Annotated in this window: 57 protein-coding genes and 1 tRNA gene (1 of these 58 running past the window's edge); 35 read left to right on the forward strand and 23 right to left on the reverse strand. The window is 68.8% G+C overall.

Annotated elements, in window-relative coordinates; all coding sequences use genetic code 11:
- Positions 1-272 precede the first annotated feature (272 nt).
- A complete protein-coding gene (locus ACOMD9_RS02275) occupies positions 273-467 on the forward strand; it encodes a hypothetical protein (protein ID WP_421411939.1) in 195 nt (64 codons plus the stop codon).
- A 68-nt stretch (positions 468-535) separates the two neighbouring features.
- On the opposite strand, the gene ACOMD9_RS02280 is transcribed toward ACOMD9_RS02275, so the two are convergent.
- A complete protein-coding gene (locus ACOMD9_RS02280) occupies positions 536-1363 on the reverse strand; it encodes a Tim44 domain-containing protein (RefSeq protein ID WP_421411940.1) in 828 nt (275 codons plus the stop codon).
- A gap of 118 nt (positions 1364-1481) precedes the next feature.
- Between ACOMD9_RS02280 and ACOMD9_RS02285 the strand changes: the two genes are divergently transcribed.
- The gene (locus ACOMD9_RS02285) at positions 1482-2057 is read left to right on the forward strand and encodes an isochorismatase family protein (RefSeq protein ID WP_421411941.1); all 576 of its coding nucleotides are present in this window, start codon (positions 1482-1484) and stop codon (positions 2055-2057) included.
- 15 nt (positions 2058-2072) lie between these two features.
- On the opposite strand, the gene yaaA is transcribed toward ACOMD9_RS02285, so the two are convergent.
- Both yaaA and ACOMD9_RS02295 read right to left on the reverse strand, forming a co-directional pair.
- Positions 2073-2852: a peroxide stress protein YaaA gene (yaaA, locus tag ACOMD9_RS02290; protein ID WP_421411942.1), complete on the reverse strand. Its 780-nt coding sequence runs from the start codon at positions 2850-2852 to the stop codon at positions 2073-2075.
- A gap of 111 nt (positions 2853-2963) precedes the next feature.
- Positions 2964-3995, reverse strand: coding sequence for an NADP(H)-dependent aldo-keto reductase (locus tag ACOMD9_RS02295; RefSeq protein ID WP_421411943.1), 1032 nt, complete (start codon positions 3993-3995; stop codon positions 2964-2966).
- A 253-nt stretch (positions 3996-4248) separates the two neighbouring features.
- Here ACOMD9_RS02295 and ACOMD9_RS02300 point away from each other — a divergent pair, with 253 nt between their 5' ends.
- A complete protein-coding gene (locus ACOMD9_RS02300; protein ID WP_421411944.1) occupies positions 4249-4764 on the forward strand; it encodes a tetratricopeptide repeat protein in 516 nt (171 codons plus the stop codon).
- A 67-nt stretch (positions 4765-4831) separates the two neighbouring features.
- On the forward strand, positions 4832-5332 hold the full coding sequence (locus ACOMD9_RS02305; RefSeq protein ID WP_421411945.1) for a hypothetical protein: 501 nt from the start codon (positions 4832-4834) through the stop codon (positions 5330-5332).
- Positions 5333-5361: 29 nt separating this feature from the next.
- Here ACOMD9_RS02305 and ACOMD9_RS02310 read toward each other — a convergent pair whose 3' ends face one another.
- The 8 genes from ACOMD9_RS02310 to ACOMD9_RS02345 form a co-directional block, all read right to left on the reverse strand.
- Positions 5362-5916, reverse strand: coding sequence for an LOG family protein (locus ACOMD9_RS02310; protein ID WP_421411946.1), 555 nt, complete (start codon positions 5914-5916; stop codon positions 5362-5364).
- Positions 5917-6040: 124 nt separating this feature from the next.
- Entirely contained in the window at positions 6041-6166 is a 126-nt protein-coding gene (locus ACOMD9_RS02315; protein ID WP_421411947.1) for a hypothetical protein, read from the reverse strand.
- Positions 6167-6229: 63 nt separating this feature from the next.
- Positions 6230-6751 (reverse strand): DUF501 domain-containing protein, encoded by a 522-nt coding sequence (locus ACOMD9_RS02320; RefSeq protein ID WP_421411948.1) that lies wholly within the window; start codon positions 6749-6751, stop codon positions 6230-6232.
- Entirely contained in the window at positions 6723-7049 is a 327-nt protein-coding gene (locus ACOMD9_RS02325; protein WP_421411949.1) for a hypothetical protein, read from the reverse strand. Before ACOMD9_RS02325 ends, ACOMD9_RS02320 begins: the two co-directional genes overlap by 29 nt.
- An 83-nt stretch (positions 7050-7132) precedes the next feature.
- On the reverse strand, positions 7133-7603 hold the full coding sequence (gene ybaK, locus ACOMD9_RS02330) for a Cys-tRNA(Pro) deacylase (protein WP_421411950.1): 471 nt from the start codon (positions 7601-7603) through the stop codon (positions 7133-7135).
- Entirely contained in the window at positions 7600-8007 is a 408-nt protein-coding gene (locus ACOMD9_RS02335) for an acyl-CoA thioesterase (RefSeq protein WP_421411951.1), read from the reverse strand. Before ACOMD9_RS02335 ends, ybaK begins: the two co-directional genes overlap by 4 nt.
- A gap of 69 nt (positions 8008-8076) precedes the next feature.
- On the reverse strand, positions 8077-8889 hold the full coding sequence (locus tag ACOMD9_RS02340) for a hypothetical protein (RefSeq protein WP_421411952.1): 813 nt from the start codon (positions 8887-8889) through the stop codon (positions 8077-8079).
- Between the two features lie 83 nt (positions 8890-8972).
- Complete coding sequence (locus ACOMD9_RS02345) at positions 8973-9407, reverse strand: hypothetical protein (protein WP_421412276.1); 435 nt, start codon at positions 9405-9407, stop codon at positions 8973-8975.
- Between the two features lie 71 nt (positions 9408-9478).
- On the opposite strand from ACOMD9_RS02345, the gene ACOMD9_RS02350 reads away from it, so the two are divergent.
- Entirely contained in the window at positions 9479-10657 is a 1179-nt protein-coding gene (locus tag ACOMD9_RS02350) for a MalY/PatB family protein (protein WP_421411953.1), read from the forward strand.
- Here the strand turns inward: ACOMD9_RS02350 and ACOMD9_RS02355 are convergent.
- The gene (locus ACOMD9_RS02355; protein ID WP_421411954.1) at positions 10651-11586 is read right to left on the reverse strand and encodes a tetratricopeptide repeat protein; all 936 of its coding nucleotides are present in this window, start codon (positions 11584-11586) and stop codon (positions 10651-10653) included. The two genes, ACOMD9_RS02350 and ACOMD9_RS02355, sit on opposite strands and share 7 nt — an antisense overlap.
- 80 nt (positions 11587-11666) lie before the next feature.
- Between ACOMD9_RS02355 and ACOMD9_RS02360 the strand changes: the two genes are divergently transcribed.
- On the forward strand, positions 11667-12437 hold the full coding sequence (locus tag ACOMD9_RS02360; protein ID WP_421411955.1) for a DUF3750 domain-containing protein: 771 nt from the start codon (positions 11667-11669) through the stop codon (positions 12435-12437).
- Between the two features lie 140 nt (positions 12438-12577).
- Here ACOMD9_RS02360 and ACOMD9_RS02365 read toward each other — a convergent pair.
- Positions 12578-12654, reverse strand: a tRNA-Met gene (locus ACOMD9_RS02365).
- 191 nt (positions 12655-12845) lie between these two features.
- Between ACOMD9_RS02365 and phbB the strand changes: the two genes are divergently transcribed.
- The gene (phbB, locus tag ACOMD9_RS02370; protein WP_421411956.1) at positions 12846-13592 is read left to right on the forward strand and encodes an acetoacetyl-CoA reductase; all 747 of its coding nucleotides are present in this window, start codon (positions 12846-12848) and stop codon (positions 13590-13592) included.
- A gap of 119 nt (positions 13593-13711) precedes the next feature.
- On the opposite strand, the gene ACOMD9_RS02375 is transcribed toward phbB, so the two are convergent.
- Positions 13712-16489, reverse strand: coding sequence for a DUF349 domain-containing protein (locus ACOMD9_RS02375; RefSeq protein WP_421411957.1), 2778 nt, complete (start codon positions 16487-16489; stop codon positions 13712-13714).
- Positions 16490-16746: 257 nt separating this feature from the next.
- Here ACOMD9_RS02375 and minC point away from each other — a divergent pair, with 257 nt between their 5' ends.
- From minC to sbcB, 4 genes are all read left to right on the forward strand, one after another.
- Positions 16747-17490: a septum site-determining protein MinC gene (gene minC / locus ACOMD9_RS02380; RefSeq protein WP_421411958.1), complete on the forward strand. Its 744-nt coding sequence runs from the start codon at positions 16747-16749 to the stop codon at positions 17488-17490.
- A 74-nt stretch (positions 17491-17564) separates the two neighbouring features.
- Positions 17565-18383 (forward strand): septum site-determining protein MinD, encoded by an 819-nt coding sequence (gene minD / locus ACOMD9_RS02385; RefSeq protein WP_421411959.1) that lies wholly within the window; start codon positions 17565-17567, stop codon positions 18381-18383.
- Positions 18380-18631 (forward strand): cell division topological specificity factor MinE, encoded by a 252-nt coding sequence (gene minE / locus ACOMD9_RS02390; RefSeq protein WP_102588074.1) that lies wholly within the window; start codon positions 18380-18382, stop codon positions 18629-18631. Before minD ends, minE begins: the two co-directional genes overlap by 4 nt.
- Positions 18632-18715: 84 nt before the next feature.
- On the forward strand, positions 18716-20206 hold the full coding sequence (gene sbcB / locus ACOMD9_RS02395) for an exodeoxyribonuclease I (protein ID WP_421411960.1): 1491 nt from the start codon (positions 18716-18718) through the stop codon (positions 20204-20206).
- A gap of 81 nt (positions 20207-20287) precedes the next feature.
- Here sbcB and ACOMD9_RS02400 read toward each other — a convergent pair whose 3' ends face one another.
- Positions 20288-23167, reverse strand: a complete 2880-nt coding sequence (locus ACOMD9_RS02400) for an insulinase family protein (protein WP_421411961.1) — start codon at positions 23165-23167, stop codon at positions 20288-20290.
- Between the two features lie 9 nt (positions 23168-23176).
- Complete coding sequence (locus ACOMD9_RS02405) at positions 23177-23854, reverse strand: SOS response-associated peptidase (protein ID WP_421411962.1); 678 nt, start codon at positions 23852-23854, stop codon at positions 23177-23179.
- A 219-nt stretch (positions 23855-24073) separates the two neighbouring features.
- Here ACOMD9_RS02405 and ACOMD9_RS02410 point away from each other — a divergent pair, with 219 nt between their 5' ends.
- A complete protein-coding gene (locus ACOMD9_RS02410; protein ID WP_421411963.1) occupies positions 24074-24691 on the forward strand; it encodes a TetR/AcrR family transcriptional regulator in 618 nt (205 codons plus the stop codon).
- Positions 24692-24732: 41 nt separating this feature from the next.
- Positions 24733-25410, forward strand: coding sequence for a 1-acyl-sn-glycerol-3-phosphate acyltransferase (locus tag ACOMD9_RS02415; protein ID WP_421412277.1), 678 nt, complete (start codon positions 24733-24735; stop codon positions 25408-25410).
- 26 nt (positions 25411-25436) lie between these two features.
- Here ACOMD9_RS02415 and ACOMD9_RS02420 read toward each other — a convergent pair whose 3' ends face one another.
- On the reverse strand, positions 25437-26720 hold the full coding sequence (locus tag ACOMD9_RS02420) for an HlyC/CorC family transporter (protein WP_421411964.1): 1284 nt from the start codon (positions 26718-26720) through the stop codon (positions 25437-25439).
- A gap of 79 nt (positions 26721-26799) precedes the next feature.
- Complete coding sequence (locus tag ACOMD9_RS02425; protein ID WP_421411965.1) at positions 26800-27600, reverse strand: cytochrome C assembly family protein; 801 nt, start codon at positions 27598-27600, stop codon at positions 26800-26802.
- Between the two features lie 180 nt (positions 27601-27780).
- Here ACOMD9_RS02425 and ffh point away from each other — a divergent pair, with 180 nt between their 5' ends.
- The 11 genes from ffh (at position 27781) to ACOMD9_RS02480 (ending at position 38958) form a co-directional block, all read left to right on the forward strand.
- Positions 27781-29190 (forward strand): signal recognition particle protein, encoded by a 1410-nt coding sequence (ffh, locus tag ACOMD9_RS02430; protein WP_421411966.1) that lies wholly within the window; start codon positions 27781-27783, stop codon positions 29188-29190.
- 258 nt (positions 29191-29448) lie between these two features.
- Positions 29449-29697 carry a 30S ribosomal protein S16 gene (rpsP, locus tag ACOMD9_RS02435; RefSeq protein WP_421411967.1) on the forward strand — a complete coding sequence of 83 codons (249 nt, stop codon included), beginning with the start codon at positions 29449-29451 and terminating at the stop codon, positions 29695-29697.
- Between the two features lie 42 nt (positions 29698-29739).
- Positions 29740-30291, forward strand: coding sequence for a ribosome maturation factor RimM (rimM, locus tag ACOMD9_RS02440; protein WP_421411968.1), 552 nt, complete (start codon positions 29740-29742; stop codon positions 30289-30291).
- 29 nt (positions 30292-30320) lie between these two features.
- Positions 30321-31082 carry a tRNA (guanosine(37)-N1)-methyltransferase TrmD gene (trmD, locus tag ACOMD9_RS02445; RefSeq protein ID WP_421412278.1) on the forward strand — a complete coding sequence of 254 codons (762 nt, stop codon included), beginning with the start codon at positions 30321-30323 and terminating at the stop codon, positions 31080-31082.
- A 149-nt stretch (positions 31083-31231) separates the two neighbouring features.
- Positions 31232-31588, forward strand: coding sequence for a 50S ribosomal protein L19 (gene rplS / locus ACOMD9_RS02450; protein WP_421411969.1), 357 nt, complete (start codon positions 31232-31234; stop codon positions 31586-31588).
- A 116-nt stretch (positions 31589-31704) separates the two neighbouring features.
- A complete protein-coding gene (gene xerD, locus ACOMD9_RS02455; protein ID WP_421411970.1) occupies positions 31705-32601 on the forward strand; it encodes a site-specific tyrosine recombinase XerD in 897 nt (298 codons plus the stop codon).
- A gap of 3 nt (positions 32602-32604) precedes the next feature.
- Complete coding sequence (locus tag ACOMD9_RS02460) at positions 32605-33348, forward strand: DsbC family protein (RefSeq protein ID WP_421411971.1); 744 nt, start codon at positions 32605-32607, stop codon at positions 33346-33348.
- Between the two features lie 91 nt (positions 33349-33439).
- On the forward strand, positions 33440-34756 hold the full coding sequence (locus tag ACOMD9_RS02465) for a homoserine dehydrogenase (RefSeq protein ID WP_421411972.1): 1317 nt from the start codon (positions 33440-33442) through the stop codon (positions 34754-34756).
- Positions 34757-34759: 3 nt separating this feature from the next.
- Positions 34760-36148 (forward strand): threonine synthase, encoded by a 1389-nt coding sequence (thrC, locus tag ACOMD9_RS02470; RefSeq protein ID WP_421411973.1) that lies wholly within the window; start codon positions 34760-34762, stop codon positions 36146-36148.
- A gap of 242 nt (positions 36149-36390) precedes the next feature.
- A complete protein-coding gene (locus ACOMD9_RS02475) occupies positions 36391-38184 on the forward strand; it encodes a single-stranded-DNA-specific exonuclease RecJ (protein ID WP_421412279.1) in 1794 nt (597 codons plus the stop codon).
- 156 nt (positions 38185-38340) lie between these two features.
- Positions 38341-38958 (forward strand): YitT family protein, encoded by a 618-nt coding sequence (locus ACOMD9_RS02480; RefSeq protein WP_421411974.1) that lies wholly within the window; start codon positions 38341-38343, stop codon positions 38956-38958.
- Here the strand turns inward: ACOMD9_RS02480 and ACOMD9_RS02485 are convergent.
- The 3 genes from ACOMD9_RS02485 to ACOMD9_RS02495 all read right to left on the reverse strand — a co-directional run bounded on the left by ACOMD9_RS02485 (position 38955) and on the right by ACOMD9_RS02495 (position 42534).
- On the reverse strand, positions 38955-39374 hold the full coding sequence (locus ACOMD9_RS02485) for a VOC family protein (RefSeq protein ID WP_421411975.1): 420 nt from the start codon (positions 39372-39374) through the stop codon (positions 38955-38957). The genes ACOMD9_RS02480 and ACOMD9_RS02485 overlap by 4 nt on opposite strands.
- A gap of 134 nt (positions 39375-39508) precedes the next feature.
- Positions 39509-42073 (reverse strand): heavy metal translocating P-type ATPase, encoded by a 2565-nt coding sequence (locus ACOMD9_RS02490; RefSeq protein WP_421411976.1) that lies wholly within the window; start codon positions 42071-42073, stop codon positions 39509-39511.
- Positions 42070-42534: a MerR family transcriptional regulator gene (locus tag ACOMD9_RS02495; protein ID WP_421411977.1), complete on the reverse strand. Its 465-nt coding sequence runs from the start codon at positions 42532-42534 to the stop codon at positions 42070-42072. The genes ACOMD9_RS02490 and ACOMD9_RS02495 overlap by 4 nt, the downstream gene beginning before the upstream one ends.
- Before the next feature lie 298 nt (positions 42535-42832).
- On the opposite strand from ACOMD9_RS02495, the gene ACOMD9_RS02500 reads away from it, so the two are divergent.
- The 8 genes from ACOMD9_RS02500 (at position 42833) to ACOMD9_RS02535 (ending at position 50872) form a co-directional block, all read left to right on the forward strand.
- Positions 42833-44173 carry an OmpP1/FadL family transporter gene (locus tag ACOMD9_RS02500; protein ID WP_421411978.1) on the forward strand — a complete coding sequence of 447 codons (1341 nt, stop codon included), beginning with the start codon at positions 42833-42835 and terminating at the stop codon, positions 44171-44173.
- A 197-nt stretch (positions 44174-44370) separates the two neighbouring features.
- Positions 44371-45469, forward strand: a protein-coding gene (prfB, locus tag ACOMD9_RS02505; RefSeq protein ID WP_421411979.1) for a peptide chain release factor 2 whose coding sequence is annotated in 2 segments (ribosomal slippage) — positions 44371-44445 and positions 44447-45469 — 1098 coding nt in all. Because the reading frame shifts where the segments join, the coding sequence is not laid out codon by codon here.
- A 98-nt stretch (positions 45470-45567) separates the two neighbouring features.
- Positions 45568-47118: a lysine--tRNA ligase gene (gene lysS, locus ACOMD9_RS02510; protein ID WP_421411980.1), complete on the forward strand. Its 1551-nt coding sequence runs from the start codon at positions 45568-45570 to the stop codon at positions 47116-47118.
- A 210-nt stretch (positions 47119-47328) separates the two neighbouring features.
- Positions 47329-47715: a hypothetical protein gene (locus ACOMD9_RS02515; RefSeq protein WP_421411981.1), complete on the forward strand. Its 387-nt coding sequence runs from the start codon at positions 47329-47331 to the stop codon at positions 47713-47715.
- 82 nt (positions 47716-47797) lie between these two features.
- Entirely contained in the window at positions 47798-49222 is a 1425-nt protein-coding gene (locus ACOMD9_RS02520; protein ID WP_421411982.1) for an MFS transporter, read from the forward strand.
- Between the two features lie 42 nt (positions 49223-49264).
- Positions 49265-49573, forward strand: coding sequence for a BolA family protein (locus tag ACOMD9_RS02525; RefSeq protein WP_421411983.1), 309 nt, complete (start codon positions 49265-49267; stop codon positions 49571-49573).
- Positions 49570-50394: a hypothetical protein gene (locus ACOMD9_RS02530; RefSeq protein WP_421411984.1), complete on the forward strand. Its 825-nt coding sequence runs from the start codon at positions 49570-49572 to the stop codon at positions 50392-50394. Before ACOMD9_RS02525 ends, ACOMD9_RS02530 begins: the two co-directional genes overlap by 4 nt.
- Positions 50384-50872 (forward strand): GNAT family N-acetyltransferase, encoded by a 489-nt coding sequence (locus ACOMD9_RS02535; RefSeq protein ID WP_421411985.1) that lies wholly within the window; start codon positions 50384-50386, stop codon positions 50870-50872. Before ACOMD9_RS02530 ends, ACOMD9_RS02535 begins: the two co-directional genes overlap by 11 nt.
- Positions 50873-50881: 9 nt before the next feature.
- Here ACOMD9_RS02535 and ACOMD9_RS02540 read toward each other — a convergent pair whose 3' ends face one another.
- Positions 50882-51076: a cell division protein ZapB gene (locus tag ACOMD9_RS02540; RefSeq protein ID WP_421411986.1), complete on the reverse strand. Its 195-nt coding sequence runs from the start codon at positions 51074-51076 to the stop codon at positions 50882-50884.
- 113 nt (positions 51077-51189) lie between these two features.
- A complete protein-coding gene (gene rsmD / locus ACOMD9_RS02545; protein WP_421411987.1) occupies positions 51190-51801 on the reverse strand; it encodes a 16S rRNA (guanine(966)-N(2))-methyltransferase RsmD in 612 nt (203 codons plus the stop codon).
- 90 nt (positions 51802-51891) lie between these two features.
- Here rsmD and ftsY point away from each other — a divergent pair, with 90 nt between their 5' ends.
- The 3 genes in view from ftsY to ftsX are tightly spaced (each overlapping or abutting the next) and all read left to right on the forward strand, a layout consistent with a single transcriptional unit that may run on beyond the window.
- Positions 51892-53199, forward strand: a complete 1308-nt coding sequence (ftsY, locus tag ACOMD9_RS02550) for a signal recognition particle-docking protein FtsY (protein ID WP_421411988.1) — start codon at positions 51892-51894, stop codon at positions 53197-53199.
- Positions 53196-53864 carry a cell division ATP-binding protein FtsE gene (gene ftsE, locus ACOMD9_RS02555; RefSeq protein ID WP_421411989.1) on the forward strand — a complete coding sequence of 223 codons (669 nt, stop codon included), beginning with the start codon at positions 53196-53198 and terminating at the stop codon, positions 53862-53864. Before ftsY ends, ftsE begins: the two co-directional genes overlap by 4 nt.
- Positions 53861-54329, forward strand: partial view of a permease-like cell division protein FtsX gene (gene ftsX / locus ACOMD9_RS02560; RefSeq protein WP_421411990.1) — the 5' portion only. 512 nt of this gene lie beyond the right edge of the window; 469 of the gene's 981 nt are visible here — the first part of the coding sequence; it begins with the start codon at positions 53861-53863; the stop codon falls past the right edge of the window. The genes ftsE and ftsX overlap by 4 nt, the downstream gene beginning before the upstream one ends.

Below are 54329 nucleotides of genomic sequence, written 5' to 3' on the forward strand. Positions count from 1 at the left end.
ATGTGAGAGTAGGTCATCGTCAGGCACCTATCTAGAAAAGCCCCGTGCTCGAAAGAGCACGGGGCTTTTTGTGTCTGGGCCGTGGCCAAGAAGGGCGGGGGTTTTGCATCCATGGCCGAGGCGTTCCCGGGGGAGGGTCATGGCCGGTATCCTTCCGGTTACGGAGGGTTGCAGGGCGTAGTGGTCATGTCTGGTCGATTCGGCTAGGGTTTTCAAGGGATTGCCTATACGACAAGACCTTGTGGACAGAGAGCTCTCAGGAGGAGACGACCATGAAGACCGATATGCTCAAGAAGTTTGGCCTGGTACTGCTGATCGCCATGCTGGCAGGCGGGCTGGCGGCCTGTGGGGATGACCCGGGCCCGGCCGAGGAGGCCGGCCAGAATATCGACGAAGCCATGGAGGATGCCGGGGAAGGTGTCGAGGAGATGGGAGAATCCATCCAGGATGCTGCCGAAGGGGAGTGACAGGCAGAGGCAGGAATGCAGGAGGCCGGGCGATTGCCCGGCCTCCGTCGTTTCAGGCGCGGCGGCGTTCAGCCGTTCTGCTCGATACCCTGCACGTACCAGGGGGCATCGCCGCGAAGCTCGCGGATGAGGTGCCAGGTCTCGTTGAACTCGGTGTGCTCGCCGTTCTCGTCGAGGATGCCGTGGAAGATCACGGTGGCTTCGGCCTGCTGGCCGACCTCGCGGACCATGCCCAACTCGGCGAAGAGCCGAACCACCTCGGTGCGGTTGTTGGCCGGATGCTGCGCGCGCTCCTCGCGCAGCAGGTTGTAGAGCTCGGGCGTGACGTACTCCTGGATGCCGGCGAAGTCGTTGTTGTCCCAGGCGCGCTGCAGGGTCATGAAGTGCTCCTTGGCACCTCCCAGGAAGCGCTCGCGGTCGAACCACTCCGGCTCGCCGGCGAAGGCGCTGGCGTCGCCCATGGGCGCGGTATCGGCCTGGAAGGCGTGGGGCTGAGGCCGTGGCTCGCCCCGAGCCACGGCCTCACCGGTGGCGGCGCCGGCCATGGCCGGGCGCCGGCGTGCCAGCAGGCGGAACAGCAGGAAGCCGATGGCGGCCACCGCCAGGATGTCCATCAGGCGGAGCTCATCGAAGGCGCCGCCGAAGAACAGCGCTGCCAGGAGGCCGCCGGCGAGCAGACCGCCCAGCATGCCGGGCATGCGCGAGCCGGCCGCGGCATTCTGGCCCTGGCGGCCGGGCGCCGCCTGGGTGGCATTGCCGGCAGGGGGTTGCTGCTGCACGGTGCGGGACTGGGTGCCGAAGCTCTTGCCGCCGCCCATGCGGCGGGCCTCGGCGACTTCCAGGGCGGGGCCGAGCGTGAACAGCCCGACGACCAGCATGACAAGAAGGTGACGCATCAGGGGTGTCTCCAGGGGCAGGGGGATTCCGGTTGGATGGGGAAGTGGTCGAGTCGGTCCATTCTACCCGCTATGCTGGGAGCTCACGACAATAACCGGAACGGGATGGAGTATGTCGATGCGCCTGAGACGTGAAGAGAGCCTGATGTTGATCGTCGACCTCCAAGCGGGGCTGCTGCCGGTGATCGAGCATGGTGATCAGGCGGTGACCGAGGCAGCCTGGCTGGGTGGCCTGGCGGAGGCGATCGAGGTGCCGGTGTGGGTCACCGAGCAGTATCCCGAGAAGCTGGGAGGCAGCGAGCCGCGCCTGCTCGAGGCACTGCCCGGGCATCGGCTGTGGCAGAAGCTCACCTTCGATGCCTGTGCCAACCCGGATTTCGCGGCGGCCCTGGCCGAAAGCGGGCGTCGTCAGGTGGTGCTGTGCGGCACCGAGGCACATATCTGCGTGATGCAGACGGGGCTCGGCCTGCTGGAGGCGGGCTACGAGGTCTACTGGCTGGTGGAGGCGACGGCCAGTCGACGCGCCGGCGAGGCACGGCTGGCCAGGGAGCGCATGGTGCAGGCGGGTGCCGTCGCGGTGAGTGCCGACATGGTGGCCTACGAGTGGCTGCATCGCTGCGACGACGAGCGCTTCAAGCAGGCCCACCGGCACTTCCTCAAGGGCCGCTCGGCGCGCCCGCTGGTCTTGGCGTAGGCGGGGTGCGCCGCGTCAGGCGGCGCCTTCCGCCCGGGTGAAGACCAGGGTGTCGCCTTCCGACATGGCGGCGTTGTAGCGATAGCCTGCCACGTCGAACGCCTTCAGGCCTTCCGGGTCGTCCAGGCGCTGGCGGATCATCCAGGCCGCCATCAGCCCGCGCGCCTTCTTCGCATAGAAGCTGATGATCTTGAGCTTGCCGTTCTTCTCGTCCTTGAACACCGGGGTGATCACCCGGGATTCGAGGGCCCTGGCATCGATGGCCTTGAAGTACTCGTTGGAGGCCAGGTTGACCAGGACCGGGCTGCCGCTGGCGGCCACGGCGCGGTCGAGCTCGGCGGTCAGGGTTTCCCTCCAGAAGGCATAGAGGTCGCGGCCGGCAGGGTTCTCCAGGCGGGTGCCCATCTCCAGGCGGTAGGGCTGGATCAGGTCCAGGGGGCGCAGCAGGCCATAGAGGCCCGAGAGGATGCGCAGGTGCTCCTGGGCGAAGACGTTGTCCTCGTCGCTGAAGGTGTCGGCCTCGAGCCCCACGTAGACATCGCCCTGGAAGGCCTGGGCGGCGGGCTTGGCGTTGTCCGGGGTGAAGGGCGTCTGCCAGTCGGCGAAGCGCGCGGCATTGAGCCCGGCCAGCTTGTCGCTGATGCCCATCAGCTCGCTGAGCCGCTGCGGGGAGTAGCCGCGGAGGATCTCGATCAGCTCATGGCTGCGGTCGAGGAAGTCCGGCTGGGAGTGCAGGGCCGTGGTGGCCGGTGTCTCGAAATCCAGCGTCTTGGCGGGCGAGATCACGCTCAGCATATGGGCGCTCCTGTACCTGAGGGAAGATGGCCGGGTGGCAGTGGGGGCCAGTATACCAAGCCGTCCGGCCGCGGTGGGCTATCGGCCTGATAGCCCACCGCGGGAGGCCCTTCAGGGCGCCGGGTTGGGGAGCCGTCGATGGACCTCCTCGATGGCCTCCAGTACGCCCTGGTCGAGCTTGAGCGACTCGCTGGCCAGGTTGTCCTCCAGCTGGTCCATGCTGGTGGCGCCGATGATGTTGCTGGTGAGGAAGCTGCGCGAGTTGACGAAGGCCAGGGCCATCTGCGCCGGATCGAGGCCGTTGTCGCGGGCGATCTGCACGTAGGCGCTGGTCGCCTCTTCGGCCTGGGGGTTGGTGTAGCGCTGGAAGCGCTCGAAGAGGGTGAGGCGGGCACCTTCCGGCCGGGCGCCGTCGAGGTACTTGCCTGACAGCACGCCGAATGCCAGCGGGGAGTAGGCCAGCAGTCCCACGTTCTCGCGATGGGCGACCTCCGCCAGCCCCACCTCGAAGGTGCGGTTGAGCAGGTTGTAGGGGTTCTGGATGGAGGCCACCCTCGGCAGGCCGTGGCTCTCGGCGAGCTGCAGGGCCCGCATCACCCCCCAGGGGGTGTCGTTGGACAGCCCGATGGCACGGACCTTGCCGGCGTCCACCAGCTCCTTGAGGGCCGAAAGCGTCTCCTCCAGGGGGGTGGCATCCTCCTCCTCGTCGTGCTCGTAGCCGAGCCGGCCGAAGAAGTTGGTGCGGCGATCCGGCCAGTGCAGCTGGTAGAGGTCGACGTAATCGGTCTGCAGGCGGGAGAGGCTGGCGTCGATGGCCTGGTGCAGGTGTTCGCGGGTCAGCCGCGGGCCGCCGCGCAGATGCTCCAGGCCAGGGCCGGTGGCCTTGGTGGCGATGATGACATCGTCGCGGGAGCTCCGGCGCTTCAACCAGCTGCCGATGTAGGCCTCGGTGCGTCCCTGGGTCTCGGCCCTGGGTGGCACGGGGTACATCTCGGCCGTGTCGATGAAGTTGATGCCGAAGGCCACGGCACGGTCGAGCTGCTCGTGGGCATCGGCCTCGCTGTTCTGCTCGCCGAACGTCATGGTGCCGAGGCACAGCCGGCTGACCTCGATGCCGGTGTTGCCAAGCGGTCGCGTCTGCATCCGTCACTCCCCTTGCTAGGATCTCGTGGTGTGGAAACGCCAGGTCTGGTGCGGCACGTCCAGAACCGGCATGGTAGCGGCAGGTCGACCAGGCCGGCAAATACGAGGGGTTGAGTCGCTGCCGGGGTGGGCGTATGCTTGCGCCCCCGTTGCCCGGGTGGAGACCCGAGGGCAGTTGTCACAGTATGCGCATGACGCCGCACACAGGGTAGTGGGCGATGTCGTGATCGGCACAGGACCAGGGTTGCTTGCCATGCCCCAGGCATCATCACTGTTCACTCGGCTCGAATACCGTCTGGCGGAGCAGCTGTTCCATACCCGCTGGCTGCCTCGTTCGCCGCGGACCCAGAAGTTGACCATGCACCTCTTCCAGCGTTGTGCCGACGCGGGGCACCCGGCGGCGCTGTCGCTCTACGGGCACATGCTCTTCCATCGCGGTGTCAGCCCCCAGGACAAGGCGCGCGGTGCCCGCTACGTGCTCGAGGCCGCCCATGCCGGGGATGCCCGGGCCCAGTACCAGGCCGGCCAGATCCACGAGCGCGGCTGTGTCCTGTATCCGCGCCGTGAAGACCATGCCGTGACCTGGTATGCCCGTGCCGGCGAGGCCGGCCATCCCCTGGCCGCCGGTCGCCTGGCCAGGGCCTACCGCCTGGGCGAACTCGGCTTGCCGGTGGACGCCGAGCGAGCCGAGCACTGGCAGCGGCTGGCCGATCGCCAGGCGGGGCTGGCCGACCAACTGGACAGCATGGAAGCCCAGACGCGACACTAGGTATCAGCGGGTCGTTGTGCGGCCCCGCCATGCGACCTGGTGATTTCCATCGAGGACCTGCCTTCCCGTGACGCTACCGACACTGCTGGATATCGAAGCGTCCGGGTTCGGGCGTGGCAGCTACCCCATCGAGGTCGGACTGGCCCGTCCCGACGGCAGCACCTGTGCCTTCCTCGTGCAGCCCCTCCCCGAATGGACCCACTGGGACCCCAAGGCGGAGCTGCTGCACGGGATCAGTCGTGGCCGGCTGGCGCGGGAGGGGTTTCCGGTACGCCAGGTGGCGCGCTGGCTCAACGACGAGCTGGCCGATCTGGGCATCGCCTACAGTGACAGCTGGGGCTACGACAACACCTGGCTCTCGCTGCTCTTCCACCACGCCGGCATGCTGCCGGCGTTTCGCCTCGAGGCCCTGCGCAAGCTGCTGAGCGACGGGCAGCTCGCGCTGTGGAAGGCCACCAAGGAGGCCCTGGTGTGCGAGCTGGGCATCCACCGCCACCGGGCCGGCGACGACGCCCGCCTGCTCCAGCTCACCTACCAGCGCACCCGCGAACTCGCCGGGGACGCCTGAGCCCGCCCCAGGGCCCTTCCGCCTCGGCCTCAGGCGAGCTCGGCGAGGCGTCCCTCCAGGATATCCAGCAGTTCCGCCGGCTCCGGGGCATCGAGCAGCTCGGCCCGGGTGCGGCCGTTGAGGAAGCCGTGCTCCACGGTGCTGTCGAGGAAGGCGAGCAGCGGCGAGTAGAAGCCACCGGTGTCCAGCACGCCGATGGGCTTGTCGTGCAGCCCCAGGTAGTGCCAGGTCCAGGCCTCGAAGAACTCTTCCAGGGTACCGATGCCGCCGGGCAGCACGATGAAGGCGTCGGCATGGGCCGCCATGCTGGCCTTGCGCTCGTGCATGTTGCGCACCCGGATCAGCTCGCTGAGCCCCAGGTGTGCCTGCTCGCGTTCCACCAGGTGGTCGGGCATCACGCCGACTGCCTCGCCGCCCTCGGCCATGATGGCATCGGCCAGCGCACCCATCAGGCCGATGCGGGCCCCACCGTAGACCAGGCTGTGTCCACGACGGGCGAGTTCGGTGCCCAGCTGGCGCGTGGCCTCGAGGAATTGGGGGTCACGGCCGTCCCGTGAGCCCAGGTAGACGCAGAATCTCGACATGCTGTTCTCCTTGGCAAGGCCTCCATCCTAGTGGCACCTCGGGGGTCTCGAAAGCCCGCCTCCCCCCGGATACGCCAGGGGCGCCATCATGGCGCCCCTGGCGATGTGCTGGCCGATGGCCGGTTCAGCGCGGGGTGTTGGCCGCATCGTGCTTCATGGCCTGGCGCAGCAGCTTGATGCCCACGCCGGTGATGACCACCATGCTGGCGATCAGGGCGAGACTGGCAATCACATGGGTATCGACGTACATGCAGGGGGGCTCCTTGCGGGGTGGAGGGCTTCGGGGTCGTGGTCAGGGAGAGGCGGGGCTGTCTCAGGTCAGGCAGTCGGCGACGCCGTGCTCGGCATCCAGCCACTGCCCGATGACGTTGTCGCCACACAGGTGGTGGGCATACTGGGTGTGCAGGCAGCGTACCTGGTCCCAGTTGCCGATGCCGCCGATGCCGCGCTCCCTGAGCACGCCATCATACCCCAGCCGGATTACCTCAGCCTTTTGTGCCGCGCTCATGAAGCGCCAGCGGGCCTCGACATAGTCGCGATGGCTGCGGTGATAGGCGGCGAGGAAGTCGGGGTCGTCCTGCAGGCGGGTCTCGAGCTGCTTGATCACCCCGGCGGCCTCGATGTGCGACAGCTCGACCTTGAGGCGCCGGGAGCTGAGCCAATAGAGGGTCGGGAAGGGCATGCCGTCGACGATGGGCGCCATGCGCAGCACCAGGGGGGTGCCTTCGCCATCGGTGGCCGAGATGGCCTCGATGCCCCGGGGGGCGCGGCCCAGCTGCTCGGCGATGATGGCCAGCTGGCGCTCGTCAGGAGTCTGGTCGGTGCGGATCACCATCGTCGGGGTCCCGTACAAACTTGTTCGAACGGCCCACGGCCAGGAAGAAGGCACGCGTGAGCTGCTCGGGGGTCGGCACATAGCGCCACTGCCGCTCGCAGTACTCGTTGGCCCTGGCCATCAGCACGTCATGGAGGCGATTGAACGGCGCATCATAATCGTAGGGGTCGGCACCGAACAAGCGGATATGCGGATAGTCGGCGAAACGTTCCATGAAGTAGCGGATCAGGTCCGCCTCCACGGCGCGGTGGCGGGCGACGTTGTCGGGGTCCAGCCAGAGGTCGTAGCGGATGGCCATGACCGGCTCCTGTCGTGAGGTATCCCGGCCGTACCGGGGCCTGTCTGTGGGACAACGCGGGGCGCCATTCGGCTCGCCGCCCTTCAGGGGCGAGCGAGCGCGGCGAGGCGAGCCCCGGTGAGCTGCATCAGGTCACGGGGTGCCAGGCGGATCTCCAGCCCGCGGCGTCCGCCGCTGACATGGATCGCCTCGAAACCCTCGGCGCGGGCGTCGAGGAAGGTGGCCAGGCGCTTTTTCTGCCCCAGCGGGCTGATGCCGCCCAGCACATAGCCGGTGGCACGCTCGGCTGCCTCCGCCTCGGCCATCACGGCCTTGCGGGCGCCGGCGGCGCGGGCCAGTGCCTTGAGGTCGAGATGGCCGGCCACCGGCACGATGGCCACCACCAGCCGGCCGTCGTCGAGCCTCGCCAGCAGGGTCTTGAACACCTCGTCGGGCGACAGCCCGAGCGCGGCGGCGGCCTCCTCGCCATAGGCCGGGGTACGCGGGTCGTGCTCGTAACTGGCCAGGGAAAAGGCCACGCCGGCCTTCTCCAGGGCCTTCACCGCCGGTGTCATGCGTCTGCGGGCTCTTCCTGCAGGTGGGCTTCCAGCGCCTCGCGAAGCTCGCCCTCGATGGGGATGGCGCGCTTGGCCTGATGGTCGAAGTGTACCATCACCGTGTGGCCCAGGTTGGTCAGCTGGCCGTTCTGACGGGCCTCCTGGCTCACCGTGAAGGAGCTGTTGCCGAGCCGGGAGACATAGGTGCGGATCTCGATCTTGCTGCCGTACTGCAGCTCGGCCCGGTAGTCGACCTCCATGCGTGCCATGATCAGCCGCCACTTGCGCGGGTCCAGGTCCGGGGTGAAGAGCCGGAAGAGGTCGTTGCGGGCCAGCTCGAACCACGCCGGCAGCCGGGTATTGTTGACGTGGCCCAGGGCATCGGTGTCGTAGAAGGCGGGCTCGATGGTGCGTACGAACATCGCGGGGTTCCTTGTCTTGTGAGCGGCGTCGGATCGGGTAGGACAGCTTTATCCCTATCAAGCGCTCGGTCAAGTGCCCGGGGCAAGCCGCCTGGCCCGCCATGCCTGCAGGCGAGTCCAGCCCAGCAGCCAGACCGTGGCCGCCGCGAAGCCGGCCAGGGTGCCCGTGGCGAGGCCGAGGGTGGCGTAGGTCAGCGAGACGCACAGCGCATAGCAGAGCAGGGCGCCGAGCCCGGCCGGGTAGTGCTTGATCACCGTGGCGACCGGGGCCGCGCCGTGGGTCAGGTGGAGGATCACCAGCAAGGGATACATGCTGATCGGAAAGGCCGCCATCACGCCCGCCCACTCCGGCGGCAGCACGTGGGCCAGGCCGGTGATGGCGAAGATGATCGCGGCGGCCAGCAGGGCGCGCAGCACCAGCGCCGGCCAGGTGACGGTGCCGCGGGCCGCCACCAGGACATCGGGCACGCGACGGTAGAGACGGATGAACAGCGCGATGGCCAGCAGGGTGGTCAGGGTGCCGGTGAGCCGGCTGAACTCCACCTGGGTCAGCAGCAGGCTGGTGGCGAGGAAGGCGGCGAGGCCGCCGGCGGTGCCGGCGAGCACGCCGGCAAGGCCATCGCGGCGGCCGCAGACCAGGTAGCCGCCGCCCAGCGCCAGGGTGGCGGTGAAGCCGGCCAGGGTATGCACGGCGCTCTCGGCGGCGAAGGCGGGCGAGAGCTCGAGGCCGATGAAGAACAGCGCGATGGCGGTGCCCAGGGGATAGCCGGCGAGCAGGCCAGCGATACGGGGGCTGACGCGAACGGCGATGGCGCCCAGCCCGAGCACCATGCCGATGGAAACCAGTAGCTTGGCCAGTTGCCAGCTCAGGGGGACATCCATTCGTCTTGCCTTGATCAGGGTGGAAGATGCCGGCACCGGGGGAGGTCGTCATGACCGGCCCTGGTCCAGCCGCGTGGTGCCGGTCAGACCAGGCGCAGGCCCTGCCGGTCGGTCCAGGCCGCCTTGAGGGCGGCGGCCAGGGGGCCGCGCAGGTGGTCCGGAAGGGCGCCTTCAGCCGCCTCGAAGCTCTCGAAGGCGCGGTTGCGCAGCCAGCAGTAGGCCCAGGCGCAGGCCTCGTCGTCGCTTTCGGGCACCGGCCGCGCCGGCATCTGGACCAGCAGGAAGGTGGCCGTACGGGCGGCCCAGAGGGGGATGGCGTCACCGGCATCCTGCTCGCTCCAGGCGACCAGGGTGGCACCGCTCGGGGTCTCTTCCGGCTGGCCGAGCTTGGCGACCCGGGCCGTCTCGGCAAGGATCAGCGCCAGGCGATCCGTGTCGGCCTGGCCCAGGCGTTGCCACTGGCCGATCAGCGCCGGCAGTCCGCGGCGTACCTTGGCATAGAAGCCGCTTTGCGGCATGGTTTCGTTCATCTGACTGGTGTCCTGGCCTGGTTCTCATGACTGTGGCGTTGTCACTCGGGAGAGTACGCATGGATTACGATTTTGCCACGCCGGTGGAGCGTCGCCACCCGGCGGCGGGCAACTGGCCGTCCCAGAAATGGCACCACTACGCTGCCGAGGTGCTGCCGCTGTGGGTCGCCGACATGGATTTCGTCTCGCCCCCGGAAGTGATCGAGGCGCTGCGCGCCCGGGTCGATCACGGTGTCTTCGGTTACGGCCTGGTGCCCGATTCCCTGCGACACACCCTGTGCGAGTGGAGTGCCGAGCATTATGGCTGGCGCATCGAGCCGGAGTGGCAGCTGTGGCTGCCGGGCGTGGTGCCGGCCCTGCACCTGGCGAGCCTGGCGCTGACCGAGCCGGGCGACGGCGTGCTGACGGTGACGCCCATCTACCCGCCGTTCCTCAAGGTCGCCGAACGCACCGGACGACTGCCCCAGCAGGTGGCGCTGCGTGCCCCCGCCGCGGCGGACGAGACCTGGCGGCTCGATCTCGAGGCGCTGGAGGCCGCCATCACGCCCGAGACACGGCTGCTGCTCTGGTGCCAGCCCCACAATCCCACGGGGCGCGTCTGGCGCCATGATGAGCTGGCCGGGCTCGCCCGACTGGTCGAGCGCCACGACCTGCTGGTGGTCTCCGACGAGCTCCACTGCGACCTGCTGCTCGATGAAGGGGCCCGCCACCGGCCGCTGGCAGCCGCCTTCCCCGAGCTCGTGGCGCGCACCCTGACGCTGTGGGCGCCGTCGAAGACCTTCAACCTGGCGGGGCTCACCACGGCCTGCGCGGTGATTCCCGATGCCGGCCTGCGGCGGCGCTTCGCCGCCAGGGTGCGCGGCCTGCAGCCGGACGGCAACGTGCTCGGGCTGGTGGCCGCCGAGGCCGCCTACGCCCGGGGCGAGCCCTGGCGCCAGGCCCTGCTCGAGGTGCTGCGTGGGCATCGCCATACCCTCGCGGAGCGGGTGACGCAGTGGCCCGGTACGGTGATGAGCCCGCCGGAGTCGACCTACCTGGCCTGGCTCGACCTGCGCCGGGCACCGGCCCTCGAAGGCGCGGCGTCGCCCCAGCAGGCGCTGCTCGAGCGGGCCGGGGTGGCCCTCTCCGATGGTGCCGACTTCGGCTGGCCGGGGTTCATACGGCTCAACTTCGGTACCACTGCCTCCCAGCTGGAGGCGGCGCTGGACCGCCTGGACACCGTGCTGCGGGCTCAGTAGAGCAGCGCAAACAGCTTGCGGCGATAGGCGACGGTCAGCGGGTGATCGGCGCCCAGGGCGTCGAAGACCCGAAGCAGGGTCTTGCGCGCGGCGTCGTCGCCGTAGGCGCGGTCGGCCTTCATCACCCCCAGCAGCGACTCCAGGCCGGCCTCGTAGTCGCCATCGGCCACCTGGCGCAGGGCGCGCTTGAAGCGGGCCTCGCTGTCGTCGCGCCCCGTGAGCGCCGCCAGTTCCTCTGCCGAGGGCGCCTCCTCGCCGAACTCGATGCTGGCGCGCACCCCGCGGGCCGGGGCCGCATCGCGCTCTTCCGGCGGCAGGTTGTCGAGCACCCCCCTGGCATCCTCGGGCTTGCCCTCGGCCACCAGGGCACGGGCCAGCTCCACCTGGTAGGGGTAGTGCTGGGGGTTCTGCTGGACCAGCTGCTCGTAGAGGCTGCGGGCGGTGGCGGCATCGCCGGCGGCAAGCGCCTCGGCGGCCTGCTCCTCGGGGCTGGCCGGGGCATCCTCCGGGGCCGGGAAGTAGCGGCCGAGCCATTCGCGTATCTGCTTCTCGGGCAGGGCGCCCTGGAAGTGGTCGACCAGCCCGCCCTGGCTGATCAGCTTGACATCCGGCACCGAGCGCACGCCGAGCTGGGCGGCGATCTCCTGGTTCTCGTCGATGTTCAGCTTGGCCAGGATGAAGGTGCCCTGGTACTCACGGGCCAGCTTCTCGAGCACCGGCATCAGGTTCTTGCAGGGTTCGCACCAGGGGGCCCAGCACTCGAGCAGCACCGGGACCTGCATCGAGGTCTCGAGCAGCTGCTGGATGTTGCTGGTATCGACATCGATGATCACCTCGGCGGCCTGGCCGCCGGTCGGTGCGGCGCCTTGCTCGCCGGTGGCGGAGTCATCGGTGAGCGGTTCACCGGTGCGGGGATCGACGATGGGCATGATCAGTGGCCTTGCGTGGGGATGAATTTGATGTACAGATGCGGGTGGTGGACCGGGACTTCAAGGGGAGCGTGGCCGCGATGAGACGAATCCTGCGCCTGGCGGTCGGCTGCTGGCTGGCGTTGGCGCTGCTGTTGGCGGGCCCGCTGTGGATGCTGGCCACCGAGCGGGTCGGTGGCGGTGGCCACTGGGCCTCGGCGGACCGAGCGCCGTCGGGGCTGGCCCCGACGGCGCTGGAGGCCCCCGAGGCGGTGGTGCAGGTCTATGCGGCGCGCACCTGGGGCTGGCGCGGCGCCTTCGGCGTGCACACCTGGATCGCCACGCGGGAGGCGAACGCCGGGGCCTGGCGCATGCATCACGTCTTGAGCTGGCGCCGGCCTGCCCTGGTGTCGCAGTCATCCACCGATCCCGACCGCACCTGGTACGGCAACGCCCCCGAGCTGCTGGCCGACTATCGCGGCGAGGCGGCCGCGGCGCTGATCGCCGATATCGAGGCGGCCGTGGCGGCCTATCCGGCACCGTCGCGCTATCGGGCCTGGCCGGGGCCCAACAGCAACACCTTCACCGCCTGGGTGGCCCGCCAGGTACCGGGGCTCGAGGTGGTGCTGCCGGTGACCGCGGTGGGCAAGGACTACCTGTTCAACGGCGTGCTGGCCACGGCACCGGGCGGGTCGGGCATGACGGCTTCGCTGGGGGGCGTGCTGGGGTTGACCCTGGGGCGTGACGAGGGGCTCGAGCTCAACCTGCTGGGATTGTCGCTGGGCATCGACGTGCGGCGACCCGCGCTCAAGCTGCCGGGGGTCGGCCGGCTGGGCATGGCGCCCGTCATCAAGGGGGAGGGGGAAGGGTAGCGGGGACCGCGGAAGTTGAATAGAAAGCGAACCGATGACCTTCCTGGGGGTGTAGAGAGCCGAGCCTGACGAGCTACGGGAAGGTCTGCCGCAGGCATGAAAAAGGCCAGAATCTTTCGATTCTGGCCTGTTTCGGTATTTGGTAGCGGGGACCGGATTTGAACCGATGACCTTCGGGTTATGAGCCCGACGAGCTACCAGACTGCTCCACCCCGCATCAACGTGAGGCGTATTCTACAGCTTATACGCCTTTGGTCAAGAAAGGATTTCAAACGCTCGTCCGTGGCGCGCTCCCTGGTCCATACTGCCAGTGATTGCCACGCAGGGGGCAATCACTGGGACAAGGCTGGCCTGGGCCATTCCTGGCCGAGGCCAGGCAAAGCGTCATGAATATCAGGGAGGTAGTCAATGACCAACCAAGCACCCGTCGCCTGGGTTACCGGTGGTACCGGAGGTATCGGTACCGCGATCTGCCGCTCACTGGCTGCCGAGGGCTTCACGGTGGTGGCCGGTTACCACAATCCGGACAAGGCCAGGGCCTGGCTCGAGACCCAGAAGGCCGATGGCTACGAGAGCATCGCCCTGTCCGGCATCGATCTCACCGACTACGACTCCTGCATGGCAGGGGTGAAGGAGATTCAGGACAACCACGGCCCCGTCAGTGTGCTGGTCAACTGTGCCGGCATCACCCGGGATGGCACACTGAAGAAGATGACCGCGGAGCAGTGGCGCGAGGTCATCGACACCAACCTCAACAGCGTCTTCAACACCTGCCGCTGCGTGATCGAGGGAATGCTCGAGCAAGGCTATGGCCGGATCGTCAACATCTCCTCCATCAATGGCCGGAAGGGGCAGTTCGGCCAGGTCAACTACTCTGCCGCCAAGGCCGGCATGCACGGCCTGACCATGTCGCTGGCGCAGGAAACCGCCACCAAGGGGATCACCGTCAACACGGTGTCACCCGGCTACATCGCCACCGACATGATCATGAAGATCCCCGAGAAGGTACGCGAGGCGATTCGCGAGACCATCCCGGTCAAGCGCTACGGGACCCCGGAGGAGATCGGCCGCCTGGTCGCCTTCCTCGCCCACAAGGAGTCGGGCTTCATCACCGGTGCCAACATCGATATCAACGGCGGCCAGTTCATGGGCTGATCGCCCGCCCGCCGTGACCGGCCCCGCCGGCGGCGATCCCGCCGGCGGGGCGGGAAAGAGAAACCGAAAGCGCGAGGCAGAGACCTCGCGCTTTCGTGTTCATGGGCCCGCGGCCCCGGTCAGGGAGGTGGCAGGCGTGCCAGGTTCTCGAGCATGCGGTCGAGCTCGCCGACTTCCCGGGCCCAGAGCGCCGGGGGGATCGGCCCGTTGGCCAGCAGCTCGCGCAGGACCTCGTGGAGCTCCTCGGCCCGGGAGGGTTGCCGCCCGAGGTTCTCGTTGAGCCGTTCGACCTGGATCGCCAGGCGCAGCGGGTCGTCGCGGTGGCTGACCCGCCCCACCGCCAGCAGCGAGAGGTGGACCCGCTGGCGGGCGAGGCGCTCTTCGACTTCCGCCGGCTCGTCGGGTCGGCGGCGCGCCGCATTGCGTCGGGCATGGGCCGAGCGCATGTCCTCGGGCAGGGATACGCCGGCCGGCGGCTCGACATCGCGTGGCGCCTCACCGGCCAGGCTGGCGGCATCGGCCTCCAGGTGGGCAGCCAGCAGTGGCTGGATGTCGCGCCAGCGGTTCACCTCCTCGACGACCGCCAGGCGGGCCAGCCTCTCGTGACGCGCGCGGATGATCCCCGACCAGCGCCGCCGCATGCCTTCGGTACGGCGCCCCGTGGGGAGTGGCTCCAGGGCGGCGGCCTGCTGGATGGCCTGCTCCAGTACCTGGCCGTCGCCGCTGTCGGTCGGGTGCCAGGCATCGAGCCGGTCGATCAGCGCCTGCATGGCCTCCAGGCGTTCCCGGGCCTGCTGGACACGGTTGTCGCGCTCGGCCTCGCGACTGGCGAAGATCCCGTCACACAGGCCGCGGAACTCTCGCCACAGCGCCTGCTCCTCGCCCCGGGGCGCACGGCCCAGGGCCCGCCAGCGACGCTGCAGTGCCTTGGCCTGCTCGGCGCGGCGCGTGGCCGGGTCGTCGCTTTCGAGCAGGGCTCGGGCCTGCTCGATCAACTCGCGCTTGGCCTCGGCGATCTCTTCCGCGCGACGGTCGATCAGTGCCTGGAGGTCGTGACGGATGCGGCCGAAGCGCCGCCCGATGGCCTCGGCCCGGTCGCGGGGAACGGGGGAGAAGTGACGCCACTGTTCCCGGGCCTTGTCGCGGATCTGGCGCAGTGCGTCGGGGTCGGCCTCGTGGGCAGGCTGGGCGAGCAGCGTCTCGAGCTGTTCGCAGAGGGCCTCGCGCGCCTCCAGGTTGCGGGCGCGCTCGGCATCGAGGCGCTTGCGCCAGGGTGCCAGGCGCTCGTGGATACGGTCCGAGGCGGCGCGGAAGCTGGCGGACTGCTGGCGATTGGCCGCGGCATCCCCCAGTGACTTCCAGTCCTTGACCAGTTGACGATGGCGGCGATCGAGTTCGGCATCGGGCAGTGAGGTGTCCTCGGCCAGGTCGTCGATGGCCTGGCACAGCTGGTCGCGCTTGGGGCCGGCGACGAAGCCCCGCCAGTCGCGCAGTTCGGCGAGGCGGGCGGCGAGGCGCTTGAGGGTGGCCAGGTGGGGCTGCAGGCGAGCCTGGGGCAGTTGCTCGGCCTGCTGGCGAAGGCGCTGATGGAGGCGGCTGGCGCCCTTGAAGGCACCGCTCTCGAGCAGGCGCTCGAGTTGTGCCAGGTCGTCGGCGAACCGGGCCAGGCGGCTCTCCAGGTCGTCATCGGCCGGTGTCTCGGCGAGCCGCTGGCGGGCCTGCTGCAGGAGAGGGGACGGGGCCAGGTCGTCGGGCCAGCCGCTGGCGTCCACCAGGGCGACCAGGCGCTCGTCGTCGCCGTCGGCGAGCGCCTGACGGATGGCCGCGGCACGCTCCTCGAGCCTGACCCAGGCCTGGGCGATGCGCTCGTAGCCGGCCAGTGCCGCATCGTAGCGTCGTCGCAGCGCCTCGTCGGCCAGGTGCTGGTCGGAAAGGGCCTGCCAGCGATTGGCCAGCAACTGTCTCTGGGCCCGCAGGCTGGCGATGTCCTGCTCGGTGATGCGCTCGCCACGGGTGAGGGCATCGAGGCTCTCCTCCAGGGCTTCCACCAGGGCCTCGCGTGTCTGGTCGGCATCCTCGCGGCGCTGGTGGGCAGCCGCCTGGGAGAGCTGCCGGGCCTCGTGGTCGCCGATCACCTTGCGACAGCGCAGGCAGGCATCCTGGTAGCGCCGCTCCTGGCTGGCGTCGGGCAGGTCCTCCAGTGCGTTCCATTCGCGGGTCAGGTGACGGAAGCGGCCGGCGTAGAGCGGTTCCCAGGCGGCCTGGGCATGGCGCTCGAGCGACTCGAGCAGCGCCTCGCGGCGGTGGCGGGCGGCGGCCAGCGAGGCGGCATCGGCCCGCAGCCGGTTGAGGCGTTCCCGGGCCTGGCGTACCACCTGGCGGTCGCGGCGGGCCGACTGGACCAGCCGTGCCAGGCCGGCTTCGCTGGTCACTCGTGCCGCGGCGGCATGGCGTACCGCGGCGATGCCGTTGTCACAGGCCTGGTGGATCAGGGCCTCCTCGTCGTCCAGGCGTGCCAGGGCGGCCAGTCGCAGCTGCTGGTTGTCGCCCTGCAGGGTGATAGCCGTCAGCAGGGCGGCGGTATCGATGCGCTCGGTGAGGGCGATGCGGGTCGCCAGGTCGAGGCTGCCCTGGCGACCCGTCAGCAGTGCGACCAGGCGCTCATGCAGTTCGGGGGAGGGGGGCGTCTCATCGAGCAGGGCCAGCAGGCGCTCGGGGTCGTCGAGCCGCGCCAGGGCGGCCTGGCGAACGCCGGGGTCGGTATCCGCCGCCAGGCGTTCGAGGGCCTGGCGCTGGTCGGGTCGCGACGGGTCGAGGCGCGTGACGGCCTGGCGACGAACCCCGGGGTCGGGATGTTGCCAGCGGGGAGAAAAGAAGCGGCGAAGGAGTCCAGACATTGGCCATCCTGACTTGGAAGCCCCGCAGAGGCCGGGGCACAATCTTGTTGTAGGCAGCGGTGACGGCGCGTGGCCGTGGGCATGGATGTATCTAAGCACGCGTCGCGCCTGCGGAAAAGCCTGCGGTCCGTGTCGGGTGTGGCCGACTGGAGACACTGACAACCGACAGCGGCTGAGCTTATGATCAGTTGCAGGGGCCGAGTCACTCGCTTAGCTTTGACGGGGTACCCGACCATCACCCGACGTGGAGTTCGGCAATGAGTCTCAAAGTGGACAGGGACAGCATGGCGTTCACCTTCAAGGGGGGCATGCTGCCGATGACGGTCATGGAGCTGGCCAGCGCCGATCCCGAGCGCATCCGTGAACAGCTCGCCGGCAAGCTCAGCCAGTCCCCGGCTTTCTTCCAGCACACCCCGGTGGTGCTCAGCGTCGAGAAGCTCGACGAACCGCACCTGGCCCTCGAGCGCATCTGTGCGGTCTGCCGGGCCCACAAGCTGTTGCCGGTGGCGGTACGCGGCGGCACCGATCCGGTCAAGCAGTCGGCCTGGGCGCTGGGGCTGGGCTGGTTCCCGCCCCAGGAGGCGACTCGGCCCCGGACGCTGGAGAGCGTGGCGACCGCCGAGCCGGAGGCGAGCGAGACGGCCGAGCTCGAGGCCCCCCCGGGGGTGGCCAGCGGCGGTCGTATCTACCGTGGCACGGTACGCTCCGGCCAGCAGGTGACCTCGCCGGAGGGCGACCTGGTGGTGATCGGCGCCGTCAATGCCGGCGCCGAGGTGCTCGCCGCCGGCAGCGTGCATGTCTATGGTGCCCTGCGCGGCCGCGCCCTGGCGGGGATCCACGGGGACCTCCAGGCCGGGATCTTCTGCCGCGAACTGCGCGCCGAGCTGCTCTCGGTGGCCGGCAACTACAAGCGGCTCGAGGACATCGATCCTTGCCTGCTGGGCACTTCCGTGCAGGTGCGCCTGGACGACAACCAGCTGGGCATCTCGCCGCTGGCCTGATCCCGCCCGGCGGTATCGGGCGATGCTGCCCGTCGTCTCATTACCCATTCCACCATACTGACAGGAAGCGTAACTTGGCCAAGATCATCGTTGTGACCTCCGGCAAGGGGGGGGTCGGCAAGACAACAAGTGCGGCAGCCATTGCCACTGGCCTGGCGCTGCGAGGCAACAAGACCGTGGTCATCGACTTCGATGTCGGGCTGCGCAACCTCGACCTGATCATGGGGTGCGAGCGCCGCGTGGTCTACGACCTGGTCAACGTCATCCAGGGCGAGGCGGGGCTCAACCAGGCACTGATCCGCGACAAGCGGGTCGACAACCTGCATATCCTGCCGGCCTCCCAGACCCGCGACAAGGATGCCCTGACCCTGGAGGGCGTCGAGAAGGTGCTCGAGACCCTGGGCAAGGATTTCGATTATATCCTCTGTGACTCGCCGGCGGGCATCGAGCGCGGTGCCCAGCTGGCGATGTACTTCGCCGACGAGGCGGTCGTGGTGACCAACCCGGAGGTCTCCTCGGTGCGCGATTCCGATCGTATCCTGGGGTTGCTGGCGTCCAAGACGCGACGGGCCGAGCGCGGCGAGGACCCGATCCGCGAGCACCTGCTGATCACCCGCTACAACCCGTCACGGGTCGACCAGGGTGACATGCTCAATCTCGAGGACATCCGCGAGATCCTGGCCATCGACCTGCTCGGGCTGATCCCCGAGTCCGAGGCGGTGTTGCGGGCCTCGAACCAGGGGGTGCCGGTCACCCACGACGCCGACAGCGACGCCGGCCAGGCCTATACCGACACCGTGGCCCGCCTGCTCGGCGAGGAGGTGCCGCTGCGCTTTCACGAGTACCAGAAGAAGAGCCTGTTGAGCCGAATGTTCGGAGGAGGTCGCCGGTGAAGTTGCTCGAGTTCCTGAAGAGAGAGCGCAAGAAGTCCGCATCGGTCGCCAAGGAGCGATTGCAGATCATCGTCGCCCACCAGCGCAGCCAGCGCGGCCAGCCGGACTACATGCCGATGCTGGAGAAGGAACTGCTGGAAGTGATCCGCCGCTATGTCCAGGTCGACGACGATGCCATCAACATCAGTCTCGACAGCGAGGACAACTGCTCGGTGCTGGAGTTGAACGTCACCCTGCCCAGGGCCTGAGCATCGGAGCCGGCTGAGCGGCGCGCGAGGCTGTGCTAGGCTGTCCCTTTTCAAGCCACCAGCACCCTCCGGAGAGAGCTGCCCATGGCGCCGCCTCATGCCGCCCCGATGACCTTCCTGTGGCACGACTACGAGACCTTCGGTGCCGACCCGCGCCGCGACCGTCCCTCCCAGTTCGCGGCGATCCGCACCGATGCCGAGTTCAACGAGATCGGCGAGCCGGTGACGTGGTTCTGCAAGCCGGCCGACGACTTCCTCCCCCATCCCCAGGCCTGCCTGATCACCGGCATCACCCCCCAGCAGGCCAGCCGCCGCGGCCTGCCCGAGGCCGAGTTCGCCGGCCGTATCCAGGCGCTGATGAGCGAACCGGGCACCTGCGTGCTGGGTTACAACAGCCTGCGCTTCGATGACGAGGTGAGCCGTCACCTCTTCTATCGCAACATGCTCGACCCCTATGCCCGGGAGTGGCAGAACGGCAACTCCCGCTGGGACCTGATCGACGTGGTGCGCGCCTTCCATGCCCTGCGCCCGGCCGGCATCGAGTGGCCGAGTCGTGACGATGGCTCGCCCAGCTTCAGGCTCGAGGCGCTGACCGCCGCCAACGGCATCGAGCATGCCGGCGCCCACGATGCCCTGGCCGACGTGCGGGCCACCATCGCCCTGGCGCGCCTGCTTAAGGCCGCCAATCCGAAACTGTTCGACTACCTGCTCAAGCTGCGTGGCAAGCGCGCCGTGGCGAAACTGCTCGATGTGCCGAACCGCAAGCCGGTGCTGCACGTCTCGCGCCGCTACCCCGCGAGTCGCGGCTGCAGTGCCCTGGTGGTGCCGCTGGCCGAGCATCCGAGCAACCCCAACGGGGTGATCGTCTACGACCTCTCGGTGGACCCCTCCCCGCTGTTCGACCTCAGTGCCGAGCAGATCCGCCAGCGGGTCTTCGTCAGCAACGACGACCTGGCCGAGGGTACCGAGCGCATCCCCCTCAAGGTCATCCACATCAACAAGTGCCCGGTGCTCTTCCCGGCCAGTGCCCTCAAGGACGTGGAGGGGCCGGCCAAGGGGGAGTACGGCGAGATCGTCGCGCGCCTGGGGCTGGACCTGGCCACCTGCCGCGAGCACTGGAAGCTGCTGTCCGCTCGCCCCGAGGTCGCCGGCCGGGCCGCCGAAGTCTTCGCCGAGCCGCCACCGGAAGGCCCCCGCGATCCCGACCTGATGCTCTACGCCGGGGGGTTCTTCTCGCCCGCGGATCGCCAGCAGATGCAGCGGGTGCGCGAGACCGACCCCTGGGACCTGGTCGGGGCGAGCTTCGCCTTCCAGGACCCGCGCCTCGAGGAGATGCTGTTCCGCTACCGGGCGCGCAGCTATCCGGAGACCCTGGAGAGCGAGGAGCAGGTCCAGTGGGAGGCCTTCCGCTGGGCGCGGATGAACGACGCGGCGCTCTCCAGCCTGACCCTCAAGGACTTCGCCAGGGAGATCGAGCGCCTCAACCAGGTGGCGCTGAGTGACCGTGACCGGCAGATCCTCGAGGAGGTGGTGATGCACGTGGAGGCGATCATGCCGCCCCAGGCCTTCGACTGAAGGCAGCGGCGACGGGGGCGTGCGAGCAGCAGGCGAGAAGCGCCCGGCCCGTCGGCCGGGCGCTTCTCGTTGGTGGGCGGGTCAGTCGTCGGCTTCCGGCATCGGCGCCAGGTGGCGGGTCAGCTCGGCCACGTCGCTGGGCTCGTCGCCCGGGTCGAAGGTGACGTTGGCCACGGCCGCGTCGCGCAAGCCCGACCAGGCCTCGCGCAGGTCCCGGGCCGTGACCGACAGGGCCCGCTCGGCCAGCCGCTCGCGGCGATCGAACTCGGTGTCGCCGAAGGACATCGCCTGCCAGAGCCGGTTGGCGCGGCCGGAGAGGCTGGTGTCCCGCTGCATCAGGTTGTCGTGCACGGCCCGGCGATACGGGGCCAGGTCGTCGTCGTCCAGGGCGTCGAGCCGCTCCTCGAAGTCGTTCAGGAAGGCGTCGATGCGGGCCTGGATCACCTCGCTCTCGGTGTCGGGCGATTGCACCAGCAGGCCGAGGCCCGGCGCATCCATCAGCGGCGAGTAGCCGGCGTTGACCACATAGCCCAGCTGCTCCTCGGTACGCAGCCGCTGGTAGAAGGGGGTGTCGATCAACTGGCCGAGCACCGCCAGCCGGGCCTGACTCTCCAGGGAGCGGTCCGGCCCCTGGAGGTAGCGCAGCACCAGGGATTCCTGGCGAGTGGTGACGGGCACCAGCGTCGGCAGCGAGGCGTCGGCGCGCAGCGGGACCAGGTCGGGAATCTGCTCCTCGGCGAGGCCGGGCGCGAGGGCGTCGGCGACCAGGCGGGCCTCGCGGGTCGCCAGCGAGACATCCAGGTTGCCCACCGCCATGGCTTCCAGGCGCAGTTCGGCGAGGAAGGCCTCGCGGTAGTCGCGCAGGTCGTCGAGCTCGAGCTCCCGGCTCGCCTCGAGCAGGGCGTCCGTGGGCCACTGGGGGCGTACCAGGGCCTCGGTGAGGGTGCGGTGGGCCTGTCGGTAGAGGGCGGCCTGGGGGGCGTTGCGCCATTCCCGCTGCAGGCGGTAGCGCACCCGCTCGAAGGTGGCGGCATCGATCTCGCCCTCCTGGAGCTGCCCCAGCACGCGGTGCATCAGCTGGTCCTGGCGATCGCGCCAGCCGGAGAAGGACAGGGTGATGCCGCGGGCGTGGGCATAGGCCTCGAAGTGCTGGCCGGCGAGCCGGGCCGGGTAGAGGGCCTCGTTGAGGCTGTCGTCCAGCCAGCCTGCCAGCAGCCGGGCCAGGGTGGCGTCGCGGGCGGACGCCGAGGCCCGGGGGTGCTGCAGGCTGAAGCGCCACTCCACCTTGGGCGTGTTGAAGGTGGCGTCCGCCATGTGCCAGAGGGCGAAGGCCTCCTCGTCGATCACCAGGTGCGGCCGGTCATGCTGCTCGTCGAGCAGTGTCACGTCCTCGGCGATATAGGGATTGGGCTCGGCAAGGGTGAGGCCACCCAGCGCCGGCACCTCGTCCCCGACGGGGTCGGTGACCTCCCGCCAGGGGGTGTTGAACCAGGGGGAGACCCGGTCACCCTCGACGTCCGGAGCGCTGTAGAGCCGCAGCAGGTTGTCGGGGCGCAGGGCATCCAGGTAGTGCGCGACCCGCTCCCGGTCGAAGCCGTCCATGCGGTAGGCGGCGTACTGGACATCCTCCACCGGGAAGCGGGCCAGGTTCATGGCCAGGCGCATGGCACCATTGAGCGGCGAGCCGTGCTGCTGGAAGCGGAACTGCTGCTCGGCCAGCCGGGCCTGCTCGTCGTAGCGCCAGGCCTCGAGGCCCGCGTCACGGATCTGCTCGATGGCGGCGAACAGGGTGGCCTCGATCTCGTCGAGTCGCTCCGCTCCGGCCGGGGTCAGGCTGATGCCGATGCTGAACAGGGCGTGGCGGCCGTCACCGCGGGAGACGCCGGCGGAGAGGCCATCGGCCCAGCCCGCCTCGCGCAGGACGGCGAGCAGGCTGCCGGCACCCTCGTGACCCAGCAGGTGGGCCAGGAGGTCGGCGGGCTTGTGGCGGTACTCCGGCATCGGGTCGGGGACCGGGAACAGGAAGCGCAGCCGGCGGCTGTCGCGCACCGACTGCAGTTCGACGCGTCGTGGCAGGCGGCTCTCGGTGACCAGCGGTGCCTCGATCACCGGGCGCGACAGGCCGTGGTCGGGTATCTCGGCGAAGCGCTCGGTCACCAGCGCCTCGAGCTCGTCCAGGGGCCGGGGGGCGATCACTGCCAGGTGCATCACGTTGGCATCGTAGTGCTGCTCGTAGAACTCGATCACCCGTTCACGCAGCGACGCTTCGCCCTCGGGCGGGTCGGCCAGGGTGGCGCGGCTGCCCACGGCGAAGCCGGTGGTGGGATTGTCCGGGTTGAGCAGCTGGTTGAGCACGTCGTTCTCGCGGCGGCCATCATCGCGGATGCGTGCCATGTACTCGGAATGGACGATGTTGCGCTCGCTCTCGAGCTGGTCGGCGTTGAACAGCGGGGCGATGAAGAAGCGACTGAAACGGTCCAGGGCCCCGGGAAGTGCCTCGGGGTCGATGTCGAAGAAGTAGTTGGTGTCCTGGGGGGCGGTGAAGGCGTTGTGGCTGCCGCCATGGCGGGAGATGTAGCCCTGGTAGGCATCCGCCTCGGGGAAGGTGTCGGTGCCCAGGAACAGCATGTGCTCCAGGAAGTGGGCGAGGCCCGCCAGGTCGTCGGGGTCCTGGGCGCTGCCCACCCCCACGTTCATCGAGGCGGCGGCCTTGTCCGCCTCCGGGTCGTTGACCAGCAGGGTGGTGAGGCCGTTCTCCAGGGTCAGCACGCGGTACTCGCGCACGTCGTGGGGGCTGGTCAGGGGGGTGGTGACATCGGCCACGGCCTCCGGCTCGGTGGCCCCGGCCGGGGCGAGGGGCAGGGCGACCAGCAGGGCGCCGGCCAGGGCCAGCAGGCCGAGCGGGCGCAGCGGTCGCCGGATGCGGTAATCGACAATGGCGCTGAGGGCGGCGATGGACATCGTCTCTCCTTATCGGGGGTTCCGGCGCAGCATGGGCCCCGTGGGGTGGGCACAGGAAGGATCCTGGTGCGCGGGATCGTTGACACGTCTTGATACCGGAAAGGCGCCCAACAGTTCCATGGGGGCGGTCGTCAGCAGTGCCTTCGTCGCCTCGGGTGGCGTCCGCGGATCGAGCCAGCGGTGGCTGTCGCCAGCGGCGATCACCGCCGGCAGGCGGTCGGTGAGGGGGGCGAGCAGGTCGTTGGTCGGCACGGTGATCAGGGCGAGGGAGTCCGTGTGCTCGACCAGGCTGGTGTGGAAGCGGCACCAGAGTCCCGCCAGCAACAGCGGCCCGCGGTCGACCCGGGTCACCAGGAAGGGCTGCTTGAAGCGTGGCTGGGGCCGCCAGGCATAGACACCGCTGACCGGCACCAGGCAGCGCCGGGCGTGGAAGGCCTCGCGAAACATGGGGCGCGCCTCGAGGGATTCGGCCCGGGCGCAGTGCGGGGCATGGTCGAGCACCTCGAGCCAGGGCGGTGTCAGGCCCCAGAACAGCCGGGACAGGTGCGGCCTGCCGCCTTCCAGGCGGATCGCCGAGAGCGGCCGCCGCGGGGCCAGGTTGGGGCTGGTCAGCAGGGGGGAATCGACCGTCAGGCCCGGCAGCAGGCGCTCGAGGTCGAGAGAGGCGATGTGCAGTCGGCCGGCCATGGGCACTCCGCGATCGATGGAGCGACAGGGTACCCAAGTCGAACGGGCGAGAAAAGCGCCGAACCGGCGGCGATCCTGACCCGGGCTTGTGTTTGCCGCATGAATGGATAAGCTGTCGAAAACAGTGTTCGATCTGCGCTATCCTAGGTGTCATCAGGCCATGCCCGATCGCATGCGCCCGAGCCGAGTCCCGTACGCCACCATCTTGCGAGGAAACCGATGGCCCGTCCCAGACAGCATGCGCCCGAGGCGCTACATGCCCAGGTCATGGCGGCATGTGATGCCTGGCTGCAGGAGCATCCTGCGCACTCGCTGTCGCTGCGTGCCCTGGCGCGAGAGGTCGGTTGCGCTCCCAGCACCCTGCTCAAGCTCTACGGCAGCTTCGGCAACCTGCTGCAGCACGTCAACATCGAGACCCTGGCGCGGCTGCGCAGCGTCATCGAGCCGCTGACCGAGAGCGCCTCCCCCGAGCAGCGACTCAAGGCCCTGGCGAACGCCTACTGGCAGTTCGCCCAGCGTGACGCCTACCGCTGGCAGCTGCTGTTCGACTATCCCCTGGCCCAGGAGGGGGAGCTCGACCAGCGCCAGAGCGACATGATCGAGGCGCTGTTCCTGCGTGTCGAGGCCACCCTCAAGGAGTATCAGCCGGCGCTGGATGACCTGGAGGCCCGACGTCTGGGGCGTACCCTCTGGGGCAGTGTCCATGGACTGGTGCAGCTCGGCCTCAACGAGCGCCTCGGCTACTGGCAGGGTCAGCAGCTGGAAGTCGGCGAGCTGCTCGACCAGCTGCTCCACACCACCCTCGCCGGCCTGAAGCATAGACCCGACGTGACGTGACGATCCTGCTGTGGCTGTCGGTCGTCGCTACCCTGGCGGCGATGAGCTGGTTGCTGGTACGCCAGCCGAGACCCGTCATCCGGCAGCTGGTCATCCTGGTGGTTTGCCTGCTCTATCGGCTGCGGCTGCGCGGCCAGGGGCACATTCCCGCCCGCGGTCCCGCGGTGGTGGTCTGCAACCATGTGAGCTTCATGGATGCCATGGTGATCGGCGGTGCCTGCCGGCGGCCGCTGCGCTTCCTGATGGACAAGCCGATCTACGACTCGCCCTGGCTCAACTGGCTGTTTCGACTGGTGGGCGCCATTCCCGTGGAATCGGAGCGGCGCGATCCGGGCAACATCCGTCGCGCCCTCGAAGAGGTCAGCCGGGCGCTGGCCGAGGGCGAGGTGGTGATGCTGTTCCCCGAGGGCCGGCTGACCCCGGACGGCAGGGTGCAGCCCTTCCGGCGCGGCCTGGAGCTGATCCTGGCTCGCGACCCGGTGCCGGTGATTCCCGCCGGTCTCTCCGGGCTGTGGGGCTCCTGGACCTCGCATCATGGCGGCAAGGCGTTGACCAAGCCGCCTCGGCGCTTCCGGGCCCGGGTGGCGCTCTACTTCGGCGAGCCCCTGGCCCCCCACGAGGCCAGCCGGCCCCGGGTCGAGTCACGGGTGCGCGCGCTCAAGGCAGAAGCCGACCAGTGGGCCGAGCGACGGTCGGGAGAGGCCGTTGCGCGACGCTGATGCCTGCGCCGACTTTTCGGACAAGCCTAGCGCTGCATGGCCGGTCGGCGCGGTGGCATCCAGCAGCGGGCAGCGGTGATCAGGTTGTCGCGGACCTCGAGGATCTCCATTCTCACGTTGCCGATCTGCAGGCAGGCGGGGCCGTCGGGGAAGGACTCCAGGTGCTCGAGGATCAGGCCGTTGAGGGTCTTGGGGCCGTCGGTGGGCAGCTGCCAGCCCAGCGCCTTGTTGATGTCGCGGATGTTGGCGGTGCCGTCGATCACGTGGCTGCCGTCGTCCTGCAGGTGGATCTCCTGGTCCTGGCCCGCCACGTCGGTGGTGAACTCGCCGACGATCTCCTCGAGGATGTCCTCCAGGGTCACCAGGCCCTCCACGTCGCCATACTCGTCGACGACGATGCCGATCCGCCGCTTCTGCTTCTGGAAGTTGAGCAGCTGCGTATGCAGCGGGGTGGACTCGGGAATGAAGTAGGGCTCCCGGGCCTCCTGCACGATGGCGGCCTTGGTCACCTCGTCGCGGGACAGGAAGCGCGCCGCATTGCGCAGGTGCAGCATGCCGATGATGTTGTTGATGTCGCCCTTGTAGACCGGCACCCGGGTGTGCTGGCTGGTGCGGATCTGGGTCAGGATCTCCTCCAGGTCGTCGTCCAGGTCGATCCCCATCACCTCGTGTCGCGGCACCATGATGTCGTTCACGGTGACGTTCTCGAGGTCGAGGATCGACAGCAGCATCGCCTGGTGGCGATGGGGGATCAGGGTGCCGGCCTCGTGGACCACGGTGCGCAGCTCGTCGCGGGTCAGGTTGTCGGTACTGCCGTCGATGTTCTTGACGCCAAGCAGGCGCAGCAGGCCGTTGGAGATGACGTTGACCAGCCACACCAGCGGATAGAGCAGCTTGAGCAGCGGCTCCAGCACCAGCGAGGCGGGGTAGGCGATGCGCTCGGGTTTCACCGCGGCGTAGGTCTTGGGCGTGACCTCGGCGAAGATCAGGATGACGATGGTCAGGATCAGGGGAGCGACGGCCGGCCCGGTGACCTCGCCGAAGAAGTGGATCGCCAGCACGGTGGCGATGGCGGCGGCCAGGTTGTTGACCAGGTTGTTGCCGATCAGGATCACGCCGATCAGTCGGTCCGGTCGGGAGAGAAGCCGGAGCACGCGCTGGGCACGGGTCTCGCCGCTGCTGGCCTGGTGACTCAGGCGATAGCGGTTGATCGACATCATGCCGGTCTCGGAGCTGGAGAAGAAGGCGGAGAGACAGATGAGCAGGAACAGCAGGCCGAACAGCAATCCCAGGGGGAAGTCGTCGCTCAAGTCGAAGGATCCTCAATGGCGTGTCAGGCTCGATTTGTAGGGACTCGACCCGGCAGTGTCAAGGCGCCCGACTCCGGGCTCAGCCCCGACTCAGCACGACCTCGAGCACGAACTTGCTGCCGAAGTAGGCCAGCAGCAGCACGGCGCAGCCGCCCAGGGTCCAGCGTACCGCCCGCATCCCCCGCCACCCCAGCCGGTGGTGGCTGAACAGCAGGACCGAGAAGATCACCCAGGCGGCCAGCGACAGGATGGTCTTGTGGGCCAGGTGCTGGGCGAACATGTTCTCCACGAACAGGAAGCCGCTGGCGATCGACAGCGTCAGCAGGGCCATGCCGGCCCAGATCAGCTCGAACAGGATCCGCTCCATGGTGGTGAGGGGAGGCAGGGCCTGGACGATGCCACGGGTGTGGTGGTGGCGCAGCGCCTGGTTCTGCAGGCCCAGCAGCACGGCCTGGACGGCGGCGATGGCCAGCACGGCAAAGGCGAGGATCGAGCTGAGGGCGTGCAGGGCGATGCCCGGGGTCAGGCCACTGGCACGCTCGGGGCTGGGCAGGCCCGTGGCCAGGAGCAGTGTCACGCCGGCTATCGGGAAGAGCCCCACGGCGGCATTGAGCACCGGCTTGAAGAAGCTCACCGCGATGAGCAGCAGTACCACCGCGGCGCTGACCACGATGGCGCTGGTGGAGAGCCCCGGCAGCATCGGCTGGCCCTGGCCGATCAGGCCGGCGGCCAGCGGCAGGTGGCAGAGCAGGCCCAGCACGCCCAGGCTACGCACCAGCGCGGGGCGCGGCGGTACCCGGCGCGCCAGGGCCAGCGCCTGCCAGGAGGCAGCGGCGGTGTAGAGAATGAAGGCCAGGATGGCCAGGGGGAGCGCCTGCATCGATTGCTTTCCATGCGCCTTCGCGAGCGCCTGATGGTGGTTGAACAGCGTGCCGCTACTATACCCAATCCCCCGGGTTGCGCACAGACCGCACCGCGGGACGCTGTCCTGCATGGAGACTGGCGGCCACAGGGCGTATAATCGTCGCCCATATTCAGGCCGTCGTCACTGGAGAGGCCAATGTTCCAGAATCTCAGCGAGCGTCTGTCGCAGACACTCAAGTCGATCAAGGGTCAGGCGCGCCTGACCGAGGAGAACGTCAAGGACACCCTGCGCGAGGTGCGCCGAGCCCTGCTCGAGGCCGATGTCGCGTTGCCGGTGGTCAAGGCGTTCATCGACCGCGTGCGCGAGCGTGCCGTGGGCCAGGAGGTCTCGCAGAGCCTCTCGCCGGGCCAGCAGTTCGTCAAGATCGTCCAGCAGGAGCTCGAGGCGGTCATGGGCGAGGCCAACGAGGGGCTCGCGCTCAAGGGGTCCCCGGCGGTGGTGCTGATGGCGGGCCTGCAGGGGGCGGGCAAGACCACCTCGGTGGCCAAGCTGGCGCGCTACCTCAAGGAGCGCGAGAAGAAGAAGGTGCTGGTGGTCTCGGCGGACGTCTACCGCCCCGCGGCCATCGACCAGCTCGAGACCCTGGCCAACGAGGTGGGGGTCGACTTCTTCCCCTCGCGCAGCGACCAGCAGCCGGTGGCCATCGCCGAGGCGGCGATCAAGCATGCCAGGATCCAGTTCCATGACGTGGTGCTCGTCGATACCGCCGGCCGCCTGGCCATCGACGAGGCGATGATGGCCGAGATCCAGGCGCTGCATAAGGCCGTGGCGCCCCAGGAGACGCTGTTCGTGGTCGACGCCATGACCGGCCAGGACGCCGCCAACACCGCCAAGGCCTTTGCCGATGCCCTGCCGCTGACCGGGGTGATCCTGACCAAGGCCGACGGTGACGCCCGTGGCGGGGCGGCGCTCTCGGTGCGCCACATCACCGGCAAGCCGATCCGGTTCATGGGGGTGGGCGAGAAGGTCGATGCCCTCGAGCCCTTCCACCCGGATCGTGTCGCCTCGCGCATCCTCGGCATGGGCGACGTGCTGTCGCTGATCGAGGAGGCCGAGCGCACCGTCGACAAGCGCAAGGCCGAGAAGCTGGCCAAGAAGGTCAAGAAGGGGCAGGGCTTCGACCTCGAGGACTTCCGCGACCAGCTCCAGCAGCTCAAGAAGATGGGCGGGATGGGCGGCCTGCTCGGCAAGCTGCCCGGCATGGGCCAGATGGCCGAGATGGCCCAGGGCCCCGGGCCCGAGAAGGAGCTGGGCAAGCTCGAGGCGCTGATCAACTCCATGACGCCCCAGGAGCGCCGCAAGCCCGAGATCATCAATGGCTCCCGCAAGCGCCGCATCGCCGCCGGTGCCGGCCTCCAGGTGCCGGACCTCAACCGCCTGCTCAAGCAGCACAAGCAGATGCAGAAGATGATGAAGAAGGCGGGCAAGAAGGGCGGCATGCAGAACATGATGCGAGGCATGTCCGGGATGATGGGAGGCGGCGGCCCGGGCGGTCCGGGTGGTCCCGGCGGGATGGGCGGGCCCGGTGGCTTCCCCTGGCGCTGAGGCGTCACTCGCCGCCACCCCGGAAAGCGCTTTCCAAGCGGGGCTGTTTTCCGTAGAATGTCGCGTCTTCACTGGCAGGACCGCGAATGTTCGCGGCCGCCGTCGTGACCGAATGCCCGAAGACGGGCCGGCGGCCCGCTTCCCGAGCAGCCGTGTATCGAGCAACAACGTTCCGAGCAGCAATGTTGAAGGCTGGCGGCCCAGCGCCGCGGCCCAGCAGAGTCAAACCGTAACCTCAACCGAAGGACAGACTACGCCATGGTTACCATTCGTCTGGCACGTGGTGGCGCCAAGAAGCGTCCCTTCTACCACCTGACCGTGACCGATTCACGCAACGCCCGCGATGGCCGCTTCATCGAGCGCCTGGGCTTCTTCAACCCGATCGCTCGCGGCCAGGAAGAGCGCCTGCGCATCGACCTGGAGCGCATCGCTCACTGGGAAGGCCAGGGCGCACAGCTCTCCGACCGCGTCGCCGAGCTGGTCAAGGAAGCACGCAAGCAGGCCTGAAGCGCCTGACTTGCCTGATCGAAGGTCATCACGGGGTCGTCGATGAGCGAACACGCGCAAGCGCAGCCGGGCGACGATCATGTGGTGCTGGGCAAGCTGACCAGCCCCTATGGGGTGAAGGGATGGCTCAAGGTGTATTCGTACACCAGCCCGATGGAAGGCATCCTCGAGTATGCCACCTGGGTCCTGCGCCACGACGGTCGACTCGTTCGCCGGCAGCTGGTCCAGGGACGCCGGCATGGCAAGGGCCTGGTCGCCCTGCTGGATGGTGTCGACAGCCGTGAGGCGGCCGAGGCCCTGGCCGGGGCCGAGATACTGCTGCCCAAGGCGGAACTGCCCGAGCTCTCCGGCGACGACTTCTACTGGCACGAGCTGGAAGGCCTGCGGGTGGTGACCCGTGATGGCACCGTGCTGGGCCGGATCGATTACCTCTTCGAGACCGGCGCCAACGACGTCATGGTCGTGAAGGGCGGGCTCGAGGCCGACGCCGTCGACGACCGCGAGCGCCTGCTGCCGTTCCTGCCCGAGGAGGTCATCCTCGAGGTGGATCTCGAGGGCGGCGTGATGACGGTCGACTGGGATCCCGAGTTCTGATGGTCGAGGATCCCGACGAGCAATCGGCGATGTGGATCGGCGTCGTCTCGCTGTTCCCGGAGATGTTCGAGGCGATCACTCGCCACGGCGTCACCGGACGGGCGGTGGAGAAGGGGCGCATCGCGCTGGAGTTCTGGAACCCTCGCGACTACGCCACCGACCGGCACCGCACCGTGGACGACCGTCCCTATGGCGGCGGTCCGGGCATGCTGATGAAGGTCGACACCCTGCGTGCGGCGATCCATGACGCACGGGCCAGGGCGCAAGCGGCCACCGGCCAGCTCCCCAGGGTGATCTACCTGTCGCCCCAGGGGCGCAGGCTCGACCAGGCGGGGGTGCAGGAACTGGCCTCGGGCCCACCCCTGGTGGTGGTGGCCGGGCGCTATGAAGGGATCGATGAGCGCGTGGTGGAAAGCGACATCGATGAGGAGTGGTCGATCGGCGACTATGTGCTCAGCGGCGGTGAGCTGCCGGCCATGGTGCTGATCGATGCCGCGGCCAGGCTGGTGCCCGGGGTGCTGGGGCATCAGGATTCCGCGGTCGAGGACTCCTTCAACGACGGGCTGCTGGACTGCCCGCACTATACCCGCCCCGAGGTGATCGACGGGCGGCGAGTGCCGGATGTCCTGCTCAGCGGCAATCACGGCGCCATCCGGCGCTGGCGGCTGAAGCAGTCCCTGGGGCGCACCTGGCAGCGTCGCCCCGACCTGCTCGAGGGCAGGACGTTGAGCGATGAGCAGCAGCGGCTGCTCGCGGAGTTCATCGAGGAACACGCCCTGTCCACCAGGTAGGCCAGGGCGGCGGTGCGGGACGCGACGAAGCCGCGGACCCGTGTCACCCATCATCTCCCGCGCTCTCGAGCCTCGGCTCGGGCGCCGGGATCACGATTCGCCGGCAACGAACCGGATCCGGCGAGTCACGTTATCGAGGAGTCATTGTCATGAGCAGCAAGAACAAGGTGATCCAGGCGCTCGAAGCCGAGCAGATGAGCAAGCCGGTGCCGGAGTTTGCCCCGGGTGACACCGTGGTGGTGCAGGTCAAGGTCAAGGAGGGCAACCGCGAGCGCCTGCAGGCCTTCGAGGGAGTGGTCATCGGCAAGCGCAACCGCGGCCTGAACTCCGCCTTCACCGTGCGCAAGATCTCCCACGGTGTCGGCGTCGAGCGTACCTTCCAGACCTACAGCCCGCTGGTCGATTCCGTGAGCGTCAAGCGTCGCGGCGATGTGCGCCAGGCCAAGCTGTACTACCTCCGCGAGCGCAGCGGCAAGTCTGCCCGCATCAAGGAAAAGCTGGCCTGAGGCAGACGCCTCGGCCGGGCCGGCGACGTGCCCGGGCCTGCTTCGAGACCCCGTCACCGCTGCCGCGGGGCGGGGTCTCGTCTTAGCGGGCCGGCTGCCACCCGAGGTGGGGAGCAATGAGCGAAGACGCGGGCGGGTTGATCGATGCCTTCCTCGATGCCCTGTGGCTGGAGCAGGGGGCCAGCGACAATACCCTGGACGCCTATCGCCGCGACCTGATGGCGTGGAGCGGGAGGCTTGAGGCCCGGGGGGAGCACCTGCTGAGCCCGGCAGGCGCCACCCTGCCGGCCTGGTTCGACGAGCGCCGCGAGGCCGGCTATCAGCTGCGCAGCAATGCCCGGCTGCTCGCAAGCCTCCGGCGCTTCTATCGCTGGGCGCTGGGGGAGGGCATGATCGACCATGATCCCCTGGCCGAGGTACGCTTGCCTCGGGTGCGGCCGGCGCTGCCGAACACCCTCGAGGAGGCCGAGGTCGAGCGGCTGCTCGAGGCGCCGGACCTGAGCACCGACCTGGGGGTGCGGGACCGGGCAATGCTCGAAGTGCTCTACGGGGCCGGCCTGCGGGTTTCGGAGCTGGTGGGACTGACCACCGATTCGCTTAACCTGCGCCAGGGCGTGATTCGCGTGCGTGGCAAGGGCGACAAGGACCGGCTGGTGCCGCTGGGGGAGGAGGCGGTGGTGTGGCTCGAGCGCTACCTGCGCTCCGCTCGCGGCGGCCTGATGAGCGACATCACCCGCCCGGCGCTGTTTCCCGGGCGCGGTGATAGGGCGATGACGCGCCAGACCTTCTGGCACCGGATCAAGCGCCATGCGCTCACCGCCGGCATCGACCGGCCACTGTCGCCGCACACCCTGCGCCATGCATTTGCCACCCATCTGTTGAATCATGGGGCCAACCTGCGTGTCGTACAGCTGCTGCTCGGTCACAGTGACCTCTCGACCACGCAGATCTACACCCATGTGGCGCAGGCGCGGCTGGAAGCCCTGCATGCCGACCATCATCCGCGAGGCTGAATCATGAGAACATGCTCCCAGACACTCCTCGGTGGCCTGCTGGCCGCCATCCTGGCCATCCCGCCGCTCGCCCAGGCCGACGACCCCACCGACATATTGGCCGAGCGCCTGGCGGTGAGCGGACAATCGATGCCGGTGGAGAGCGTCAGGGAAACACCGGTGGACGGACTCTTCGCGGTGCGCCTGGAGACCGGCGAGCGCTTCTACAGCGATGCCGAGGGGCGACACTTCCTGGTCGGTGACCTCTACGAGAACGGCGAGCAGGGGCTGGTCAACCTGACCGAGCAGGGGCGCAACGCGGAGCGCGCCGAGCGCCTGGCATCGGTTCCCGAGGACGAGCGGGTGATCTTCCGCGGTGCCGGCGAGAGCCGTGCCGAACTCATGGTGTTCACCGATACCACCTGTCCCTACTGCCGCCAGCTGCACGAGGAGGTGCCGCGCCTCAACGAGCTGAGCATCGAGGTGCACTACCTGGCGTTCCCGAGGGCCGGGATGAACGGCGAGGGCGCACGGGTGATGCGCCAGGTCTGGTGTGCCGACAATCCGACAGAGGCGATGACCACTGCCAAGCAGGAGAAGCGCCTCTCGAACGCCGCCGACTGCGACAATCCGGTCGAGTCACAGTATCATCTGGGCATGGAACTCGGTGTCCAGGGCACGCCGGCCATCGTGCTGCCCGACGGTCGCCTGGTGCCCGGCTACGTGCCGGCAGAGCGCCTGGCCGCGATGCTGGGGCTGGGAGACTGACCGCACCGGCGATCGACACCTGGCGAGCGACCCCATGGAGGTCGCTCGATCCACGCTGAGACACTTGCAGGACAATCAGAGGGGAAAGACATTGAAACCGGTGAGAGTGGGAATCTGTGGTCTGGGGACCGTCGGCGGCGGGACCTTCAACGTGCTGACGCGTAACGCCGACGAGATTGCCCGTCGTGCGGGGCGTCCGATCGTCATCGAGCAGGTCGCTTACCGCAGCTCCAATCCCGACTGTGACATCACCGGCATCAAGACCACCTCCGATGTCTTCGAGGTCGCCACCAATCCCGACATCGATGTCCTGGTGGAACTGATCGGTGGCTACGAGGTGGCCAGGGAGCTGGTGCTCACCGCCATCGACAACGGCAAGCACGTGGTCACCGCCAACAAGGCGCTGATCGCGGTGCACGGCAACGAGATCTTCAAGGCGGCCCACGAGAAGGGCGTGATCGTCGCCTTCGAGGCCGCCGTGGCCGGTGGCATCCCGGTGATCAAGTCGTTGCGCGAGGGCCTGGGCGCCAACCGCATCGAGTGGGTGGCCGGCATCATCAACGGCACCGGCAACTACATCCTCACCCACATGCGCGACGAGGGCCGGGCCTTCGAGGACGTGCTCGCCGAGGCCCAGGCGCTGGGCTACGCCGAGGCCGATCCGACCTTCGACGTCGAGGGCATCGATGCCGCCCACAAGCTGACCATCCTCGCCTCCATCGCCTACGGGGTGCCGCTGCAGTTCGAGAAGGCCTACACCGAGGGCATCTCCCGGGTCACCGCCGAGGATGTCGAGCAGGCCGACAACCTGGGCTACACCATCAAGCACCTGGGCATCTCCAAGCGCACCGACAGCGGCCTCGAACTGCGCGTGCACCCGACGCTGATCCCCAAGGAGCGGTTGCTGGCCAGCGTGCATGGCGTCAAGAATGCCATCGCGATCATGGGCGATGCCGTTGGCCCGACACTCTACTACGGCGCCGGCGCGGGAGCCGAACCCACCGCCTCGGCCGTGGTGGCCGACCTGCTGGACGTGGCTCGTGACATCGCCACGGACCACCACTACCGCGTGCCCTACCTGGCCTTCAGCGGTATCGGCGAGGATGACGGCAGCATGCCGATCATGCCCATGGAGGATATCGTCACCGCCTACTACCTGCGCCTGCTGGCGGTGGACCGCCCCGGGGTGCTGGCACGGGTGGCGACCATCCTCTCCGAGCAGGGCATCTCCATCGAGGCGCTGATCCAGAAGGAGGCCACCGAGGGCGAACTGGTGCCGATCATCCTGCTGACCCATCGCACCCGCGAACAGCACATGAACGAGGCGATCCGGCACATCGAGTCGCTGGCCGACATCGCCGGCCCGGTGACGCGGATCCGCGTGGAAAGCCTGGACGAGCAGGAATAACCGATGCGCTATATCAGTACCCGCGGGCAGGCGCCCGCGCTCTCCTTCGAGGAGGTCGTGCTCACCGGCATGGCCAGCGACGGTGGCCTCTACGTGCCGGAAACCGTCCCGTCGCTCTCGCACGACGACCTGGCCGACATGGCCGGCCTGTCGTATGCCGAGATCGCCTTCCGGGTCATGCGGCCCTACGTCAACGGCGAGATCGACGACGAGACCTTCCGCGGGATCGTGCGCGACGCCTACGCGACCTTCAGCCACGATGCGGTGGTGCCGCTCAACCAGCTCGACGCCAACCACTTCCTGCTCGAGCTGTTCCACGGGCCGACACTCGCCTTCAAGGACGTGGCCCTGCAGCTGCTCGGCCGCCTGCTCGACCACTTCCTGGCCAAGCGCGGCGAGCGGGCGGTGATCATGGGCGCCACCTCCGGTGACACCGGCTCCGCCGCCATCGAGGGCTGCCGTCACTGCGACAACCTCGACATCTTCATCCTCCACCCCTACCAGCGGGTCTCGGAGGTGCAGCGCCGGCAGATGACCTCGGTGCTGGCCGACAACGTCTTCAACATCGCCATCGAGGGCAACTTCGACGACGCCCAGGCCATGGTCAAGGCGAGCTTCGCCGACCAGTCGTTCCTGAACGGCACCCGCCTGGTGGCGGTGAACTCCATCAACTGGGCGCGCATCATGGCCCAGATCGTCTACTACGTGGCCTCTGCCGTGGCCCTGGGCGCACCGCATCGCAAGGTGAGCTTCTGCGTGCCCTCGGCCAATTTCGGCAACGTCTTCGCCGGCTACATGGCCTTCCGCATGGGCCTGCCGGTGGAGCGCTTCGTGATCGCCACCAACGCCAACGACATCCTGCACCGCACCCTCGCCGACAACGATTTCTCCAAGCAGGAGCTGGTGGCCACCCTGGCGCCCTCCATGGATATCGTGGTCTCGTCCAACTTCGAGCGCCTGCTGTTCGAGGCCTACGAGCGCGACGGCGCCGCCGTGGCCGCGCTGCTCGAGCGCTTCCAGGCCGAGCCGACGGCGCTGGCCGACGCGCCGCTGTCGCGGCTGCGCGAGACGTTCGCCAGCCACAGCGTGGATGACGCCACCATCCTCGAGGTGATCCGCGAGGCGCACCATCGCACCCAGGAGATCCTCGATCCGCACACCGCCACCGGCTACCGCGCCGCCGAGCGCGAGCGGGGCGACGAGAGCGTGCCGATGATCACCCTGGCCACCGCCCACCCGGCCAAGTTCGCCGAGGCCGTGGTCAAGGCGGGCTTCCCCGGGGTGCCGCTGCCGCCGCACATGGACGACCTGCTGGAGCGCGAGGAGCGCTATACCGTGCTGCCGGCGGAGCTTGCCGCGGTGCAGCGGTTCGTGGCCGAGAACCGCCGCTGAACCGCATGCCCCTGTGAAGCGCCTCACTCGCGAGGGGCGCCGCTCGAGTTCGATGCCCGCTCGAGGCTGATCCGGCGACAGGCCTGCGAGGGGGCGCTGTGTACCCCTCCCTGGGCGCTACCGATGCCATCCCTGGCATAGGACCCCCTCTTCGGCCTGTCCCCGGCGCCCCTCGCTCGACCCGGGGCCTTCTATTGCCCGCCGGTCACAGACCCGAATCAGAGGAGCCAGGCTTGGACGCAGTGACGGACCCTATCGATCTGAGTGAGCGCCTGAGGCCGCGCATCCTGCCGCGACCCCGGGACGCCGCCCTCCATGCCCGCGCCCAGCGCGAGGGGCTGACCGAGCTGCAGGCGCGGATTCTCGCCGGGCGCCTGGCGGGCTTCGAGGGGGAGCTGGCGCCGCTGGTCTCGCCCAGCCTGCGCTACCTTGAGCACCCGGAGCGGCTCGCCGACGGCCGGCGCGCCGCGGAGCGCATCGCCCAGGCGGTGGTGGATGGCGAGCATATCGGCATCCTCACCGACTATGACGTGGACGGCATCACCTCCCACGTGGTGATCCGGCGGACCCTGGTGGAGCTGTTCGGCGTGCCGGAGGCCAGGCTGCACAGCCTGATCGGTCACCGTATCCATGACGGCTACGGCATCAGCCTGCCGCTCGTGGAGCGCACCCTGGCGCTCTCGCCGCGCCCCAGCCTGGTGATCACCGCCGACTGCGGCAGCTCCGACGAGCCACGCATCGCCCGGCTCCGGGCCTCGGGCATCGAGGTGGTGGTCAGCGACCACCATGCCCTGCCGGTGGAGGGGCCGCCGCCCTCGGCCTATGCCACCGTCAACCCCACCCGCGACGACTGCGGCTATCCCGACCCGACCATCGCCGGCTGCATGGTCGCCTGGCTGCTGATGTCACTGGCCCGCCAGGTCCTGATCGAGTGGGGGGTATCGCCGACCTCGACCCCCAAGCTCTCGCCCTGGCTCTCCTACGTGGCGCTGGGCACCGTGGCCGACTGCGTGTCGCTGGGCGGCAGCGCCGCCAATCGGGCCGTGGTCAGCCATGGCCTGACCCTGATCAACCGCATGGATGCCGCCTGCTGGCGTGCCATGGCCGAGCGGCTGGGAACCGACAGCGTGCCCTTCGATGCCGAGACCCTGGCCTTCCAGATGGGCCCGCGGATCAATGCCCGTTCACGGCTCGACGACCCCTATGCGGCGCTGCATTTCATGCTGGCGGCAGACGATGCGACGGCATCGCGACACCTGGAGACGCTCGATCAGGACAACCAGTCCCGCAAGGCGATCGAGGCGGAGATGACCGAGGAGGCCCGGGCGCTGGCCATGACGGCGCTCACCGCCGACGAGCCGGCCATCGTGGTCTTCCTCGAGAGCGGGCATCCCGGGGTGCAGGGCATCGTGGCCTCGCGGCTGGTGCAGGCCTTCGGCCGGCCGACCCTGGTACTGACGCCGGCCGCGGCCCCCGGCATGCTCACCGGCTCCGGTCGCTCCATCGAGGGCCTGCACCTGCGCGACGCCCTGCAGCGCACCTTCGAGCAGGCCCCGGAGGCGCTGCCTCGTTTCGGAGGTCACCGGGGCGCCGCCGGGGTCGGGGTGCCGGTCGACCAGCTCGGGGCATTCCGCCGTGCCTTCCTCCAGGCGGTGAACGAGCAACTGGGCGACATCGAGCTCTTTCCCAGGGTATTCACCGATGGCGAGCTGTTACCGCACCAGCTGAGCCTCGCCACCCTCGACGAGCTCGAGGTGCTGGGCCCCTACGGCCGGGAGTTCGATGCGCCGCTGTTCGGGGGAGAGTTCCGCGTCGAGGCCCTGCGCCCCGTCGGGGCCGACGGCAGCCACCTGATGCTCGAGCTCTCGGCCGGTCCCACGGTCACCCGGGCAATCTGGTTCCGGGCACTGACTCCCGGCGAGTTGCCGGCCTTCGGTGTCGGTGACCGGCTTCGCTGCGCCTACCGGCTCAACCGCAACCGCTGGCGGGGGCGGGAGTCGCTGCAGCTCATGGTCGAGCACGCCGAACCGCTCTGACGAGCGCCCACCCCGCCTTGTCCCCTGTCGCGCCTCGAGGTGGCAGGGAGGCGAGCTGGGTCAAGATACCCTGCCGGTCGACCCGCTAGACTCTCACCACTTTCCACGACCGGCGTCTGCCGGTCGCCGCGATACCGTCAGCTCGAGGACGCCTCCATGGACCCGCAGGCACTGCCCACCGACCCCCATCGCCTCCACGAGGACCTGATGGCGATGCTGCTGGGAACCCTCTTCGTGGCGCTGGGGGTGAATTTCTACACCCAGGCGACGCTGCTCACCGGGAGTACCGCCGGCATGGCCCTGCTGCTGCAGTACGCCACCGGCTGGCGTTTCGGGATCTGGTTCTTCCTGATCAACCTGCCGTTCTACTACCTGGCCATCAAGCGCATGGGGTGGTCATTCACCCTGCGTACCTTCACGGCCATCGGCCTGGTCTCCCTGTTCACCGAGCTGACTGCCGGCTGGATCGTGATCGACAGCCTGCAAGCGCTCTACGCAGCCTTGATGGGGGGCAGCCTGATCGGCATCGGCATGCTGGTGCTGTTCCGCCACCGCACCAGCCTCGGCGGCATCAATATCCTGGCGCTCTACTTGCAGGACCGGCATGGCTGGCGTGCCGGCTATGTGCAGCTGGGCATCGACGGCCTGATCATGCTGGTCGCCCTGATGGTGCTGCCGCTCGACCGCGTCGGGCTCTCGGTGCTGGGGGCCGTGGCGCTGAACCTGATCATCGCGCTGAACCACAAGCCTGGCCGCTATATGGGCGTGAGCTAGTAGTTGGGCCAGACGCCCGGGGTGGCCAGCTCGAGGAGGTGGCCGTCGGGGTCCCTGAAGTAGAGGCTCTCCCCGCCACGCGGCCAGTGGGTGCGGCCCTCGACGGCAACACCGTGGTCGTCGAGCTGGGCCTCCCAGGCGGCGAGTTCGCGGGCGGCGATGGCGAAGGCCAGGTGCACCCGGCCGCTGCCGTCATGGGGGGGAATGGTACCCATGCCGTTCGGCAGCACCACGGTCTCCAGGGTCTCGCCACGCAGGAACAGCAGCAGCACGGAGCCCGCACCGGCATCGTAGGCAGTGAAGCGGTGGTCGGCGTTGAAGGGCTCGAGCCCCATCACGCCCTCGAAGAAGGTCCGCGCCCTGGCCATGTCCTCCACGTAGAGCGCGGTCTCCAGTATGCCGTTGAGCCTGGGCATGGTTCACCTCCCGGCGATGGCCTCCTTGCCTAAGCCTAGCAGGTGTCAGCGCCGGGCCTGACCCGGCCGGCCTCCCCAGAACCACCAGACGGTGGCGGCGATCAGGGCGAGGCCGGCGAGATTGACGATCCAGCTCATGACAGGGCCTCCTGTGTCCGGATGACGATGTCGTTGCGTCCGTTGGCACCCCGGGTCTTCATCAGGCGCAGCCGGTTGGCGTTGCTGACCACGGTGATCGAGGAGAGCGACATGGCGGCGCCGGCGATCATCGGCGACAGCAGGGTGCCGGTGACGGGGTAGAGCACCCCCGCCGCGATGGGGATGCAGAGGGTGTTGTAGCCGAACGCCCCCACCAGGTTCTGCTTGATGTTGCGCAGGGTGGCTCGACTGATCTCGATGGCGTCGGCGATGCCGTGCAGCGAGCCCCTTATCAGGGTGATGCCCGCGCTCTCGATGGCGATGTCGGTGCCCTGGCCGATGGCGAAGCCGACATTGGCCCGGGCCAGTGCCGGCGCATCGTTGATGCCGTCGCCGACCATGCCGACGATCTCGCCGGCCTGCTGCAGGCGCTCTATCTCGGCATGCTTGTCCTCGGGCAGCAGGCCGGCGCGGAAGTCGTCGATGCCCACCTCGGCCGCGATGGCGGCGGCGGTGTGCTCGTTGTCTCCGGTCAGCATCACCACCCTGAGGCCGTCGGCCTGCAGGCGCCTCACCGCCTCGACGGTGTCGTGGCGCAGCGGGTCGCTGATGCCGAACAGGGCGGCGAGCCTGCCGTCCACGGCCAGATAGACCACGGTGCGTGCCTTCCTCTCCAGCCCGGCGGCGATCTCGCGTCCGGGTGCCAGGTCGACACCGGCCTGCTCCAGCAACCGGGCATTGCCCAGCAGCAGTGGCTTGCCGTCGGCGGTCTCGGCCTTCACCCCGCCGCCGGTCACGCTATCGAAGTCGTGGATATCGGCGGCATTCACGCCGGCTTCTTCTGCATGGGCCACCAGCGCCGCGGCCAGCGGATGCTCGGAGCCGCGCTCCAGGGCCGCCACCAGGCCCAGCACGGTCGGCTTGTCGCCGTGAAGCACCTCGGCTTCCGTCACGCTGGGCCTGCCCTCGGTGAGGGTGCCGGTCTTGTCCACCACCAGGGTGGTGAGCCGGGTGGCGGTCTGCAGCGCCTCCCCGCTTCTCACGAGTACCCCGTGCTCGGCGGCCTTGCCCACCCCGATCATGGTGGAGATCGGGGTGGCCAGCCCCAGGGCGCACGGGCAGGCGATGATCAGCACCGTGGTCGCGGTGACCAGCATGTGGATCACCCGGGGTTCCGCCCCGAAGTTGAACCACACCAGTGCCGTGAGCACGGCGATGATCATCACCGTGGGCACGAAGATGCTCGAGACCTTGTCGGCCAGCTCGCCGATGGGGGGCCGGGAGTTCTGGGCACTCGCCACCTGCTCGGTGATCTGCCCCAGGCGGGTGTCAGCCCCGACACGGGTCGCGCGATAGACCAGCCCCCCCTTGCCGTTGACGGTGCCGGCGCTCACTTCGTCGCCTTCTCCCTTGGCCACCGCCAGCGGCTCACCGGTGAGCATCGACTCGTCGATATGGCTCCTGCCTTCGGTCACCTCGCCATCCACCGGCAGGCGCTCGCCGGGCCGTACCCGGATGTGGTCGCCCTCTCTCACCTCGTCGATCTCGACCTCACGCTCCTCGCCGTCGCGGATCACCCGGGCGGTGCGGCTCTGCAGGTCGAGCAGCCGCTTGAGGGCCTCGCTGGTCCGGCCCCGGGCCCTGAGCTCCAGGGCGTTGCCCAGCAGCACCAGGCCGATGATCATCGCCGAGGCCTCGAAGTAGATGCCGTGGGCGACCTCGGGCAGCCAGGGGGCGAACGCCACCACCGCCATGGAGTAGAGCCAGGCGGTGCCGGTGCCCATGGCGATCAGGGTGTCCATGTTGGCCTGGTGGTGCTTGAGGTTCTTCCAGGCATTGACGAAGAAGTGTCGGCCCGGTCCGGCCATCACGGCCAGGGTCAGCAGGCCGATCACCAGCCAGTAGAGGCGCCCTCCGCCCACGGGGTGGGGGTGATAGACGAACATGCTGGCCATCAGCGGCACGGCCAGGGCCAGCGACCAGAAGCTGCCCCGCAGCCGCTGGCGATAGGTCTTCTCGTCCTTCTCGGCACGCGCCTGTTCCGCCTCACGCATGTCGACGATGGGCTCGGCGCCGTAGCCCACGTCCTCGATGGCATCGACGAGGGCCGCGGCGTCGGCGGAGCCGCGCACCTGAGCGGTGTGGGTGCCGAAGTTGACCTCGGCACTGACCACGCCCGGCGTACGCTCCAGGGCCTGCTGGACACTCTTCACGCAGCTTGCGCAGGTCATGCCGCTGATGGAGAGCCGTTGGGTGACAACGCGCGCTTCCGCCCCTTCCGGGGCCGCCTCGTCGGTAGGGGCCGGTGCCTCGTCGATGGCGGAGGCATCCTGTTCGGCGGGGGCGTCATCGGGCTCGCCGGGCGGATAGCCGGCCTCGTTCAGGGCACGGTCCAGGGCCGCGTCATCCAGTACCGTGGTGACGGCCAGGCGCTTCTCGGCCGGGGTGCCGATCACCTCGGCATCCGGGTCCACGGCCTGGATGGCCTCGCGCATGCGCTTCACGCAGCCCTGGCAGCTCATGCCGGGCACGGTGCGTTCGAGGGAGGGGCGGGCGCTCATGGGCTCTCCTTGGCGGGTTCGTCGTGGCAGCGGGGCTGGCGCTCGCCGCTCTCCAGCGGTTCGGGGAAGCTCTCGATCAGTCGACACAGACTGTGGCCGTCGGGCGTGCCGTCGGGCATCTCGGCCCAGGCCTCCAGGGCCTGTTCCATGCGTGAGGCAAGGGCTTGCAGTTCCGCGATGCGAGCGTGGATCTCGGGCAGTCGGCTGGCGAGGAGGTCGCGTACCATGGGACAGGGCGAGTCCCCCTGGTCGGCGTGGGCGAGGATGTCGCGGATCTCGGCCACGCCGAAGCCCAGGGTGCGGGCGCGCTGGATGAAGCGCAGCCGCTCGAGCTCCTGTTGCCCGTACAGCTGGTAGCCGTTGTCGGGGTGCCGCTCGGGATGCAGCAGGCCCTCGCGAGTGTAGTGGCGCACCGTCTCGGGGGTCACGCCCGCAAGGCTCGCCAGTTCGCTGACCTTCATCTCGAACCTCTCGGTAATCTCGGATGTGACAGGCAGTGTAAAACCCTTGGGTTACCCATAGGTCAAGCGTGATGTGCGCCCCATCTGACCCGGCCGGAATGTGTTGTCTAACTCGATGAAAGTTCAGGGATTCAAACGGTAGCACGACTAAAGTATTAGTATTTTTGATATTAAAACGAACGTTTGGCCTTGAACCATGGCGCTCGATGGGCGAAAAAGTGGGCAGTACGCCAGCACCCCGGCGAGGGTGCACTACACAACCAGCTCCAGCTCACCTCTGGAAAAGGACGTCGAGACCATGCACAACAAGTTCAACAAGCTTTCCATTGCCGTGGCCATTGCCTCTTCCGCACTGGTCGCCTCCCAGGCCTTCGCTTCCGGCTTCCAGGTTCGCGAACAGAGTGCCAAGACCCTGGCCAATGCCATGTCCAACGCCGCCGCCGGCGCCGAGGACGCCAGCTTCATGGCCTACAACCCGGCGGCCATCGGCAATATCGACGGCAGTCAGGTAGTCGGCGGCGTGGCCTATATCGATGCCGATTTCGAGCTTCGCGATGCCAGTGCCAGCAGTGCGAACGGGCTCTTCGACTATGACCGTGGCGGTTCGCGCCAGGGGGGCGAGACGGCCTGGGTGCCGAGCTTCGCCGCCAAGACCCAGCTCGATGATCGGTTCGATCTCGGCATGGCGATCTATGCCCCCTACGGCCTCTCGACGAAATATGATGAAGACTGGATCGGGCGCTATCACGCCGTCGAGACCGAGCTGACCACCATCGACTTCCAGCCTACGCTGAACTACAGGGCCTCGGATCGTCTCAACCTGGCCGTTGGCCTGCGTGCCCAGTACGCCGATGCGACCCTCTCGAATGCCATCGACTTCGGGTCGGCGGCCGCCATGATGGGCAGTCCTGTTGCCACTCCGGGGCAAAATGATGTCATTGGTGAAGTGACCGGCGATGACTGGGGCTATGGCTATATCCTCGGGGCATTGTTCCAGGTCACCGACAAGACCCGCCTGGGTATCGGCTATCGCTCCGAGATTGATCTGACGCTCAAGGGCGATCTGGCAGTGAAAGGTACCGATCCGGTGTCGGATGGCGCTGTTGCGGCGGGAGCGGTGACAGGCACCGATGGCACGGCGGACTTGACCACCCCGGCGAACCTGAACCTGGGGGTCTATCATCAGCTCACCGACCGGCTGGCACTGATGGCCAATGCCGAGTGGACCGAGTGGAGCAGCTTCGACGAGCTGGTGGTGGAGTTCGAGGACGGTCGGGATCCCAGCCGTACCGAGGAGAACTGGAACAATACTTGGGCGGTTTCCGTGGGTGCAAACTACGCGCTTGACGAGCAGTGGTTACTGCGTGCCGGCCTGGGCTACGACGAGACACCGATTCCCAACAAGGAGCACCGCACGCCGCGGGTGCCGGATGCCGATCGTACCTGGGCCACGCTGGGTGCTACCTGGATGCCCAACCCCAACCTGGGCATCACTGCCGCCTACATGCGTGTCTTTGGCGATGATGTCGATATGGATCAGGATGGAGCCAAGGAAGAGAACGCGACACGCGGCAACCTCTCCGGTACCTATGAAGTTTCGGCGGATGTCTTCGCCCTCTCGGTGGATTACCGCTTCTGAGCGGCGGCCAGCCACTGGCGACACGGGACCCGGCTTCGGCCGGGTCCCGTGCTTTCCGGCGGGTGGGCCGGTGCGCGGGATGGATGCGACGGGGCCCGGGTTTCGCTACAATAGGCGTCCTTTTCGTGCCGCCGGGGCCTTGACGTCATGTCAGCGCCGCGGCGGCCGTTTTTCCATCGCAGACTCGGATGAGCCCCATGCTGGAAACCAACCCGATTCACAACCTCATCAAGGACCTGTCCGAGCGGACAGACGTCCTGAGGGGGTATCTTTGACTATGCCGAACGCAAGGATCGGCTAGAGGAAGTCACCCGCGAGCTCGAGGACCCCAACGTCTGGAGCGACCCGGACTATGCCCAGAAGCTGGGCAAGGAGCGCGCCTCGCTGGAGCAGATCGTGGCCACCATCGATGAGCTCGACCAGGGCCTCGGCGACAGCCGTGACCTGCTGGAGCTGGCCGAGATGGAGGAGGACGAGGCGACCGTCGCCGAGGTCGAGAAGGAACTCGAGGGGCTGCGGGCCAGCCTCGAGAAGCTCGAGTTCCGGCGCATGTTCTCCGGCGAGATGGACGAGAACAACGCCTACCTGGACATCCAGGCCGGCTCCGGCGGCACCGAGGCCCAGGACTGGGCCAACATGCTGCTGCGCATGTACCTGCGCTGGGCCGAGCATCACGGCTTCAAGGCCGAGATCATCGAGCTCTCCGCCGGCGAGGTGGCCGGTATCAAGTCCGCCTCGGTGCACATCCAGGGCGACCACGCCTTCGGCTGGCTGCGCACCGAGACCGGCGTGCACCGGCTGGTGCGCAAGAGCCCCTTCGATTCGGGCGGCCGCCGCCATACCTCGTTCGCCTCGGTGTTCCTGTCGCCGGAGATCGACGACAGCTTCGAGATCGAGATCAACCCGTCGGACCTGCGCGTCGACACCTACCGCTCCAGCGGCGCCGGTGGTCAGCACGTCAACACCACCGACTCGGCGGTGCGCATCACCCACGAACCGACCGGGATCGTGGTGGCGTGCCAGAGCCAGCGCAGCCAGCACGCCAACCGCGACTTCGCCATGAAGCAGCTCAAGGCGAAGCTGTGGGAGCACGAGATGGAGAAGCGCAACGCCGCCAAGCAGGAGGCCGAGGACTCCAAGGCGGACATCGGCTGGGGCAGCCAGATCCGCTCCTACGTGCTCGATGACCAGCGCATCAAGGACCTGCGTACCGGCGTGCAGACCAGCAACTGCGACAAGGTGCTCGATGGCGATCTGGACCAATTCATCGAAGCCAGCTTGAAGCAAGGGTTGTAGCCTCGCGCTTCGAGCCACGGGCCGCGAGCGATAGCCAGCCCGCTTGCGCCCTTGGCTCGTGGCTTGCCGCCCGTAGTCAATTCTTTACAGGTAACGACATGGCCGACCACTACGCGTCATCGAACAGTCCGCAACATGACGAGAACCGCCTGATCGCCGAGCGTCGGGCCAAGCTGGCGGCACGCCGCGAGCGTGCCGCTGCCACCGGCGGCAGCGCCTTTCCCAACGACTTCCGCCGCGACAGCCTGGCGGCCGAGCTGATCGGTGAACTGGGCGAGAAGGACAAGGCAGAGCTGGAATCGCTCAATCGTCCTGCGGCGGTGGCCGGGCGCATCATGCGCAAGCGCGGGCCCTTCCTGGTGATCCAGGACCCCAGCGGCGTGATTCAGCTCTACGTCGACAAGAAAGGGCTGCCGGAGGAGGTGCTCGAGGACATCAAGGGCTGGGACATCGGCGACATCGTGGCCGGCCGCGGCCCGGTGCACAAGTCGGGCAAGGGCGACCTCTACGTGATGATGGAGGAGGCCCGGCTGCTGACCAAGAGCCTGCGTCCGCTCCCTGACAAGTTCCATGGCCTGACCGACATGGAGGCACGCTATCGCCAGCGCTACGTCGACCTGATCATGAACCCGGATTCGCGCCGGGTCTTCGAGACCCGCGCCGGGGTGATCAGTGCCATGCGTCGCTTCTTCGAGGACCGCGGCTTCATGGAGGTGGAGACCCCCATGCTGCAGCCGATTCCCGGCGGGGCCACGGCGCGCCCCTTCGTCACCCACCACAATGCGCTGGACATCGACATGTACCTGCGCATCGCGCCGGAACTCTACCTCAAGCGCCTGGTGGTGGGTGGCTTCGAGAAGGTCTTCGAGATCAACCGCAACTTCCGCAACGAGGGCCTCTCCACCCGGCACAACCCCGAGTTCACCATGGTCGAGTTCTATCAGGCCCATGCGAATCACCACGACCTGATGGACCTCACCGAGGAGATGCTGCGCAGCGTGGCCCGGCAGGTGCTGGGGACCACTACCGTGGTCAATACCGTGCGCGACAGCGAGGGCGAGGTGCTGGAGACCTTCGAGTACGATTTCGGCAGGCCGCTGAAGCGGATCAGCGTGTTCGACGCCATCCTCGAGTACAACCCGGAGATCCATGCCGAGGCGCTGGCCGACGAGTCCGCCGCGCGCCAGATCGCCGAGCGCCTGGATATCGACGTCAAGGACGGTTGGGGCCTGGGCAAGGTCCAGATCGAGATCTTCGAGAAGACCGTGGAGCATCGCCTGCAGGCTCCGACCTTCATCACCGAGTACCCCACCGAGGTGAGCCCCCTGGCGCGCCGCAAGGACAGCGACCCCTTCGTCACCGAGCGCTTCGAGTTCTTCGTCGGCGGCCGCGAGATCGCCAACGGCTTCTCGGAGCTCAACGACGCCGAGGACCAGGCCGATCGCTTCCGTGCCCAGGCGGCCGAGAAGGAGGCCGGCGACCTGGAGGCGATGTACTACGACGCCGACTACGTGCGGGCCCTCGAGTATGGCCTGCCGCCCACCGCGGGCGAGGGCATCGGCATCGACCGGCTGGTGATGCTGTTCACCGACAGCGCCTCCATCCGCGATGTGCTGCTCTTCCCGGCCATGCGCCCCGAAGGAGACTGAAGGGGCTGCGCTTCGGCCAGGCGTTGTTGCGCAGAAGTTCGCTTTGCTCATGTACAGACTCGTACACTCCGCCTGCGAACTCCTGCGCGCCTAGCCTGGCCATCGCTCGCCTCCTTCCGCGAGGTCGGAGAGGCATCAGCTCGGGAAGTATTGGTAACCGGGGCCCCCTGCGCCCATAATGGTCAGCGTTTCGACGTCGAGGAGACCGTGATGAAACTGCTCAACCGCTCCGCCCTGAGCGTCAGGCCGACCCGGCACTTCGTGGAATGGATCAATGCGCTGGAACCCACGGTGGGGGATGACGACCTGACCCTGGCCGATGTCGAACGCGAAAGCACCGTCTACCTGATTCCCGAGATGGACACGCCCGAGGCCCTCGAGGCCTTCGTGCGCGAACGCTATCTCGAGATCCTCGAGACCGAGCTGCGCGCCTGGGAAGAGGACGAGCGCCAGTGGCCCGAGGCCCTGGACTGGGCGCTGTTCCAGCGCTTCCTGCAGCTCGAGCACAGCTACCTGGCCATTGACCTGGACGACGAGGCTGCGCTGGAGATCTCCGAGGTCGATGATGCACTGCTGCTGGAGACCGATCAGGATTGATCGATCGCCTGCGCAGCAGTTGTCTCGAGAAACCGGCTTCGGCCGGTTTCCTCGTTACGGACCCCGCAATGATGGAAACAGGATGAGCCGACTCTTCACGACACGGCCCGGCGACGACGGCCTGCCCGGTCCCGAGCGCCGCCTGGCGGTACTGGCGCTGATTCTCGGTACCCTGATGGCGGTGGTGGATATCACCATGGTCAACCTGGCGCTGCCCTCCATCGCCCGGGACCTGGGGGTCTCCGCGGCGCGCGCGGTCTGGGTGACCAACCTGTTCCAGATCGCCTGTGCTGCCTTCCTGCTGGTCTTCGCCGCCGTCAGCGAGCTGGTCAGCCGGCGCCGCCTCTATGTCGCCGGGCTGTCGCTGTTCGTGATCGCCTCGCTTGGCGCCGCCATGTCGCGCAGCCTCGAGACCCTGCTGGTGTTCCGTGCACTGCAGGGGCTGGGGGCGGCGGCAACGCTCTCCATCGGGCCTTCCCTCTTCCGCTCGATCTTTCCCTCCCGGCTGCTGGGCAGCGCCCTGGGGCTGAGTGCCCTGGTCGTGGCCGGCGGCTATGCCTCGGGGCCGGCCGTCGGCGGGCTGGTGCTCTCCGTGGCGACCTGGCCCTGGCTGTTCGCCCTGCACGTGCCGCTGGGGCTCTGTGCCCTGGTGCTGGCCTGGCGGGCCCTGCCGCGGGAGCCTCGCCGGCCGGGGGGCTTCGATGGTCGAGGCGCGCTGCTGTCGGTCACCATGCTGGGCAGCTTCTTTCTCGCCATGGACGGGATCGGCCATGGCACCCCCGCCTGGCAGATTCTCGCCTGGCTGGCGACCAGCCTGGTGGCCGGAGGGCTCTTCCTGCGCCGGCAGCGGCGCGCGAGCCATCCGCTGCTGCCGCTGTCGCTGTTCCGCGAGCGGCGGTTCTCGCTGGCGGTCTCCGCCTCGGGGCTGGCCTTCATCGGCCAGGGACTCGCCTTCGTGGCGCTCTCCTTCCTCTACCAGCAGGAGATGGGGTTCTCGCCGCTGGAGACCGCCTGGCTGTTCACCCCGTGGCCGCTGGCGATCATGCTGGTGGGGCCGCTGGCCGGCAGGCTCGCCGACCGGCTCAACCCGAGCCTGCTCGCCAGTACCGGGTTGCTCCTGCTGATGCTGGGGCTGGTCTCGCTGGCCATGCTCGATCTCGGGACGGGAGTGGTCGACGGCCTGTGGCGCACCGGGCTGTGCGGGCTCGGGTTCGGCCTGTTCCAGCCGCCCAACAACCGCGAGATGATGGGCAGCGTGCCCCGGGAGCGGAGCACCAGTGCCTCCGGCGTGATGAGCACCACCCGCACCGTGGGACAGTCGGTGGGGGTGGCGCTGGTGGGCGTCTTCCTCGCCGCCGGGGCGCCGGTACAGGCCACGCTCTGGGTGGGCGGCGGGGCCTGCCTGCTGGCGTTCTTCGCCAGCCTCGCCCGGGTCTCCTCGGCCGGCGAGGCCCAGGCCAGGCGTCGCCGGGCTGCCCGCGAGGCGCCGTCGTCGCAGCCCGATTGAGAGAGTACAATGGGGGCCTTCATTCACCATCGGGGAGCCGCAATGCGCATCCAGGCCATCATCGAAGACAAGCTGCAGGCCCTCGAGCCCACCTTCCTCACGGTGGAGAACGAGAGCCACATGCACAGCGTGCCGGCCAATTCCGAGACCCACTTCAAGGTCACCCTGGTTTCCAGCCGCTTCCAGGGGCTGATGCCGGTCAAGCGCCACCAGCAGATCTACAGCCTGCTGGCCGACGAGCTCTCCGGCCCGGTCCACGCCCTGGCGCTGCACCTCTACACGCCCGAGGAGTGGCAGGCTCGCGGCGAGGATCGGCCTGCCTCGCCCAACTGCCGGGGCGGCGGGGCGTGACAGCCGAGCCGCAGCGCCGGCAGTACCTCGAGGCCATGGGACTGACGTCCTGGGAGGCCCGCTACCGGTTGCCCAATGCCCTGCCCACCCCGGCCTGCGAGTGGCAGCAGCCCGCCGAGGAGCCTCGCGAGGCGCCGGGCGAGCGCCTGCATGCCCTTCTCGACGAGGCGGCCAGGGAGGCGCCGGCTCGTCAGGCCCCGGCATCGCCGGCCCACGAACGCGGTCAGCGACCGGCGGGGCCCGGCAGGGCCCGGGCGCTGCTGGGAGGAGGGGAGCCGGCCGAAGCGACGGCGACGCCACCGGCTGCGGAGGAGCGCCAGCCCCAGGCGTCTCCGGCCGAGGCCCTGCACTTCACCCTGCAGGTGGCCTGCCTCGACGGGCGCTGGCTGCTGTTGCTGCCGCAGGCCAGCAAGCCCGATGCCACCCAGCAGCGGCTGCTGGTCAACCTGCTGCAGGCGGCCGGGGTGCTGCCCGAGCAGGCGCTCGATTTCGAGACCTTCCACTGGCCGCAGATGGAAGGGCTGCCGGTGGATGCCCCGCTGGAGGAGGCGCGCCAGGGGCTGCAGGCGTTCCTCGAGGGACGCCGGCGTCGGGGGTGGGCGCCCGAGCGCCTGCTGATCTTCGGTCGGGATGCCACCCTGGCCTCGGTTCTGACGGTCGAGGAGGGGCGTTGCCTCCCGCTCGACCTGCCCGCCTGGCAGGGGCCCGGCCTCGATGAACTGGCCGGCGGCGCCGCGGCCAAGCGAACGCTGCTGCCGCAGGTGCTGGCCTGGGGCCAGGCGTGGCAGGCGTCCGCCGAGGAGGCGTCGGGTGAGCGCTAGGCGGCATGCAACAAGGCCGGTGCTGGTGCGCCTGACGGAGGCCGACCTCGAGCCGGTGGCGACCCTGGAGGATGCCCACGGCTGGCCCACTGGTGGCTCGCGGGGCCGGTTGGCGGCGACCCTGGCAGACCCTGCCACGGCAGTGTTCGGCCTGATGGTCGGCGAGACCCTGGCGGGTCATGCGGTGGTGGCTCGGCTGCCCTTCGAGGCGGAGCTCCAGGCGATCCTGGTGGATGAGTCCCGGCGTCGCCAGGGGCTCGCCCGGCGGCTGCTCGAGGTCGTGGCCGACCAGGCTCGCGAGTGGGGCAGCGAACGGCTGCTGCTGGAGGTCAGGGCAGGCAATGGCGCTGCCATCGCCCTCTATCGCCGGGCCGGCTTCAGCGACGACGGGCGCCGGCGCGACTACTACCCTCCCCGGGAGGCCGGGGAGGCACGAGAGGATGCCGTGCTGATGTCGCTCCCGCTCGATCGGGCCTGAATCCCGGCGTCAGTTGCCGCCGCCGGTGTCGACGTCGTCGAACTTGCCCAGCAGGTCGTTGAGCCGGCGCTCCCACTCCTCGCGCTCCTGCTTCAGGCGGGAATTTTCCTCGCGCAGCTCCTCGGCCTCCATCTTGAGCAGTTCAAGGGCCTCGACGGCGCTGGCGACTTTCTGCTCGAGCCGGTTGAAGAGTTCGATGCTCATCCTGTTCTCCTGACAATGTCCTTGCGGGTTCGGGCGTTTTCCCGAGCATCTGCCGCTCTGGCTGGCCCCAGGCGGGATTCGGTCAGCGCGCAGCGTAACGCCGTGACCGGGGCTCAGCAAGCGTCGCCATCCGGCGACCCGTTGCCGCGCCGGCGATAGAGGCGCCCGGTGGTGTCGCCGGCGCGTACCTCGCGATGGAGCTGCCAGCCGGCAGGCACGCGGGGCTCCCGTTCCGATTCGGTCTCCAGGTAGATGACGGCATCCTCGGCCAGCCAGCCCCGCTCGAGTGCCGCACAGCAGGGCTCGGCCAGGCCCTGGCGGAACGGCGGGTCGAGGAAGACCAGCGAGAAGGGGGTGGGGTCGCCTTCGAGGAAGGCCAGGACGTCGGCGGTGACCACCCGGGCGCGCTCCTCGACCCCCAGGGTGGCGAGGTTGTCCCGCAGCTGGCGAGCGATGCGGGCATCCCGCTCCACGAGGCAGGCCTGCCGGGCGCCCCGGGATAGCGCTTCCAGGCCCAGGGCCCCGGTGCCGGCGAAGAGATCGAGCGCCCGGGCGCCCGGGGTGACCGTGGTCAGCCAGTTGAACAGGGTCTCGCGTACCCGGTCGGGGGTGGGGCGCAGGCCCGGGCTCTCCGGTATCGGCAGCAGCCGGCGACGAAAGTCGCCGCCGATGATGCGCAGCTTGCCGTGTCCCGACCGGCGCGGGGGTGAGGTGCGTCGTGCCATGGCCGGCATTGTACCCGCGGCCTTGTCCACAGTCATGGTGCGCGATGGTAGGATGTGGCGATTCGTTCACCCCTGAGGCTGAAGCATCTCATGTTCGGTTTTTTCAAGCGCAAGAAGCAGGATCAGCAACAGCAGCCGGCGGAGCAGGAGAGTGATCTCCCGGCCGAGGAGGTGCCGCAGGACGGCGACCAGGCGGCGGCCGAGCCGGCTGAGGCGGCCGAGCGTCTTCCGCCCCGGCGGGACGAGCCGCCCGCCGTCGACGAGGCAGGCAACGCTGGTCCGGAAGCGCCTGCCGAAGCGCAGGCACGCCATTCGGCGCCGCCTGCCGAATCCACGGCGTCGGACGGGCCCGCTCCCGGGGAGGCGGAAGGGGAGGCGCCGGCCACGCCGGAGCCGTCCCCCCGTGCGGCACTCCAGGAGAAGCCGGGACAGGCGGGCCAGCAGGACAAGCGGGGCTGGTTCGCCCGTATCCGTGCGGGGCTCGGCAAGACCCGCGCCAACCTCTCCGACGGCCTCGCCGGCCTCTTCCTCGGCAGGAAGCAGATCGACGACGAGCTGATGGAGGACCTCGAGACCCAGCTGCTCATGGCGGATGTGGGCATCGAGGCCACCACCGAGATCATCGACCGCCTCACCGAGCGGGTCTCGCGCAAGGAGCTCAAGGACCCCGAGGCGCTCTTCCGCGCGCTCCAGGGCGAGCTCGCCGCCATGCTCGAGACGGTCGCCAGGCCCCTCGTGCTGCCGCCGGAGGGGGAAGGCCCCTTCGTCATCCTGGTGGTGGGCGTCAACGGGGTCGGCAAGACCACCACCATCGGCAAGCTGACCCAGCGCTTCCAGCGCGAGGGCAGGAGCGTGATGCTGGCCGCCGGCGACACCTTCCGCGCCGCCGCCGTGGAGCAGCTCAAGGTATGGGGCGAGCGCAACGACGTGCCGGTGATCGCCCAGCACACCGGTGCCGACAGCGCCTCGGTGATCTATGACGCCGTGGCGGCGGCCAAGGCGCGCGGTGTCGACGTGCTGATCGCCGATACTGCCGGGCGACTGCACAACAAGGCCCACCTGATGGAGGAACTCAAGAAGGTCCACCGGGTGATGGGCAAGCTCGACGCCACGGCGCCCCACGAGGTGATGCTGGTGCTCGATGCCGGCACCGGCCAGAACGCGCTCTCCCAGGCCAGCACCTTCAACGAGGCGGTGCCGGTCACGGGGGTGACCCTGACCAAGCTCGACGGTACCGCCAAGGGGGGGATCATCTTCGCGCTCGCCAAGCAGCTGGGCACGCCGATCCGCTTCATCGGTGTCGGCGAGTCGCTCGATGACCTGCGGCCCTTCGTGGCGAGCGAGTTCGTCGACGCCCTGTTCGACCGGGAAGCCGATCGGGACTCGGCCTCCGCATGATCGCCTTCGAACACGTCGGCAAGCGATACGGCGGGCGCTTCGAGGCGCTCGCCAACATCGACTTTCGCGTGCGGCGTGGCGAGATGGTCTTTCTCACCGGTCACTCCGGTGCCGGCAAGAGTTCGCTGCTGCGCCTGATCATGCGGCTCGAGCGGCCCACCCGGGGGCGGGTGCTGGTGGCCGGTCACGACATCGACCGGCTGCATCACAGCCAGGTGCCCTTCTACCGGCGCCAGATCGGCGTGGTCTTCCAGGACCACCAGCTGCTCTTCGACCGCTCCATCTACCACAACGTGTCGCTGCCGCTGGAGATCCAGGGCGTCGAGCCCCGGGAGGGGGCTCGGCGGGTGCGGGCGGCGCTGGACAAGGTGGGGCTGCTGCACCGCGAGAAGGCCCTGCCCATCGAGCTCTCCGGCGGTGAACAGCAGCGTGTCGGCATCGCCCGGGCGGTGGTCAACAAGCCGGCCCTGCTGCTGGCCGACGAGCCCACCGGCAACCTCGACCCCCAGCTCTCCGCCGACATCATGGCGCTGTTCGAGGACTTCAACCGCATCGGCACCACGGTGATGATCGCCAGTCACGACCTGGCGCTGATCGCCCGCTTGCGCCATCGGGTGCTGCGCCTGCGCGACGGCCGCCTGGTCGCCGACGAGGAGGCCGCATGAGCCGACAGCCGGCCGAACCCGTCCCCCGTCGAGGCGCCCGTTCCCACCGTACCCGCTCCTCCAGCCGCCTGCGTGGCTGGGGGCGCCACCACCGTGCCATGTGCCTGGACAGTGCCCTCCGGCTGATCCGTCACCCCGTGGGTAGCCTGTTGACCATGCTCGCCATCGCCATCGCCCTGGTGCTGCCTGCCGCACTCTGGCTGACACTGGACGGTGCCCGGTTGCTGGATGCCGAGCTGGAGGAGAGTGCGACCCTTACCGTCTACCTCGAGTCCCGCGTGGCCGATGCCCAGGCACTGCGCATCGAGGAGGCCCTGGCCGCCCACGAGGGCGTGGCGCGTACCCGCCTGATCACTGCTGCCGAGGGCATGGCCGAGTTCCAGCAGGCGCTGGGGCTCGCCGATGCCCTGGGTCGGCTCGAGGACAACCCCCTGCCGGCCAGCGTGGTGGTGACGCCCGTCGATC

The organism is Halomonas terrestris, from assembly GCF_049166755.1.
In the GTDB taxonomy this organism is placed as follows: domain Bacteria; phylum Pseudomonadota; class Gammaproteobacteria; order Pseudomonadales; family Halomonadaceae; genus Halomonas.

Coding starts and splice junctions, on each gene's coding strand:
- ACOMD9_RS02490 (WP_421411976.1), bottom strand. CDS start 42,073: ATGAGCGCCCGCCCCTCCCTCGAACGCACCGTGCCCGGCATGAGCTGC.
- ACOMD9_RS02495 (WP_421411977.1), bottom strand. CDS start 42,534: ATGAAGGTCAGCGAACTGGCGAGCCTTGCGGGCGTGACCCCCGAGACG.
- ACOMD9_RS02295 (WP_421411943.1), bottom strand. CDS start 3,995: ATGCAGACGCGACCGCTTGGCAACACCGGCATCGAGGTCAGCCGGCTG.
- ACOMD9_RS02355 (WP_421411954.1), bottom strand. CDS start 11,586: ATGCCCATCGTCGATCCCCGCACCGGTGAACCGCTCACCGATGACTCC.
- rpsP (WP_421411967.1), top strand. CDS start 29,449: ATGGTTACCATTCGTCTGGCACGTGGTGGCGCCAAGAAGCGTCCCTTC.
- ACOMD9_RS02375 (WP_421411957.1), bottom strand. CDS start 16,489: ATGTCTGGACTCCTTCGCCGCTTCTTTTCTCCCCGCTGGCAACATCCC.
- ACOMD9_RS02335 (WP_421411951.1), bottom strand. CDS start 8,007: ATGTTCGTACGCACCATCGAGCCCGCCTTCTACGACACCGATGCCCTG.
- ybaK (WP_421411950.1), bottom strand. CDS start 7,603: ATGACACCGGCGGTGAAGGCCCTGGAGAAGGCCGGCGTGGCCTTTTCC.
- ACOMD9_RS02280 (WP_421411940.1), bottom strand. CDS start 1,363: ATGCGTCACCTTCTTGTCATGCTGGTCGTCGGGCTGTTCACGCTCGGC.
- ACOMD9_RS02400 (WP_421411961.1), bottom strand. CDS start 23,167: ATGTCCATCGCCGCCCTCAGCGCCATTGTCGATTACCGCATCCGGCGA.
- ACOMD9_RS02480 (WP_421411974.1), top strand. CDS start 38,341: ATGGACCCGCAGGCACTGCCCACCGACCCCCATCGCCTCCACGAGGAC.
- ACOMD9_RS02515 (WP_421411981.1), top strand. CDS start 47,329: ATGAAACTGCTCAACCGCTCCGCCCTGAGCGTCAGGCCGACCCGGCAC.
- ACOMD9_RS02325 (WP_421411949.1), bottom strand. CDS start 7,049: ATGGCCATCCGCTACGACCTCTGGCTGGACCCCGACAACGTCGCCCGC.
- xerD (WP_421411970.1), top strand. CDS start 31,705: ATGAGCGAAGACGCGGGCGGGTTGATCGATGCCTTCCTCGATGCCCTG.
- ftsE (WP_421411989.1), top strand. CDS start 53,196: ATGATCGCCTTCGAACACGTCGGCAAGCGATACGGCGGGCGCTTCGAG.
- ACOMD9_RS02275 (WP_421411939.1), top strand. CDS start 273: ATGAAGACCGATATGCTCAAGAAGTTTGGCCTGGTACTGCTGATCGCC.
- ffh (WP_421411966.1), top strand. CDS start 27,781: ATGTTCCAGAATCTCAGCGAGCGTCTGTCGCAGACACTCAAGTCGATC.
- ACOMD9_RS02520 (WP_421411982.1), top strand. CDS start 47,798: ATGAGCCGACTCTTCACGACACGGCCCGGCGACGACGGCCTGCCCGGT.
- ACOMD9_RS02460 (WP_421411971.1), top strand. CDS start 32,605: ATGAGAACATGCTCCCAGACACTCCTCGGTGGCCTGCTGGCCGCCATC.
- trmD (WP_421412278.1), top strand. CDS start 30,321: ATGTGGATCGGCGTCGTCTCGCTGTTCCCGGAGATGTTCGAGGCGATC.
- ACOMD9_RS02410 (WP_421411963.1), top strand. CDS start 24,074: ATGGCCCGTCCCAGACAGCATGCGCCCGAGGCGCTACATGCCCAGGTC.
- lysS (WP_421411980.1), top strand. CDS start 45,568: ATGGCCGACCACTACGCGTCATCGAACAGTCCGCAACATGACGAGAAC.
- ACOMD9_RS02405 (WP_421411962.1), bottom strand. CDS start 23,854: ATGGCCGGCCGACTGCACATCGCCTCTCTCGACCTCGAGCGCCTGCTG.
- rimM (WP_421411968.1), top strand. CDS start 29,740: ATGAGCGAACACGCGCAAGCGCAGCCGGGCGACGATCATGTGGTGCTG.
- ACOMD9_RS02350 (WP_421411953.1), top strand. CDS start 9,479: ATGGATTACGATTTTGCCACGCCGGTGGAGCGTCGCCACCCGGCGGCG.
- ACOMD9_RS02310 (WP_421411946.1), bottom strand. CDS start 5,916: ATGTCGAGATTCTGCGTCTACCTGGGCTCACGGGACGGCCGTGACCCC.
- ACOMD9_RS02340 (WP_421411952.1), bottom strand. CDS start 8,889: ATGGATGTCCCCCTGAGCTGGCAACTGGCCAAGCTACTGGTTTCCATC.
- ftsY (WP_421411988.1), top strand. CDS start 51,892: ATGTTCGGTTTTTTCAAGCGCAAGAAGCAGGATCAGCAACAGCAGCCG.
- rsmD (WP_421411987.1), bottom strand. CDS start 51,801: ATGGCACGACGCACCTCACCCCCGCGCCGGTCGGGACACGGCAAGCTG.
- ACOMD9_RS02500 (WP_421411978.1), top strand. CDS start 42,833: ATGCACAACAAGTTCAACAAGCTTTCCATTGCCGTGGCCATTGCCTCT.
- phbB (WP_421411956.1), top strand. CDS start 12,846: ATGACCAACCAAGCACCCGTCGCCTGGGTTACCGGTGGTACCGGAGGT.
- ACOMD9_RS02300 (WP_421411944.1), top strand. CDS start 4,249: ATGCCCCAGGCATCATCACTGTTCACTCGGCTCGAATACCGTCTGGCG.
- ACOMD9_RS02315 (WP_421411947.1), bottom strand. CDS start 6,166: ATGTACGTCGATACCCATGTGATTGCCAGTCTCGCCCTGATCGCCAGC.
- ACOMD9_RS02285 (WP_421411941.1), top strand. CDS start 1,482: ATGCGCCTGAGACGTGAAGAGAGCCTGATGTTGATCGTCGACCTCCAA.
- ACOMD9_RS02525 (WP_421411983.1), top strand. CDS start 49,265: ATGCGCATCCAGGCCATCATCGAAGACAAGCTGCAGGCCCTCGAGCCC.
- ACOMD9_RS02485 (WP_421411975.1), bottom strand. CDS start 39,374: ATGCCCAGGCTCAACGGCATACTGGAGACCGCGCTCTACGTGGAGGAC.
- ACOMD9_RS02425 (WP_421411965.1), bottom strand. CDS start 27,600: ATGCAGGCGCTCCCCCTGGCCATCCTGGCCTTCATTCTCTACACCGCC.
- ACOMD9_RS02540 (WP_421411986.1), bottom strand. CDS start 51,076: ATGAGCATCGAACTCTTCAACCGGCTCGAGCAGAAAGTCGCCAGCGCC.
- thrC (WP_421411973.1), top strand. CDS start 34,760: ATGCGCTATATCAGTACCCGCGGGCAGGCGCCCGCGCTCTCCTTCGAG.
- sbcB (WP_421411960.1), top strand. CDS start 18,716: ATGGCGCCGCCTCATGCCGCCCCGATGACCTTCCTGTGGCACGACTAC.
- yaaA (WP_421411942.1), bottom strand. CDS start 2,852: ATGCTGAGCGTGATCTCGCCCGCCAAGACGCTGGATTTCGAGACACCG.
- ACOMD9_RS02360 (WP_421411955.1), top strand. CDS start 11,667: ATGAGACGAATCCTGCGCCTGGCGGTCGGCTGCTGGCTGGCGTTGGCG.
- minC (WP_421411958.1), top strand. CDS start 16,747: ATGAGTCTCAAAGTGGACAGGGACAGCATGGCGTTCACCTTCAAGGGG.
- ACOMD9_RS02320 (WP_421411948.1), bottom strand. CDS start 6,751: ATGGTGATCCGCACCGACCAGACTCCTGACGAGCGCCAGCTGGCCATC.
- rplS (WP_421411969.1), top strand. CDS start 31,232: ATGAGCAGCAAGAACAAGGTGATCCAGGCGCTCGAAGCCGAGCAGATG.
- ACOMD9_RS02415 (WP_421412277.1), top strand. CDS start 24,733: ATGAGCTGGTTGCTGGTACGCCAGCCGAGACCCGTCATCCGGCAGCTG.
- ACOMD9_RS02345 (WP_421412276.1), bottom strand. CDS start 9,407: ATGCCGCAAAGCGGCTTCTATGCCAAGGTACGCCGCGGACTGCCGGCG.